Origin of the sequence: Sphingomonas sp., from assembly GCF_039594485.1 — a bacterium.
GTDB lineage: Bacteria > Pseudomonadota > Alphaproteobacteria > Sphingomonadales > Sphingomonadaceae > Sphingomonas.
Genome location: NZ_JBCNNI010000003.1, coordinates 1 through 57,671 on the forward strand (window position 1 = coordinate 1; position 57,671 = coordinate 57,671).

A 57,671-nucleotide genomic window follows, 5' to 3' on the forward strand; every position below is an offset into this window, starting at 1 on the left:
TCAACAACCATCGCCTCTTCGGTCCCATCGGATACATCACACCGGCAGAAGCCGAGGCCGCATACTATGCCGTAAAGGAGCCATCTGCTATCGCGGCATGTCCCAAACGAAAATGCCTCCGCGAAACCCGGGGCGCTTCATCCTGATACGACCGGCAATATCTGTCTCTTTGTTGCGATCCGGCACTGGTGCTCTGGCCTCAAAGCTAGAGTCTGAGTGGAATCGACAGGGGATTCCCAAGGGGCATGAAGTCTGATTCAAGGTCTGTGCCGTGTGGAGGTCGGCAGCGGTGGGTCGAGCCTATTCAGATGATTTGCGTGAGCGAGTAGCGGCATCGGTTTTGGGTGGCGGGTCGTGCCGGGCAACCGCTGAGTTGTTTGGCGTCAGCGTGGCGAGTGCGGTGAAGTGGTTGCAACGGCGTCGGGCGACCGGCAGCGCAGCGGCCCGACCGCTGGGCCACAAGCAGCCGCGTTCGCTGGCCGCCGAGCGCGATTGGCTGCTGGAGCGACTGGCGAGCAAGCCGGACGTGACGTTGCGTGCGCTCTGACGCGTTCGCCCCCTCCCATCGTCACGCGAAGTTAATCACCTTCGGCCAACTCACGCCAGAGCTATTGGGAGTGCCCACCTCCTTGGCGCCATCGGCGCGAACCCGATCCGCCAGATGCCGTGACTGGATACCGACGTTGGGAACTGCGGCTGTTCGATGCGCTCTTGGTATGATTCCCTTGCCGTTTGGAACGAGGAATGTCAGCGTTGCCCTGACGTAATGCTACCGGATCCGGTTCGCCCTTCATGCCAAATGATCATCACGACATCCATCGTCGCGAGCTGCCGCCACTGCCGGCGCTCGCCAGTTTCCTGGCGGCGGTGGAGACCAGCAGCTTTTCGCGCGCGGCGCAGCGCATGGCGTTGACGCAGAGTGCGATCAGTCGGCAGATCGCGTTGCTGGAGGATTGGCTGGGGGTGGCGCTGTTCGAGCGGCGCGGGCGGCGGGTGACGCCGACCTCGGCGGCGCTCGCCTATGCCGAAGCGGTGGGGCCGGCGGTCGAGCGGTTGCGGAGCGCCACGCGGCGGTTGTTGACCCCGGTTGCCGACCGCGCGCTGACGATTGCGACGCTGCCCAGTTTCGGGATGCGCTGGCTGGCGCCGCGCCTGCCGGGGCTTACGGCACGGCATCCCGAATTGCTGGTGAACTTCGCCGCACGCTCCTATCCGTTCGATTTCGCCGAGGAGCGGTTCGATGCGGCGATCCATTTCGGCCTGCCCGACTGGCCGGGCGCGGACCATGCCTTGTTGTTCCATGAGGATGTCGTGGCGGTCTGTTCGCCCGACTGGCTGGCGCGCAATCCGGTGACGAAGCCTGCCGACCTGCTGCCGCACACGCTGTTGTCGCTGGAGGCGCGGCCTGACGCCTGGCGGCGCTGGTTCACCGCCGCCGGCATGGCCGATGCGGCGATCGGGGAAGGGCCGGTGTACGAACATTTCCTGATGCTGGCCCATGCGGCGGCGGCGGGGATGGGAATGGCGCTGATCCCGTCCTTCCTGATCCGCCCGGAACTGGAATCGGGCGCGTTGGTGACGCCGCTTGACGTCACGCTCAACGCTTCGGAAGCCTATTATCTGGTGTGGCCGCGCAGCAGCAGCCACAGCCCGTTGTTCGACCGCTTCCGCCACTGGCTGCTGGATGAAGCCAGGGCGGAGGCGTGAGGGGGACTGGTTCGAGCGGATCAGGCTTTATCGTAAAGGATCAGAGCGGCTTTCCGCCCATCTTCCATGTCAACTGCACGGCATAGCTGCGGCCGATCCCGTCGAACCACGAAATGTCGTAATAGGGATAAGACGCATAGGTCGGGTCGCGGCCCGGCGCCTGGTCGAACAGGTTGGTTACCGTTCCGGTCAGGCGGAGGCGTTCGTTCAGGTCGTAGCGCATGGACAGGTTGAACAGGTAGCTCGCCTTGATGAAAGCATCCTGATCGTAGTTCGGCAACTTGCCCAGCCGCATGCCGGTGAGCGTGGTGGAGAAATCGCCGAGGCTCCAGGTCAGGCTGGCCGTGCCCTTTTCACGCGGGATGTCGAAATTGCTGTCGACCGCGAACTTGTTGATGATGGGATCGCCCGGATATTGGCGGACCGTGTGGTTGAAGACGTAGGTGTAGCCGCCCGACAGGGTGAACGCCCCGATCGCGGCGGTGGGCAGGCGGAAATTGGCGGCAATGTCGATCCCGTCGGTCGTCTCTTCCGCGACGTTGATCGGGTTGACCGCAACCGCCTGTAGCTGTCCGGCCAACGCGCCGCTGGTGTAGCGGATCACGCGGGCAAGGGCGTCGCGACAGGTCGGCGACGAGGGATCCGCGCCGCCGCCGGTGCGGCAGCGCGATTCGTCGCGCAGCACCGAATCGATGCTGATGTCGCGAACCTGATCCTTCATCTTCACCCGGAAGTAATCGACCGACAGGTCGATGCGGCTCGATGGCTGCCACACGACACCGGCGTTGAGCGAGGTTGAGGTTTCGGGCTGAAGCTGACGATTGCCGGTCTTGCGGGCGATGATCGTCTGGTCCGAATAGCTGCAGTCGCCGATCGTCTCGTTTGGCTCCTCGACGCGGCACAGATAATAATCGGTGGCCGAGGGGTGGGTGTTGCCCGGCCCCCGGAAGACATAGTTCAGGTCGGGCGCGCGGAAGCCGGTGCCATAGGCTGCGCGCAGCAGCAATCGCCGGGTCGGGCGCAGTTCGCTGCCGATATTATAGGTGAAGCGGCCGAACGTGTTACCGGCGATGTGGAACGAGTCGTACCGGCCCGCCGTGCTGAGTTGCAGGAAGGACAGCACCGGCACGCGGAATTCATAGCCCAGGCCCCAGCGGCTGCGCGATCCGCTGCCGTCCGAATCCACCAGCCCGACATAATAATTGGTCAGCGTCAGCGGATCGGGCTTGAGGTCATAGCCCTGCTTGCCCGCCTCTGCGACGAATGCGAAGCCGACGGGGCCGGCGGGCAGTTGGAACAGGTCGGTCGTGTTCAGCGAGCCAGCCAGCGTATCGGTCCACGACCGGGGCCGGTAAAGCGAATCGACCGAGATCGAGCGATATTCCGCCGGTGTCAGCGGCGTGTAGAGACGGCGGACATCGGCGTTGAAGATCGCATAGCCGCTGACCGGATCGACCCCCTGCTGCTGTCCCAGGAACAACGCGTTCGATTTCGAGATGACGATTTCGGGGAAGGTGACGCGCGAGGTGTACTGCGCATGATTGAACGACACCTCATATTTCCACTTGTCGTTCGTGCCGAACTGGCCGCGAATGCCGGGCGTGATGTTGAAGGTGATCGACCGGTTGCGGGTCATGCCGTTCTGGAACCCGCCCATTTCCTCCGGCGTGAACTGGCGGGTCCAGTTATCGAGTTGCAGCCCGCTGTCTGTCGCGTCGGGCGACAGGTTCGGGTTGAAGAAGGTGCCCTCTTCATTCCCATCGGGTGACACATAATACCAGCTCTTTACCCGGCGGAAGAGCTTCAGCTTGGAATAGCTGAATTGCAGGTCTGCGAAGAGTTCGGTGCCGCCGCCCAGGTCATAGCCCATCGCGCTATAGGCGGTGACCGACTTGCGGTCCGAAATCATCGTACCGAATGCGACCGACTCGTTGCTGCCGCAGAAATGGCCATAGCGACGGCGGTTGGCGTAATAGGTGGTGCCCTGGTTCAGCGACGACAGCGCACTGCACGTCGCCTGGCCCGGATCAATGTAATTCGCATCCTCGTCGGAACGCAGGAAGGTGCGCTGCGCCAGCGGGGTGGCGGTGGTCGGGTTGTCGGCGGTCGAATCCTGCCGCTTGCGCTGATATTGCCACAAGGGGCGCTGGTTCAGGAATTCGACCCCGACGATGCCGTGGAAGCTGCCGGTTTCCCAGCCGCTCGTCGCCATGAGCCGGTACGCTGCGCCACCGCCATGTTCGGTGTCGCTATAGCGCAGGTCGATGCGGGTGCCGTCGGGCTTGGTCTTCAACTGGAAATTGACGACCCCGGCGATCGCGTCCGACCCATAGATCGCCGAGGCACTGCCGCTCAGCACCTCGACCCGATCGATCAGGCCGACGGGAATGTTCGAGATGTCGGTGAAGTTGCTGTTGCCCTGAAACGGTAGCGGGAAGTCGGCGATGCGACGCCCGTTGACCAGCACCAATGTATGATTGGGGCCGAGCCCGCGCAGATCGACCTGCTGCGCGCCGGGGCTGAAGCTGGCGCCCGAGGCGCTCTGCTGGCCCTGCGTCTCGCCGCTGTTCTGGGACAGGCTGCGCAGCACGTCGGGGACGCTGAGGAAGCCGCCCTTCAGGATATCTTCCGACGTGACGACGGTGACCGGCGCCGGTCCTTCCTTCTGCACGCGCGGGATGCGCGATCCCAGGACGGTGATTTCATCCGATGCGCCCGTCGTCGGGGCGGTGTCAGGCAGGTCCTGCGCCATCGCGCTACCGGCAATCGCCATCATGCCTGCCCCCGCCAGCCAGCGTGCGACCCAACTCCCCCGCATTATAAATGCTCCCCGTTTATGCCCCTCTAAGCAATCATAATGGCATGGACTTATATCAAATTGAAACATAAAAACGCCATGTTGAATGGGCGTTTGATTATTCTGATGGGGGGCGTGGCCTTGCGACACTATGCTTTGGGCATCGCATTGATATGCGGAGGAATTGCGTCGGCGGTGCCGGCGGCGGGGCAGCAGGCGGCACCGGCTGCTGTTACCGGGGCACGCTTTTTCGTGACCGGCGATCCGGCCAAGCCGCGGCCTGCCGCCACGTCGCAGGGCCTGATGCTGATGGGTGGCGGCGACTGGGACAAACAGGCGTTCCCGTGGTTCGCGAAGAAGGCGGGCTATGGCCATATCCTGATCCTGCGCGCGTCGGGCGATGGCGAGGGTGGGCGCGAGATGTTCGCCGAGATGGCGGGGGTCCAGTCGGTGTCGACCATTCTGTTCACCGATCGCGCCGCATCGACCGATCCGCGCGTGCTGGCGGCGATCGCCAAGGCGGACGGAATCTTCCTGGCGGGTGGCGATCAGGCGAAATATGTCCGCTTCTGGCAGGGGACGCCGGTTGCCCGTGCGCTGGACGCGCATGTCGCGGCGGGCAAGCCGATCGCGGGAACCAGTGCCGGCCTCGCCGTGCTGGGCGGTATCGCCTATGGCGCGATGGACGGCGGCAGCATCGATTCGTTCAAGGCGCTGTCCGATCCGCTTGGCGACGCGGTGACGCTGGTCCGTGATTTCCTGCACATGCCGCGCCTCGCCCATGTCGTCACGGACACGCATTTCAACGAGCGCGACCGGCTGGGGCGGCTGATCGCCTTCGTCGCCAAGGCGCGTGCGACGGGTGACCCGACCGCAATCGGGCTGGGTATCGATGAGGAGGGCGCGCTGTGCGTCGATGGCGACGGGCGGGCGACCTATCGCGGGCCGGCCAATACCCATGCCTGGCTGGTGCAGCCGCCAGGGGTGCCGAAGCTGATGCCGGGCAAGCCGCTCGACTGGGCCGATATCAGGATCACCGGCATCGCGCCGGGGGGCACGATCGATCTCGACACGCTGACCGTGCCGAAGCCGGCCTTTGTCGGCATGGCAAAGGTGATCGCGGGGCGGGTGATCGACGCGCCGTTGCCGCCCGGTGGTCACTGGTCGCTGGCGATCCATGGCGGGGCGGGGGTGATCCCGAAGGGGTCGCTGACCCACGAACAGGAACGCGCCTATCGCGCCGGCCTGGACGCCGCGCTCTCGGCCGGGTCGGCGGTGCTGGCGAAGGGCGGCACCAGCCTCGACGCGGTGCAGGCGGCGGTGCGGGTGCTGGAGGACGATCCGAACTTCAACGCCGGGCGCGGCGCGGTGTTCGATGCGGAGGGGAAGAACCAACTCGACGCGGCGATCATGGACGGCGCGACGCTGCGTGCCGGGGCGGTCGCCGGGGTCAGCGCCACGAAGAACCCGGTCGTGCTGGCCCGCGCGGTGATGGAGCATAGCCGCCATGTCCTGTTGACCGGCGCGGGCGCCGACCAGTTCGCGCGCGAACAGGGGGTGGAGCAGGTCGATCCGTCCTATTTCCGCACCGAAAAGCGCTGGCGCGAATATCTGGAATGGAAGCGCGACGAGCTGCATGCGGCGCTCGACCCGACGCATCGGTTCGGCACGGTCGGCGCGGTGGCGCGCGACCAGCGCGGGCATCTGGCTGCCGCGACCTCTACGGGTGGACTGACCGGAAAGCGCTGGGGCCGGATCGGCGATTCACCCATCATCGGCGCTGGCACCTATGCGATGGACAAGACCTGCGCGGTATCGGCGACGGGCACCGGCGAATTCTTCATCCGGCAGGTCGCCGCACGTCAGGTCTGCGACCGGGTCCAGTGGAAGGGGCAGGACATCGCCACGGCGGCGAGCGACACGATCGAGGAAGTGGGCGAGATCGGCGGCGATGGTGGCCTGATCGCGATGGACGGCAACGGACACATCGCCTTTGCGATGAACAGCGACGGCATGTATCGTGGCAGCGTGTCGGATGATAAACCCCCACGTACCGCCATCTATGCGGGAGAAATGGATGCCGGCCGATAGTCCGACCCCTTCCAAGCGCGAACTGGACACGCGATTGCTGGCGCTGTTGCGACAGGATTCGCGCGTTCCGGTGTCGGAACTGGCGCATGTGCTGAACGTGTCGCGCGCGCATGTCTATGCCAGCATCGCGCGCATGGAGCAGGACGGGACGATCGACGGTTATACCGTGCGGCTTGGCGACGCGCATGATCGACGCATGGTGCGTGCGCATGTGATGATGACGACGCTGCCCAAGTTGCTGGACGAGACGAACGAGGCGCTGGCGGCGATCCCCGAACTGACCGGCATATATGCCATTGCTGGCGAATATGACCTGATCGCAACGGTCGAGGCGCCCAGCCTGGAGAGGCTGAACGACGTGATCGATGCGATTGGTCGACTGGAAGGGATTGGGCGGACCATGTCGGCGGTCGTGCTGGCGACACGGTTGCGGCGGTAGGGATTTCGTCCTCTCGACCGTAGCCCGTGACGGTCCGCAACGGGTCGCCTATCCCGCAAGGACCCGATCGATCAATTCCACCGGATGCAGCGGGCGGCGGCCGGTCAGTCGCTTGGTCTGGCAGCGGCAGGAAAAGCCGGTGGCGAGCATCGCATCGTCCTGCGTCACATCCGCCCAACTGAGCGCGAAGATGTCGCGCGACAGTTTCTGGTTCTGCGCCTCATGGCCAAACAGCCCGGCCATGCCGCAACAGCCGGTTTTGGTGGGGGTGGCGGCGATGCCGAAACCCGCCAGCGCCTCCGCCCAGTTTGCCAGCGCCTGTGGCCGTAGCGCCTGTTCGGTGCAATGGCCGAGCAGGCGTTGCGGGGTAATGGTGGGGGTGGGGGTAGCGGTGGCGGTCGGCGTGCGACCCTGTCGCACCGCCTCGGCCAGCAGCATTTCCAGCCCCGCGACCTCGACGCTGTCGCCGGTCATCTCGCCAAATTCCTGCGTGAACATCAGCGCTGTCGCGGCATCCAGCCCGACCAGCCGGACGCCGAGATCGGCGAGTGCGCGTACTTCCGCCATGCGGGCGCGGGCGATGCGAGCGAAGCGGTCGCGCATCCCCAGCAAGTGCAGCACCTTGCCATTGCTGCGCGGCGGCAGGCGGAGCACGCTATGGCCGCAAGCGGCGAGTACGCGGCTGGCGGCGGCGACCACCGGACCATCGAAGCTGGCGGTGAAGCTGTCCTCCACCAGGATGACCGTGCGTGCGAGCGCGTCGGCCGGCATGTTCCTGATCCGCGCGAGCGAGACGATCGGGGGCATGGCGCGTGGATCGGCGACCGCGAAGGCGGGGAGGTCGACATAGCCGAGCCTGCGTTCCAGCGTTGCCCGTACCCGGTCGCTGCTGGCGACGCGGTTGGCGATGCCGGGCAAGGCGCGTCCGGCGGCCAGCATCGATTCCATCTGCGCGACGATGTGGTGGCGGATCGGGCGGGCTCGCCTGGCCCAATAGCGTTCGGCGAAGCGCGACTTCATCGTCGGCACGTCAACCTTGACCGGGCATAGCGTTGTACACGCCTTGCACGACAGGCAGGTCGCGAGCGAGGCATGGGTATCGGCAGCCATCGCATCGCGCTCGGCCATCTCGGCCGGGGTCGGGTCGGCGATCGAATCGAGCCGTGCCCAGGCGCGCAGCAGCGATGCGCGGCCCTTGGGCGATTGTGCGCGATCGCGCGTCGCCTTGTAGGACGGGCACATCACGTCGAGCGAATCCCACGCGAAACAGGCGCCATTCCCATTGCACGCCACCGCGCGGTCGAACGCCTTGGAGCGTGCCGCGTCGATCCGGCGATCGGACTCGCCGCGCAGGGGTACGCCATCGATCCGGTCGATCGGCTGCCCCGCGGCAGCGGCGAGCTTGCCGGGGTTGAAGCGGTTCTGCGGGTCGAACGCCGCCTTCAGCCGCTCCAGCTCCGGGTAAAGGCTGCCGAAGAAGAAGGGCGAGAATTCACCGCGATAGCCGCGGCCATGTTCGCCCCATAGCAACCCGCCATAGGCCTTGGTCAGCCGCGCCACTTCGTCGGAGATCGGGCGGATCAGCGCGGCCTGTTCGGGATCGCGCAGGTCGAGAAACGGGCGAACGTGCAGGCAACCCACATCGGCATGACCGAACATGCCATAATTGAGGCCATGGCCGTCGAGCAGTGCGCGGAACTCGGCCACGAAATCCGCCAGCTTTTCGGGCGGGACGGCGGTATCCTCGACGAACGGAATACCCTGCCGCGCGCCGCCCAGCCGGGCGAGCAGCCCGACCGATTTTTCGCGCAGGGTCCAGAGCTGGCCGATCGCGGCGTCGTCGCGGACGATCTGCATATCGCCTTGCGGGCCGATCTCGGCGAGCGCGGCGAGACCGGCGGCGATGGTTGCATCGTCATCGGCGGTGAATTCGACGAAGTTCATCGCCGCGACGGGGATATCGCTTGCCCCACCCAACAGCCCCTCGACGCTCGACCAGATGACGTCGCTGCGCGCGACGCCCAGCACCTTGTCGTCCAGGATCTCGACAGCGACCGGATCGGCGGCGATCAACCGCTGCACATCGCGCATCGCGGTGTCGAACGCGGCATAGCGGATGACCGCAAGCGCGCGCTTCTTCGGACGATGCGCGACGCGCAGCGTGATCGAACGGGTGACCGCCAGCGTGCCCTCGGAGCCGGCAAGCAGAAACCCCAGGAAGAAGCGGTCGGCACCCGCGTCCCACGTCTTTTGCAGGTTATAGCCGGTCAGTCCCCGGTTCATCTCCGGGAAGATCGCGGTGATGTCGTCGGCGCGGGTCGTGACGATGCGCAGCGCCTCGCGGTGGATTTCGGCGACGATGCCGCTGCCCGCCGCGAAGGCCTCGGCCTCCGCGCGGGTCATCGGTTCGGCGCGCCATGGGGTGCCGTCGGACAGGGTCAGGTCGAGTGCGACGATATAGTCCGACGTCTTGCCCCAGCGGCGCGATCCCTTGCCCGACGCATCGGTCGCGACCATGCCACCGATCGTCGCGCGGCTGGCGGTGGACACCATCGGCGGAAAGAAGCGGCCATGCGGCTTCAGGAAGGCGTTGAGCTGATCCAGCACGACGCCCGGTTCGACCGTCACAATGTTCGCATTCGGATCGAACGTGCCGATGCCGCGCATGTGGCGGGCGAAATCGACGATGATCCCGTCGTTCAGCGACTGGCCGTTGGTGCCGGTATTGCCTCCGCGCGCGGTCAGCGACAGGCCGGTATCGGCAAGGGCGCGGACCAGCAGCGTCACATCGTCGCCGTGGCGCGGATAGACGATCGCGGCCGGGCGGACCTGATAGATGCTGTTGTCGGTCGACGCGACCTGCCGTGCGCCGATGCCGTCCTCGATATCGCCGGTGAACCCCGCCCGATCCAGATCGCGCAGCAGGCGGGCGACCACCGTCATCAGGCCGTCTCCACCCCGCGCAAAGCCTTGCGAACCTCCATCATCGATCGTGCCTCCGCAGCGGCGTAGAGCGTCAGCTCGTCCTGTACAGCGCCCCCCATAGCCGCCTCGAACGCAGCCCGCGCCGCCGATGCCGCATAGTGGCGCTGTTCGGCACCTCCCAGGTTCGACTGGAAGATGCCCGCCGCGCTGACCGGCAGAAAATCCTCATAGACGATCGGCAGTGCGCGGACATAGCCTGCCGCCAGCCATGCATCGATATCGCCTGCCGGACGCACGCCGGTTGCGATCAGCCGCTGCCCGGCATCGGTCACGTCGTAGCGGAACCAGGCCAGCCCCTCGTCGCGCAAGGCCTCGACCGTATCGGGAAAGGCGGCAAAGGTCGTGGCCAGCCGGTCGGCATAGCTTGCCCCCTGCGAACCAGCCTCACCGCGTGCCGTCGCCAGCAACTGGTCGTACAGCGCGCGGCCCTTTGGCGTGAGCGCGGCTCCGCGCTGTTCGATCTCGCCGAAACGGGCGGTGTGCTGGCCGGGCTGGCCGCCGGGGAAGGTCACGTCCTCCTCGATCGCCTTGAAGCTGGTCTGGCGCAGCAGGATCGGCACGGCGCGCGGCGGTGGCCCCTCGATCACCGCCTTCGCATCGATGCCGCGTGCCTGCATCGCGGCCTGCGCGGCATCGATGTCGAGCGTGCGCGGCGTCAGGTGGTTGATGTGCGGCCCACGGAACGACACGACATCGGCGATCAGGCGGTGCGCGCCGTGCAGCCGGTCATAGGTCGTGGCATCGACCCGCGCATCGCCGTGCCAGCGAAAGGTATCGAGCAGCGCCAGGACGAAGCGTTCGGCATCGGCATCGTCCAGTCCGCCCTGCGCCTCGTTCGCTTCGATCAGGCGGACCGCTTCATCGGTGAAGATCTGCCGCGTCGACAGGATCGCCTCCGCCTCGGCACGCAGGCCTGTGTCCTCGATCAGTTCGAGGCGCAACAACGAGGTGAAGACCCGGAACGGATTGGCGGCGAGCGCCGCGTCCTCGACCGGGCGGAAGGCGGTCGAATGGACCGGCACCCCCGCGACCGACAGGTCGTAATAGCCGACCGGATACATGCCCATCACCGCAAAGGCGCGGCGCATCATGCTCAGTTCCGCCGCCGTACCCAGTCGGATCGCGCCGTGCCGTTCGACATCGAGCCGGTCGAGTTCGTCGGCCGATGCCATTTCGGCGGCCAGCGCGGGCTGCTCGGCCAGTATCTGCGCATTCACGTCGGAGACGATCGACAGGAGGTCGCCGTAGAGCGGCACTTCGGCGCGGTACATCGCCGACATCGCTTCGGAAAAGCGGGTGCGGATGGCGTTCGGGGAGGTGAAGCTGTGGGTCATGGCTACCTTCGACAGATAGGGTCAGCGCGCGGCATATGTAATGGAGTCGCCGATCCCGATGTCCAACACGCGGGCGGCTTCGGGATCGAGGACGACGCCGTCGTCCTGCTGGAGGATGCACGCGAAACAGGCGCGGAACCCCGCCAGCCGGCCGGTGGCGGCGATGCAGGGGGTGGCGTCGTCGCGGTCCTTGACGGCGCGGACGACCGCGGTGCGCGACATGCGGACGGTGGCGATGTCGTCGGTCGCGGCGGTCACGGTCGGGCCGCCGTCGAACAGATCGACATAATCGTCGTGACGAAACCCTTCCTTCTCCAGCAGCCGCAATGCCGGACGCCCGGACGGATGCGGCACGCCCAGCACGGCACGCGCCGGTTCGGGCAGCATCGCCAGCAGGACCGGCGTGGTCGGCATCAGCCCGGCCAGGACATGGGTGCCATGTTCGGCATTGAACGTGTCCGCCTGGGCAAAGCCCATGCCGAAAAAGCGCGCGGCGATCCCGTCCCAGAATGGCGCCTCCCCCGCATCGTCCACCACGCCGCGCAGTTCGGCGATGGTGCGATCGGCGAAGCGGGCGCGGTGCATGGCAATGAACAGATAGCGGCTGCGCGCGAGGAGCGTGCCGGCACCCCCCGCACGCGCATCGGCACGCAGGAAGAGTCCACCCACTTCGCTGCACCCGGCATGGTCGGTGCAGATGGTCAGCGTGCCATGATCGACCGACCGGCCCAGCACCGCATGATCGGCACCATGGCGGTCGATGCGGTAGCTGTAGAATGGCGCGTCGGTGCCGATGTGCGAGAAGATCTGGCACGTGCCATGGATCGCGCCGGTGGCATCGTCCTCCAGCACGAACAGGAAGCGATCGACCCCAAAGCTGTCGCTATCGCGCGCGAAGGCGGCATCGGCGGCGGCCAGCCGTTCGCCCAGCTTCACCTTGTCCGGCGGCAGGTTGACGAACCCGCCGCCGGTGGTCTGCGCCATTTCATAGAGCGCCGTCAGGTCGTGCCCACCAGCGGCCCGCAACAGGATCGTCACGCCGGACCGGCTCCTAGCACGGGCCTCAGCGCGTCCCAGTTGCCTGCTGCGCTGCCCGCCTCGAAGCTTGCCATCGGATAGGCGCAATAGTCGGCGGCATAATAGGCGCTGGGCCGGTGGTTGCCCGAATCGCCGATTCCGCCGAACGGCTGCGCCCCCGCCGCTCCCGTGGTCGGGCGGTTGCGGTTGACCACGCCGGCGCGCGCCTCCAGCACGAACCGCTCCCAGAGCATGTCGTCGTCGGTCAGCAGCCCGGCGGACAGGCCGAAGCGGGTGTCGTTGGCGGCGGCGATCGCCGCATCGAAATCCGCGACCCGGATGACCTGAAGGACGGGGGCGAAAATCTCCTCGTCCGGCACCGACAGGCCGGTCACGTCGAGCAGCGCGGGTGTGACGAAGGCGGCCCTTCGCCCTTCGATCCCGCCGAACGGCACGATGGCGCGGGCACCGGCGGCTTCCAGGGCAGCGACCTGCGCCTGGGCCGTCGCGGCGGCGGCGTCGGAGATCAGCGGGCCAATATAGGGATTTTCGTCCCAGCGCCCGATGGGCAAGCGCGGGATCAGCGCGGCCACGGCATCGATCACCCCGTCGCCGAACGCTCCGTGCGGCAGGATCAGGCGGCGCGCGCAGGAACAGCGCTGTCCGGTGGTGATATAGGCCGACTGTAAGATCAGCGCCGCCACCTCCGTCACATCGCCGTCCCATGCGATCAGCGGGTTGTTGCCGCCCAGTTCCAGCGCGAGGATCACATCGGGCCGCTCGGCAAAGGCGCGGCGGAAATGCGCGCCGGTCGTCGCCGATCCGGTGAACAGCAGCCCGTCGATATCGCCCTCGACCAGCGCCGCGCCGGTTTCGCGCGCACCCTGCACGACCTGCAACACGCCGTCCGGCAGCCCGGCTTCGGTCCAGGCCTCCACCATTGCCGCACCGACCGCCGGGGTCAGCTCGGACGGCTTGAACACCGCCGTATTCCCGGCCAGCAGCGCGGGGACGATATGGCCGTTGGGCAGGTGGCCGGGGAAGTTATACGGTCCCAGTACCGCCATCACGCCATGCGGCCGGTGACGCAGCACCGACTCGCCGAAGGGCATCGCGCTGCGCTTTTCGCCGGCGCGTTCGGCCTGGGCAGCGATCGACAGCTCGACCTTGCCGACCATCGTGCCGACTTCCTGCGTGGCTTCCCATAGCGGCTTGCCGGTTTCGCGCGCGATCAGTCGGGCAAGGTCGTTGGTGCGGGCCTTCAGCACCGCGGCATAGGCGCGGGCGATCGCCACCCGGTCCTCGACCGAGATGCCCCGCCAGTCGCGGAACGCCGAGCGGGCGCGGGCGATGGCCGCATCGACTTCGGCGCGGCTCGCGGTCGGGCCTGTCCAGACCGTCTCGCCCGTCGCCGGGCAGGTCGACGTCAGCATGCTCATGCCGCCTGCGCCATATCACGGCGCGCGGCGATGCAGGCGGCTTCGAGCCGAAGGATCGCTTCGCCGATCTCCCCGGCCGAAATAAGCAGCGAGGGGAGCAGGCGTACGCAATTCTCGCCACCACCCGCGACCAGGATGCCGTGGTCGCGGGCGATACCCATGAACGCGCGATTGTTCGGGATCATCTTCAGGCCGATCAGCAGCCCCTTGCCGCGCACTTCGGCGATCACGTCGGGGAAACGGGCGCGCAGCACCTCAAGCCGTTCGAAGAAATCGGCGCTGGCGGCGCGGGCATGAGCCAGCGTTTCTGGCCTGGCGATCGTATCGAACGCGGCGATGCCTACCGCCATGGCCAGCGGATTGCCGCCAAAGGTCGTGCCATGGATGCCCGGCGTCATGCCCTTCGCCGCTTCTGCGGTCGCAAGGCAGGCGCCGATCGGGAAGCCCGATCCCAGGGCCTTGGCCAGTGCCATGATATCGGGTGCGGCACCGTCGAACCATTGGTGCGCAAAGAGCTTGCCGGTGCGCCCCATGCCGCTCTGTACCTCGTCATGGATCAGCAATACGCCGTGCCGGCGGGTCAATTCACGCAGCCGCAGCAGCCATTCGCCCGACAAGGCGCGCGCGCCGCCCTCGCCCTGAACCGGCTCGACGATCACGGCCGCCGTGGTCCGACGTGCGATCGCTTCCTCGATCGCCGCCTGATCGTCGATCGACAACTGGACGAAGCCGGGCAGGCGGGGCCCGCACCCCTCCATATAGCCGGCATTGCCCGAGGCGTTGATCGCGGCATAGGTACGGCCGTGGAACGACCCGTCGAAGCCGATGATGTCGATCCGCTCCGGCTGGCCGTTCACATGGTGATAGCGGCGCGCGGTCTTGATCGCGCATTCGACCGCCTCGGTGCCGGTATTGGCGAAGAACACGCAGTCGGCGAACGACGCATCGACCAGCCGCTGTGCCAGCGCTTCCTGCCCCGGGATGCGGAAGATGTTGGAGACGTGCCAGAGCTTGCGCGCCTGTTCGGTGAGCGCATCGACCAGCACCGGATGGGCATGGCCCAGCGCGTCGGTCGCGATGCCGGCGACGCAGTCGATGTAGCGCCGCCCCTCGGTATCGATCAGCCACACGCCCTCGCCGCGATCCACCGCGATCGGCGCGCGGTTGTACAGGTTCATCAGCGGGTCGGTCATGATGGCTCCTATCATCGATTCGGTAATCCGGCGGCAGGTGGGCACTTCAGCGCCAGGCCTGTGCAGTCGGTTCACGCGATTGCCTTACTGGACCCGGAATAGGGCGTGGACAAACGCAATGGCATCATCTGTTGATGACGGATGGGAATGAAGCGAATGGCCTCAATGCGTCTCGATCGGCGTAACGGTCGAGGGGCACCCGTCGCGCTTGCACGGCAGGCTGTCGTCCCAGGACAGCAGGCGGACGACCATGTCGCCCGGCTGGGTGCGCGGGTCGGTGCCCATGCCTGCGACCCGTGCATCGAGCGGCGCGGTCAGCGTGGCGATCGTCCGTCCGAACGGGTCGGTGACGATCGCCAGCACATCGCCCTTCTTCACATACTGGTTCAGTTGCACGCGCACCTGCGCCCATCCGCCGCGCGGGCTGTCGACATTGGTGACGACATTGCCGAGGAACGGTTCTGGATCGCGAAGGTCGGGTTTGCCCGGCAGCATTCCCCGGTCGATCATCACGTTGCGCACGCCCCGCAGGCCGCGCGCGATCATGGCGCTGTCGAACACCTCAGCGCCGCCGAGTTCATAGGTGACGGCGGGGATGGCATTGGCGTTCAGCATGTCCTCCACCGCGCCGTTGATGCCGGCATTCACATAGGCGCTGTCGGGCCGCAGCATCATCGCGATCCGCTTGGCGGCGGGGGTTGCGACAAAGACATAGGCCGGATAGGCGCCCCCGCGCGACTGGGTATGCAGGTCGATCGCGAAATCGGTGTTGCCGATGAAGAGCTGCGACCATAGCCGTCGGGCATAGCGTTGCGCCGCATTTCCTTCGTCGCCATGCGCATAGGGATCCTGGGGGATCAGGCGGTTAAGATTTTCGCCCGTACCATGGTGACTGCCAGTAAAGGCGCGCGTCGAATTGCGCAGGCCCGGCGCGTTCAGGCCCGGCACGGCGATGAGCGTTCCCTTCATGACCGCCGGATCGAGCCCTTCGACCAACTGGTGGATCACGCCGATGCCGTTCAGTTCGTCGCCATGGATGCCGGCGGTCAGCAGGAAGCGGGGGCCGGGCTGCGTACCCTTCACCACCACGATCGGCACGTAATATCCCTGTCCGATGTCATTGTCGTCGACCCGAAGCCACAGTCGCGTCTTGCCAGGTGGCAGGGCGGCGACATCCAGCTTCTCGATCACCGGCGACCCATCGATCCGGTTTCCCGGATCGTCCGGCAGGGCAGCGGACAGGGTGGCGGAGGGCAGGGCGGCGAATAGTGCGATGGCCAGCGCGAACCAGGCGGGAAAACGAAACGGGCGGGACATGGCGGGCCTCCAGAACGACAAAGCCAAGGCTCGCATGTCGTTACGGGGCCGTCCAAGCGAAAATCTGTCATGTTCTGATGTGTTCTGCTCATCAGGCAAAGGGTAGGCCGGTTCGATGTCAGTCCGAGCTGTACGATCACGTTGATGCAGCATGTCACAAAGACGGGTTCGACGAAGCCGCGGCATCAAGGGGGGGATCGGAATGCGGACGTGAAGACGTGTGCCAGGTCTGAGGGCGCTGGCGTGACGATGTGAAGCCGCAACTCGCGCTCCGGCTGTAATGTTGGACACCGGGTTATACCGCGCTGGTGATCGGGCGGCTTCAAGTGGACGGTTTGCCGCTCATCGGACAACCGCTGCTACCCATCGTCAACACGCCGGTCGGTCGAGGGGCCCCGGAAGGGCAGGCGCGGTTCCAAACATCCCAACCATCACATCAACTTGTCAAATGCGATTGACTTGCATTATCCGTAATAGCTAGGGAGCGCTCGTTGCTTTCAGGGAAGCACCGCCGGGGACGGCGGGCATCAAAGGGGCGGGGGACCTATGAAGATTTATTGGGGTGTTGGGTTGCTGCTGTCGTCGGCGGCATCGCCGGTCGTGGCGCAGGAGAATAACGGCGACGCATTGCGCGATAAGGATATCGTGGTGACGGCGACGGGACAGACCCAGGCGACGTCGGGCACGAAGACCGCGACCCGCCTGATCGAGGTGCCGCAATCCATTTCGGTCATCACTCGCGAGGAACTCGACGTCCGGGCGGTCCACAGCGTCACCGAGGCGCTCGCCTATACCGCCGGGGTCCAGGCCGAGCAGGACGGCATCGACAGCCGCGCCGACAGCTTCTCGGTGCGGGGCTTTGCGGCCGGCAGCTTCAGCGACAATCTCTTCCTCGACGGTATTCGCCTGCCCGCGGGCGGCCAATGGACGCGCACTGCGTTCGATCCCTTCGCGCTCCAGCAGATCGAGGTGCTGAAAGGCCCCTCGGCGGTCCTGTTCGGGCAGGTGGCGCCCGGTGGCATCGTCAATCTCGTGACGAAGCGCCCGACCGCGAAACCGCGTGGCGAGATCATGCTGCAGGGGGCAGGGTTCACCGACCTCGGAAAATGGCAGTATCAGGGCGCGGCGGACGTGTCGGGGCCGCTCAACGCCGACGGCACGATCCGCGCGCGGCTCGTCGGCCTCGCGCGCTATGGCGATGCCCAGATCGATGCGATCAAGACCGGGCGCTACTATATCGCACCCAGCTTCTCCTGGGTGCCCGATGCCGCCACCAGCATCACGGTGATGGGCCAGTATCAGCGCGACGAGGGGGGATCGACCTTCCAGTTCCTGCCCTATGTCGGGTCGCAGCAGCCGGGTGCGGGCGGGCGCCATATCCGCCTCGACGCATTCCTGGGCGAGCCGCAATTCAATACCTATGACCGCAACGAGTATTTGCTCGGGTACGAGTTGCGCCACGCCTTCTCTGACCAGTTCGAACTCCAGCAGAATGGCCGTTACACCCGCGTCGAGACGCTGTTCCAAGGCACCGTGCTGCGCGGGGGAACGCTGGCCAACGGACAGACGATCAATCGTCGCGCTGTACGGGGTATCGGTCATTCCGACGGCTATGGCCTGGATACCAAGTTGGAAGGCCGTATCGACACCGGTCCGTTGGCGCACCGCGTGCTGGTTGGCGTCGACATGCTCGACACCGAATGGCGGCACCTGCGCGACCTGTCGACGAACGTTCCGCCGATGCCCGACATTTTCAACCCCGTGTCGCAGGGGGTGGGCCGGATATTCCAGGCGCTCGCTCCGCAGGTTTATATGAACGCACGGCTGGAGCAGGTCGGGGCCTATGGCCAGGATCAGATCAAGCTCGGCCAGCTCCATGTCACGCTGGGCGCGCGCTACGACTGGGCGAAGAACCATCAGGTGAACGAATTGGCCACCGGCACCACCGACCCGGTGACGCTGACCAAGGCCGACAAGCTGACATGGCGGGCGGGCGCGACCTGGGTTTCGCCGAGCGGCATCGCGCCCTATGCCAGCTATTCCACGTCGTTCCAGCCGACGACCGGCCAGTATTTCGACGGCACGCCGTTCAAGCCGACGACGGGCGAGCAATATGAGGCGGGCGTCAAATATCAGCCGCGCGGCAGCAACGCGCTGCTCACCGCGGCTGTGTATCAGCTTACCCAGAACAATCTCGCCAGCCCCGACCCCGACGAAAGCCATGTCTGCGCCGGCAGCACCTGCCAGGTCCAGACCGGGCAGGGGCGCATCCGGGGGATCGAACTGGAGGGCAAGGCGACGCTGGTCGGCGGCCTCAGCATGATTGCGACCGGCACCTACATGGACAGCGAGATCACGCGGGGCCCTCGGGGGCAACAGGGTAACCGGTTGACGCAGGTCCCTGAGTGGATGGGCTCGCTGTTCGCGGACTATCGCTTTGCCGAGGACGGGCTGCTGGGCGGCTTCGGGCTGGGCGGCGGGGTGCGCTATGTCGGCATTTCCTATGGCGACACCGCCAATGCGTACCGCGTGCCCGGCTACACGCTGTACGACCTGTTCCTGCGCAAGGCCTTTGCCAGCGGTATCATCCTGTCGGTCAATGCGCGCAACCTGACCAATCATCGCTATGTCGCGCTGTGTTCGTCGGCGGCCTCCTGTTATTACGGGTCGGGACGGACGCTGAACCTGCGGCTGCAATACCGGTGGTGAGCGTGTTCGCGGCCGTCATGCTTGCGCTGGCAGCGCCCGCTGTGCCGATGGCGGAGAAGGCACCGGCGGAGACGCCCTACACGCTGCCACGCAGCGTCGAGCAGGTCGTTCATGCCGAAAACGGTGAGGCGTATCACATCATGATCGCCTGGCCGGAGGGACCTCCACCGCCCGCCGGCTATCCGGTCCTCTACGTGCTGGACGGCGAGGACAATTTCGCGATCGCTGCGCTCACGGCCCGCCGATTGGCCCGTGCGGGGGCGCGGGCGGGCGTCTCCGAGGGCATCGTCGTCGGGATCGCGGCCGGGCCTTTGCCACGCCGCACCCGCGACTATACGCCCGCGACGCCGGGCTGGGCGATCCCCGCGAACCGACCTGCCAGCGGCCTTGCAACGGGCGGAGCCGAAGCGTTTCTCGATTTCGTTGAGCGGCGGGTGCAGCCGATGGTCCGCCAGCGGTGGCGGGTCGATCCGTCGCGGGAGACGTTGCTCGGGCACAGTTTCGGCGGTCTGCTCGGGCTGCATGCGGCATTGACGCGACCGGCGATGTTCGATGGCGTCGTCGCGGTCAGTCCGTCGCTGTGGTTCGGTGATGGTCTGATTGCACGCGAAGCCGCTGCCGCGACAAACGCACCGCGTATCCTGATCGCCGAGGGCGACGATGCCGCCGCGTCGCCCGCCGAACTGACCCGGTCGCTCGCGCGTGGCGCGCGCGCGGATCGGGCGCAATTCCTGTCGCTGCCGGGTCAGTCGCACGGAACGACCATGCTGGTCGCCATGGCACCGGCGATCCGCTTCGCTTTTGCGGGAGCGGAACGATGATCGTCGGGTGGTGCGCCGCCCTGGCCACGATTGGCGGGGCATTGTGCCTTTATGCCAGCGCGCCGCATCAGGTGCTGGTGCGGCACGACGTCGCCGGTCCTCTCTGTCGGGTGGTCGGAGCCTTGCTCCTGCTGACCGCGCTGGTCCTGCTGCTGACGGTACAGGGCCCGGCGACCGCGGTCTTCACCTGGGCGACGGGCGCGATGCTGGTGTGGAGCATCGTGCCAGCGGTCGTCCGCTGGTGGCGGTTCCGGCGGGAGGCCGCGCGATGAGCCGTGCACCGCTCACCAGTCGCGACTGGTTCGGCAAGGCATCGGCCGCCACCGTCCTCGGCTTCACCCTGACGCTGGCGCTGACCTGCACCTTCGCGACCCTTTGCGCGACCGACGACGATGTGTTCGGCGCGCAGCGGCAACTCGCCATGTGGCTGGCGTCGCCGATGTGGTGCGCGATCCTCGGTCTCTGCTTCCTGTTTCGCAGCGGCGCGCGAGCATGGGGCTGGCTCGCGCTCGCCAATCTGCTGGCCTGGGCGCTCTATGTCGCCGCGCGCCTTCTTCTCGGGTGATCGCCGATGCGGACGGATATCGTAAAGACCTATAAGGACGTGCATAGCTGGGTCGGCATCATCGCGGGGCTGGCGCTGTTCATCGCCTTTTATGCCGGGGCGATCACGATGTTCGCGGAGCCGCTGAATCGCTGGGCATCCGCGCCGACCAGCATCCCAGCCCCGCCCTCGCTCGATCGGACGCCCGCGCTGATCGAGACGGTGTTGCGCGCCCGTCCCGACGCGCGCTCCGCCTATACCGTGCATTTCGAGACCGGCCCCGATCAGCCTGCCCGGCTGAGCTGGACCACCGGCAACCGCCGCGCGCCCGGCCCGACCTTCCTCGCCGCGCTGGCGCCCGATGGGGCGTTGCAGGTGGTGCGGCAGGACGCCTCGCCGATCGCGGAATTCGTCGACGTGCTCCACCAGAAGGTCGGTCTGCCGCTCAGCCGCAGCGCGGCGATGCCGGTCATGGGCGTGATCTCGCTGCTTTATGCCGTCGCGATCATCTCCGGCGTCATCTGTTTGCTGCCCAGTCTGGTGAAGGACCTGTTCGCGCTGCGCTTCGGCAAGAACGTCAAGCGGATGTGGCTCGACCTGCACAATCTGCTCGGGCTGTTCAGCTTGCCGTTCCACATCGTCATGGCGATCAGCGCCGTCATCTTCGCCTTTCACGACCAGATCTACGACATGCAGGGCGCGGTGTATCAGGTCGGCGCGGCCAAGGTCGAGCGGCGACCCCCGGCACCGCCCCGTCCGCCGCAGCCGCCTGCGTTCGAGGCGGTGCGCGGCACATTGTCGCCCGCTGAACTGCAACGGCGTATCGCGGCGCAGGCGCCCGGCTTTGCGCTGCGCTCGATCACGTATCGGCACGACGCGAAGAAGGGCGCGCACGGTGATATCACCGGGGTCGACTCGCGCTACGGGATGCGCGCGCCGACCTATGGCCTGGCGGAGATCGATACCCGTACGGGTGCGATTACCGGGGCAGACTATATGCCGGGGCGTCAGGGGCCGTGGTTCGCGGCGGTCACGTCCTTCTTCACGCTGCATTTCGGCAGTTTTGGCGGTGCGCCCGTGCGCTGGTCCTATTTCCTGCTCGGTCTTGCCGGTGCGTTCCTGTTCTACTCGGGCAATCTGCTGTGGATCGAGAGCCGCCGTCGCAAGGAGCGCAAGGCGGGCGCGGTGACGCAGACCCGCGCCACCCGCATCCTCGGGAGCCTGACGGTGGGCGTACCGCTGGGCTGCATCGCCGGAATCTCGCTGACGATCGCCGCTGCCAAGTGGCTGCCCGCCGACGGAGGCGATCTCGCCGCATGGCATAGCCGCATCTACTATCTGGTGTTCGCCGCCGCCATCATCTGGGCGCTTGCACGCGGTGCGGCGCGCAGCGGATCGGAATTGCTGTGGCTCGCCGCCGGGGCGACCGCCGCCATTCCGCTCACCACGCTCCTGTCGCCCGCAATCGCCCATGGCTGGAACCATCCCGGTGCGAGCCGACTGGTCGATCTGATCGCGATCCTCGGCGCGGGCGGTTTCGCCATGATGGCGCGCGCCGCCCGGCGGCGGTCCGTGGCGGGGCCGCGCGACAGCGTCTGGGCCATTCCTCGTGTCGCCGTGGCATGACCGTCGCTGCGACAGGACCATCTTACGAAAGGAGCATGGCATGAACATTCTCGCGATCCGAGCCGCCGGTATCGCCGGCGTCCTCGGTGCGATCTGCTGGGCGATCGGCGATGTCCTGCTGGTCGGCGGCACGGCATCGCCCGATCAATTCCCGTTGTTGTTGCGCGACTATGCCGACCGCATACCCTTCAAGGCGCTGGCATGGATGCTGCCATTCGACGAGCCCAGGCTCGCGGCGGGAGCGATGATCGCCAACCTGTCGATCCCGCTGTATCTTGCCGGGAGCTGGCATCTCTATCAGGGCCTGAAACCGGCGGGGGGCATCCTGCCCTTCGCCGCCTTTGGACTGCTCTTCTGCGCCAATGCCTGGTCGCCGCTCGGCCATGCGTCCTTCTACTACCCCGCCATGGTGTACAAGGCGATCCCGGCGCTTCCTGCCGGCGCGCATCCCACGCTGCTGACGCTGGGGGCGCAATTCAGCCAGATGCAAGCTGCCGCGTGGTTTCTTGCGGTGATCCCGCTTGCCCTCGGCATGGCGCTGTTGTGCGCCACCATCCTTGCTCGCCCGACCCATTATCCCCGCTGGTCGGCGATCATCCTCAATCCCATCACGCCGCTGCTGTTCTCGGCTATCGGCGCGGCGCTACCGCCGCCGGTCGGGCAATGGTTCTTCGCGGCCGTTCTCAATGTCGGGTTCTTCATCGTCTATACGTTGTCAACGATCCTGCTGTGGAATGCCGGCAGGACGGTCGTGCGATGAGGACGGGGCGCTCAGCCAGGGGTTTTGAGCGCTCGTGAAAGGCCGCCAATTGTCAAAGATGTGTAATGCACGAGCTGACAACCCGGACCAAGCATAGCTGGCCCCGAATGGAGGGCGCTCTTTGAGGATATGGTCGAGATGCGCCCGCGTCGTGGCGCAGAGTCAGAGGGCAGGGTGCCGATCCCGAGACAACTCGGCCAGCAGGTCATGGCATTGTCAAGATAGGCCCCTATCACGTTACGTTTGGCGCGACGAAGCGACGAACGAGGAATCATGCCCATGAGATCGATGATGGCGGCCGCGCTGGTCATGGTCGCAACGCCTGCGCTGGGGCGCGACGATCCTGCTGATCTGGTCGATCCGTTTGTCGGGACGCTGGCGGATTTCGGGCAGTTGACGCCCGCCGCGGTGGCGCCGTTCGGCATGGTGCAGCTTGGTCCAGATACCGATCCCGCCAATCACGCAGGCTATGATTTCGCAGCGGATCGGCTGCACGGTTTCTCCTTCACGCGCGGCGTCGGCGTCGGTTGCGGGGGTGGGGGTGGCGACCTGCTCGTGTCGTTGCGTCCGGCAGGCGCAAGCGGCCCGGCGGTGATGGACAAGCGTAGCGAGCGTGCCCGGGCCGGCTTCTACCGGGTGGCCTATGACGGTGGCCTGACGGCGGAGGTCACCGCCACGCGAGGGGCGGGGCTCCTGCGCTTTACCGCCGCTCGCTCGGGACAGGTGGTGCTGCGGATCGATGCACAGCATAGCTATGCCAAGCGCGCCTCCGCCTTGTGGCGCACCACCAACAGCGACGATCTGCGCGCCGAGATGGCGGCGGGCACGGTGTGCGACAAAGGGCTCTATCGCCTCTTTTCGTCCAGCCGCGTGACGTTGAACGGTCGTCCGCTTCACCGCGCAATGGCCGTGAAAGGCGGCCTCGCGACACTGGATCTGACCGTGCGGCGGGGCGACGTGATCGAGCTGGCGACAGGCTTGTCAAGCGTCGACGACGATGGTGCCGCGCGCGTTCGCGAGCGGGAATTGGGGCGCCGGCGTTTCCAAACCATCGCGGCGGCCACGCGCATTGCCTGGAACGATGTTCTTGGAAAGGTCCGCCCGGAAGGTACGCGGACCGAGCGCGCGCTCTTCTACACCTCGCTGTTTCGCGTCTTCCAGACACCCGTGGCGATCGACGATCCCGATGGCCGTCACCGCGAGAATGACGGGACGGTCGCCCGCTCACCTGCCGGGCAGACGCGCTATGCCAGTTGGTCGCTATGGGACAATTACCGGACGCAATTGCCGCTGCTCGCCCTGCTGCAACCGGACCGAAGCCAGGATATCGCCCGCTCGCTCGCCGACCTCTATATCCGTGGCAAGGCGCAATGGGCGACGATGGCCGAGCCGTTTCTGACGGTCCGTACCGAACATGCCGGGATCGCGCTGCTGGACATGCGACGCAAGGGCATCGCCGGTTTCGATGCCCCGGCCGCGCTGAAGGGCATGGTCGCCGATAGCGCGACGCTGCAACGCGAGACGCCTGACCAGCAGATCGAGGCGGCCTATGACGACTGGGCCACCGCGCAACTGGCCCATGACCTGGGGGACGAGGCGACCGCCCGGCGATTTTTGACGCAGGCTTATGGCTATCGCCCGATGTGGCGCTCCGTGTTCGAGACGCCGGGGGCGGACGGTGACACGGTCAAGGCACGCGGACTGTATCAGGGGACGCTGTGGCAATATCGCTGGGCGCCCGTCTTCGATCTCGACTGGATGGTCGCGACGGTCGGCAAGCGCGAGTGGCTGGCGCAACTGCATCATTTTTTCGACGCCGGTCTGTTCAACATGACCAACGAGCCGGATATCCAGGTGCCCTGGCTGTTCGCGGCGGCGGGTGAACCGCAGGCGACCGCGGATCTTGTTCGGACCATACTCACCCGGCCGATGGCGCATCCCTATACCAATGCTGGCAAGTTGCCACAGCCCTTCATCGGGCGCAGCTTCGCGTTGGCGCCGCAGGGTTTCGCCGATGGCATGGACGATGACGCGGGGGCGATGACCGCCTGGTATGTCTTCGCCACGCTCGGCCTGTATCCGCTGGTGCCTGGCGAGCCCTGGTATATGGTAACGGTGCCGAGCTTTTCGCGGGCGACGATCGATATGGGCCATGGGCGACGCGTGACGGTCCTCCGGCAGGGCCCGCGTGACGGTGCCATCCTTCGCGCCGACTGGAATGGCCGCGCGCTGGACGATTGGCGTGTGGCTCACCGGATGCTGCTGGAAGGCGGCACGTTGACGGTCACGACGCGCGCCCGTTGATCTGGATCGATGATAAATCCCACCGTTTCATAAATTTGTCGTGATAGCTTGGCATCGGGACCGCCAATCGATCCAAAACGGGGGACATCATGATCTTTTCCAGAGCGGCGCTGCTGTGCGCGACTGCCTTGAGCGCTGCGCTGATCACCGCACCGCAACTGGCCTCCGCCCAGACCGCAAGCGCGGCGACCACCGATACCGCCCCGGCCGAACCCGAGGCGCAGGCCGCGACCGGCGAGGACGTCATCGTGACCGGTTCGGCCCGGCGGCAGCGGCGTTTCGACGTGTCCTATGCGGTCAATTCGCTGGGGCAGGACGATGTGAAGCGGCTGGCCCCGCTCAATTTCGCCGATCTGCTCGGCAAGCTGCCCGGCATCCAGGTCGAGGCGACCGGCGGCGAGGTGCAGAACATCACCCGCGTGCGCGGCATCCCGACCGATGACGGCTATGCCGTGTTCCAGCAGGACGGCCTGCCGCTGTTCAACGACATCAACGGCAATTTCTTCCGCGGCGATAGCCTCAACCGCTATGATCTGATGACCGAGCGGGTCGAGGTGGTACGCGGCGGCCCGGCCCCGATCTTCGCCAGCCAGGCGGCGGCGATCGTCAACTCGATCACGGTGACCGGCACCGACACCACGCGCGGCAAGGTGCAGGCGACGCTGGGCACCACCGACCTCTATCGCCTGGACGTGATGCAGGCGGGGCCGCTGGGCGAGCGGACCTATTATGCGGTCGGCGGCTATCTGCGTCGGGATGGCGGCCAGCGGGACAACGGCTTCCCCAATGATCGCGGCGGCCAGATCCGCGCCAACATCAAGCGCGACCTCGACAACGGCACGCTGAAGATCAGCGTCAACTATGTGAACGACCACAACACCTTCTATCTGCCGATCCCGATCGCCGATCCGCGCAATCCGTCGGTGTCGCTCAACCCCTATATCGACTTCTTCCACGGCACGCTCAACTCGCCCGCTTTCCGCGGCGTGACGCTGAAATACCGGGATTCGGCCGGGGTCGTGCGGAGCGAGACGCGCGATCTGGCCGATGGGCGCCACATGGAATATGGCAATATCGGCCTGCAATATGACGCCGAGTTCGGCGGCTGGCAGTTTTCGGCCAAGACCGGCTACACGCAGGGCAAGCTGACGTTCGACGCGCTCTATTCGACCTCCAACCCGGTCGATGCCAACAGCTTCGCCAATGGCTTCCTGAATGCGGCCAATGCCGCGTTCGGTTCCGTGGCGCGGCTGGGCTATGCGCTGTCGGCGACCAATGGCGCGTCGGTTTATGACCCCTATGCCGCGTCGGGCCTGGTCGTGCAGGCGCAGTATCGTGGTGTCGATTCGCGCTTCTATTCGGGGCAGGGCGATATCAGCGTCACGCGCAAGTTCGACACCGGCTTCGGCACGCATGACCTGCGGCTGGGCGGCTATGCCTCGGCCTATGGGTTGACCAACAAGGCGGTCTATCAGGACTATCTGATGGAAGTGCGCGGCCAGCCCCGGACACTGGACCTCGTCGCCTATTCGGCGAGCGGGGCGGTGCTGGGCTATGTCACCGACAAGGGTGTGCTGCGCTACGGCACCACGCTGAACCAGGGGAATGTCGATTCCACCGTCTATGCGGTCTATGCCAACGACACCTGGGAGGTGACGCCGGGCCTGCGCATCGATGGCGGCATTCGCCACGAATGGTACAATATCAGCGGCTATGGCCTGACCTCCACCTCGGCCAATCTCGGCGATCCCACCACGCTGGCTGACAATAATGTCCGCAGCTTCGACGGCGGGCGCCAGTCGCGCAAGGATAGCCCGGTCGCGACCAACTGGACGATCGGCATCAATTACGACGTCAGCACCCATTTCGGCGGCTATCTGCGCGCGTCGCATCTGGAGGTGCCGCCACAGTCGGCCAGCTATTACAATATCAACCCGGTGCTGGTGAAGACCCAGGCCGACCAATATGAGGCCGGGCTGAAGGCGTCCTTCGGCCGCAACTATCTGTACGTGACCGGTTTCTACACGAAGTTCGATCCGTTCAACGCCTCGTTCGTCGCTTTCAATCCGACCACGGGCCGTAACGACCAGGCAGTGCCCTTTATCGGCCAGGCGGAGGTCAAGGGCGTAGAAGTCGACGGCACGCTGGCACCGGTGCCCTGGTTCTTCGTCTCGGGCTCGTTCACCTATCAGGAGCCCAAGTATAAGAATCTTCAGAACAGCTCGGGGGCCGATCCCTCGGCGGTCAACGGAAAGCAGATCATTCGCGAGCCCAAGGTGTTCGGCAATATCCGCCCGACCTTTGCCTTCGATGCGGGAGGCGATCAGGTGGAGGTCTATGGCCGCTACGAATATGTCGGGCGCCGCTATGTCGACCTGTTCAACAACACCGGCCTGCCCGCCTACAACACGTTCGGGCTGGGGGCGACGCTGACCCATGGCGGGTTCCAGTTCCAGGTGGTCGGCGACAACATCTTCAACAACAAGGGGCTGACCGAGGGCAATCCACGCACCGACCAGCTGAGCGGCCAGACTTCGCGTGATGCGATCTATGGCCGTCCGATCTTCGGGCGAAGCGTCCGCTTCGTCATCAGCAAGGCCTGGTGAGCCGCATGATGCGGATCGGGGCCTTGGTGATGGCGATCGCCGTCGCATTGCCGTCGGCCACCATCGCCGAGGCCCCGGTGCGCGATGCGCAACTGGGGGCGATGGCGTCACGGCTGTTTCCTGCATTGCACGGACATCCGCTCGCGGGGGAGGCGCGGGACCGCCGCATCATGGCCTGCGCCGGAGTGTCGGCCTGTGTCGTCGCAGCGGCGATCCTGCGCGACAACGAACGCGACGCCTTGGCCGCACGGTCGGGCGAAGATGGCGATGACGTCCGGCGCCAGGTGGACGGGCTGAACGAGATTCTACGGGTGTACGGCGTCGGCAAGTTGCCGCGTTACCCCTTGATCGACGGGCCCGATGTGCCGTTCGGCAGCGATGCCTTTGCGGCGAGGGTCGCCGAGGCGGTCACCATGGCTGAGGCGCAACGCGGCGATCCGGCCGTGGGGGGTGACGTCAGCCTGTCACTCGCGCTCGCCTTGCTCGACGCCAATGACAAGAACGTGGCGGTCGCGTTCGAGCCACTGGACAAGCGGGACAACGCCGCCGCTTTCCAGCGTGCGCGAACGATCGACTGGCGCCGCTATCGCTATACGGCGATCCTCGTTCTGGGGATCGGGCCGGATGACCTGACCACGCCGCTCAGCGCGAAGGGGAAGGTCAATGTCCGCGTGGCCGCCGCATATCATGCGCAAGGGTTGGCGCCGTTCCTGATCGTCAGCGGTGGTGCCGTGCATCCGCGCGATACGCCGCATGTCGAGGCGCTGGAAATGCGGCGCGCCCTGATGGAGCGCTATGGCATTCCGGCGGACGCGATCGTGGTCGACCCCTATGCCCGGCATACCACCACCAACCTGCGCAATGCCACGCGGCTCTTGATCGCCATGGGCGCACCGCTCGATCGGAACATGCTGGTGGTCAGCAACGCCGCCCATCTCGACGCGATCGCCAGCCGGGCGTTCGTCGAACGCAACCAGCGGGATCTCGGCTATCAACCCGCGATAGCCGATGGACGTATCGCTCCTACCGCGCTCGCGATGAAGCCTTCGCGTGGATCGCTGCGTGTCGATCCGACGGACCCACTCGACCCCTGACCAAGTCCGTGCCGACCGACCATGCATTCGCGGCCATGCCCGAACGGACGGTACGCGATCGTTGTTGCGGGCCTGCCGATCACCTGGAGGCAGACCAGCGTTGCCAATGGGCCCGGATGACGAGATTTAGGGCTATGCGCCTTCTCACTCGTTCAACCAGGACGCTGTGATCTCGCCGCTATGCCCTTCCGGCGCCAGCGCGGCGCGGAGGGCTTCCAGCAGGGGCGGCAGCGCCTGCGTGAAGGCATAGGGCGGATTGACGATGAAGAGGCCCGCGCCGTTATAAATGCCGGGTTGATCGGCATCATACAGCCAATGCTCCACCGACAAGAATTTCGGGATGCCGAGCCTGCGCAACTGGCCCTTCCAGCGGTCATGCGTCGCGCGGTCTTTCAGCGGATACCAGATGACCGTCACGCCATGCGCCCATTTGCGGTGAGCCGCGGCGAGGGTGGCCGTGATGCGGGCGCGTTCGTCCGTCTGCTCATAGGGCGGATCGACCACGACCACGCCGCGGCCGGTACGGGTCGGGAGCATCGCCAGCCAAAGCTCATAGGCATCCCGCTCATGCACGGCAGCAGGCGTACCGCGCATCGCGCCGCGCAGGGCCCTGGCGTCCTCGGGATGCTTCTCATTGAGGATCAGCGCGTCCTGCGGGCGCAGGAGTTGCGCCAGGAACTGCGGCGAGCCGGGGTAAAGATGCGGTTCTGCCCCAACATTCACCGCCCGCACGGCGGCGCGATAGTCGTCCAGCAAGGGGTTCGGGTCGGCAAAGGCGCGAAGGACGCCTTGCGCGGCTTCGCCGGTGCGTTGGGCCTGCTCGCCGCCAAGATCGTAGAGCCCGCAGCCGGCATGGGTATCGATCAGGGTCAAGGCGCCCTGCTTTTGCTGCAAGGCGCGGACAAGGGCGATCAAAAGGCTGTGCTTCACGACATCGGCGCTGTTGCCGGCATGGAAGGAGTGACGATAATTCATTGAAATCCAGAACCCTGCCGATTGGCCTTTATACGAACTTTCAGGTGAGGAAGCCGGTCGCGCCGCGATCGAGGCAACCCATCCAGAGCGCATAGGAACCGGATGGAAGGCGTCAAAGCCTCCTCTGGGAGAGGCCTCAAATCAGCTTTCACGGTCGGCGGCAACCGGCAACAGGTACGGCCGTGATCCGCAATCCCGCCGGCCGTTTCACATTTCCCCGCCAAATGGTGTCATCGGTCATAGGTGCGGCCGGCAACGTCGCCCGGGCCGGAGAGCACCTCGAACTGGCCGGGCGCGATCCCGGCGACGGACCAGTCGCCGATCGACCAGCGGACCAGCCTCAGGGTGGGCAACCCGACCGCCGCCGTCATTCGGCGTACCTGCCGGTTGCGCCCTTCGCGGATGGTGATCTTCAGCCAACTGTCGGGGATGGCCTTGCGCTGCCGTATCGGGGGATCGCGCAGCCACAGGTCCGGTTCGTCGATACGCGCAACCTCGGCTGGCAGGGTCATGCCTTCCTTGAGCCGGAGGCCCTGCCGCAAAGGCTCCAGGTCCCGGTCCTGCGGATCGCCTTCGACCTGCACAAGATATGTCTTGGGCATCTTGAAGCGGGGATCGGCAATTCGCGCCTGCAACCGCCCATCGTCGCATAACAGCAGCAGGCCCTCGCTGTCCCGATCCAGCCGCCCGGCAGGATAGACGCCTTTCACGGCAATGAAGTCCGACAATGTCGACCGAACCGTCGGCGATCCGCGGTCCGTGAATTGCGATAGGACCCCGAAGGGTTTGTTGAACAGGAGCAGCCGGGGCATGTTTCGCTCATAGCGCTCCGTTGCGGTTATGTCTTCCGGCGCATGCCGCTGCCGGATCGGATGCGCCGGCCAGCCGATGCCACTGGCCGTCGCTCACGAAAAATGATTTCTGACAGAGGAATATCTGCCATCATCTCAAATGCCGATGGAGGAAACGTTGCCGTGGATGGAGATCGATTGAAGGAGAATGTGCGCGCCTCACCGGCGGGGGAGGCACCCGTTCATCGCCTCAACCTCAATCTGCTCTATCCGCTTGATGCGATCCTGCACGCGCCGACACTGACCGAGGCCGGACGCCGTGTCCGCCTTGGCCAGTCGGCGATGAGCCACGCCCTGCGCCGTCTGCGTGAGCATTTCGGCGACGATCTCGTCACCCATGCCGGCGGCGAGCAACATCTGACTCCGTTGGGTTTGGCGCTGTGCGGCGAGGTGCGTCGTGTGCTGCGCGATGTGGATGCGACATTCAACTTCGCCCTGTCCTTCGATCCGCTGACCAGTACCGACACGATCATCGTCGCGGCCACCGAGGCCGTCGAGCAGATGGTGTTGGGGCCGGTCCTGCGACGTCTGTCCGTCTCCGCGCCGGGAATGTTCGTGGAAATGATGGCCCTTGACCCCAACGAACCGGAAAAGGCGGTCGAACAGGGGGCCGACCTGCTCCTGTTGCCAGCGGAAAAGGCCATGACGGGCCCTGAGACACTGTCGATCATAACGGATCAGGCCGCATGCATGATCTGGGACCAGCATCCCCAACTGGCAGATTGCACGGACATCACCGAGGCGCAGTACCGGGCGGCGCGGCACATCGTCGCGCGCGGCGAGATGACCGATACGTTTCCGACGGATGCGGCCGGGGCCGACATGCTCCGCGCGCGACGCATCCGCATGCGGACGACATCACAGGCGACCTTGCCGACGATCGTCATCGGCAGCGACCTCGTCGCGACGGGCAGCATGTGGCTGTTCCAGCAATATGCCTCGATCATGCCGTTGAAAGTCGTGACGGCGCCATTTGCGCGGAACTCGAACACGATCGTCGCGCAATGGCCCCGTCATCGTCATGCGCCGATGGTGACCTGGTTCGTCGACGAGATCAGGGCCTGTCACCGGAATCATGGTCGCTCAGAGCCCGATTCATAATTCCATTTTGGCGAGGCGCCGTGTCCTCCCCCTGTAGGAGGCGATGAGGAGCCATGCTTCGGCGGATGCGACGGCCCGGTTCAGTCAGTCGATGGTGCGCTCGATCACCCATCGGCGGGGCAGGACGACGAGATACCGGGTGTCAGAGCGCTTGACGATCTCGATGGCCAGGGGGGCGACATGGGTGATGGCATTTCGCAGCGTCTCCCCGACCTTCGCCGGGGCAGGCTTTGGATCGTCCACCTGCTTCGAAACTCGATGGACTTCGTCTCGTGGAAAGACCGCAATGGCTTGGCCGCCGCATTGAAGGAGATCAACCGCCCGCCCAGCGCCGAGGTCGTCCTGTCGGCCCGGTTCGGCGCCGGACATAAAAACCGTCATCTACCCTTGTCGAACAGGCGGAGCAGATCGAGCAGGGTTGTGGCCTCCAGCTTCTGCATCAATCGCGCGCGGCGAGTCTTGACGGTGATCTCGCTGATGGTCAGGCGACTGGCGATCTGCTTCACACGCAGTCCCTCGACGGTCAGGCGCAACACCTCATATTCGCCTTCGCTCAGGGTCGACAGGCGACGCGCGGCGTCGGCGGCGATGTTTCGTGTGGTTCGACGAACGCCGTCCTCCCGGATCGCCGCATTGACCGCGTCGATCAACTGCTGGTCGTTGAACGGCTTGGCGAGGAAATCGACCGCCCCCGCCTTGATCGCGCGGACCGCCATGGGGATGTCACCATGCCCGGTGACGAAGACCACGGGCAGGCCTTCGCCCTCCGCCGTCATCGTCGCCAGCAGGTCGAAGCCGCTGCTGCCCGGCATCCGCACGTCGAGGACGATGCAGCCCGGGCGGGCCGGATCATCCTCCTGCCGGAACGCCGCGACCGAGGCATAGCCGCGGGCGGCCAGCCCCACCGAGGCGAGCAGATCGGCCACCGCCTCGCGGACCGGGAGCTGGTCGTCGACGATTCGGACCAGCGGGGCGTCGGCGATGGGATCAGGCATGTCCGGGCTCCGGCGTCAGAGGCAGGCGCAATTCGAACACCGCGCCGCGCCCGCCCCGTGGACGATACTCCAGCGCGCCGCCATGCGCCTCCGCGATGGTCCGGCTGATCGTCAGGCCCAGTCCGACACCGCCCTCCTTGCTGGTCCAGAAGGGTTCCCACAAATGGCCCAATGCATCCTGCGATAGTCCCGCGCCGGTGTCGGCGATGGTCAGCGCGACGAAACCGGCCGAGCGACTGACCGACAGCAGGATGCGCCGCTCCGCCGTGCCGTTCTGCGTCAGGCTTTCGATCGCATTGATGAGCAGGTTGACGACGATCTGTTGGATCTGCACCCGGTCGCCCCAAATCCCTGCGGCATCCTCGGGCATGGTCAGGTCGAGGCGGATCTGCTGTCGGTCCAGTTCTGCCCGCGCGATGGCGACGCATTCCTCGACCAGCTCGGCCATGTCGGTCCAGACCGGCGTCGACGCCTTTCGGCTGGCGAGCCGTCGTACCCCGGACACCACGTCCCCCGCCCGCGCGGCATCGCGGGCGATCCGGTCGAGCGACTCCTTTGCGCGGGTCAGGTCGGGGGGACTGCCGTCGAGCCAGCGCCGAGCCGCCCCCGCGCTGCTGGTGATGGCGGCGAGCGGTTGATTGACCTCATGCGCGATGGAGGACGCCAGTTCGCCCAGATTGCCGATCCGCGAAAGCCGGAGCAGATGCGCGCGCGCTTCGTGCGAGGCGGCTTCGTGCGACAGCATCCGCAGGCCCAGATAGCTGGTCGTCATGATCGCGATCAGGCTGATCGCCAGATTGACCATGCCCGCCTCGGTCATGCCGAAGCGCGTCAGCGGGCTGCCCAACAGGGTCAGGGCGACGCATCCCGCCGCCAGTCCCATCACCCGGGTACGCGGAAAGATGCGCAGCGCCAGCAGGACGGGGACGATATACAGCACCGCAACCGCGATCACCCGGTCGGTCAGGACATCGACAACGAAGATGGCGAGGACGAGGATCGCCACGAGCAGGCCGGTCATCCAGCGTAACGCGTGCCCGTCGGCTTGGCCCTGATCCTTTCGCGGCATGGTGTTCCCTATCAGTCCAGGGGACACGCCGTCGAGATGAGGTGGCATATACATTGGTATATTCGCCCCATACGACTGGGCGATTGTGGGTAGACCGGGACGTTTCCTAGGCCCGGCGGCATGACCTGCTTTCCTCGCGACCGGCGGCTCTGGACCGCGCTCGTCCCCATCACCCTGGCCCTGGTGCTGAGCGGCTGTTCATCCTCGAAGGATGCCGCTCCGCAGCGAAAGGGCACGCTGCCGCCCGGGGAGTTTCGGCCGACCGACCAGCAATGGGCCAATTTGCGCTTCGTCCAGGCCGGCGGTGAGCAATATGCACCGGCGCTGCTGACCGACGGGCAGATCGCCACCGACGACGACCACACCACCCAGTTGTTCTCGCCCTTCACCGGCCGGGTATCGCGCATCTTCGTCAAGCCCGGCGACGTGGTCCATCGGGGGCAGCCCGTCTATGCCATCGCCGCCTCCGAACTGGTTCAGGGGCGTAGCGACATTGCCACCGCCCAGGCTTCGGTCGCCGCCGCCCACAAGGCGTTGTCCGTTGCTCAGGCCAATGCGGCGCGGCAACAGGCGCTGCTGGCCGTGCAAGGGGCGGCCCAGCGCGATGTGCAGCAGGCCCAGTCCGATCTGGCCGCCGCGCGCAGCACGCTGGCGAGCAGCGAGGCGCAATTGTCCGCCGCGCGCGGGCGGTTGCAGGTCCTTGGGCTGGGCGGAACGACTGGGGGCGGCGAGGATGAAGCCATCGTTCGCAGCCCGATCGACGGCACCGTCACCGCGCGGGCGGCGGGGATCGGCCAATATGTCGAAAGCGCCGCGTCGGGCGCCAGCGCGCCGCTGTTCACGATCAGCGACCTGTCGCATGTCTGGCTGGTCGCCAATGTGCGCGAGGCGGATGCGGGCAAGCTGAAACGCGGCGCGATGCTGTCGGTGCAGGTTCCGGCCTTTCCGGGGCGACGCTTCGACGCGCGTGTCTATTACATCGCGCCGGTGGTCGACCCGAACACCCGCCGGATCGTGGTGCGCGCGCAGATCGCCAATCCCGATGGGGCACTGCGCCCAAACATGTTCGCCAGTGCGCGATTGTCTGACGGCGCGACGGTGCCGGCGGTCGAAATCCCGGCCATGGCGGTCCTTTATGAAGGCGAGGACGCGCATGTCTGGGTCGCGCATCCCCAGCGGCACAGCCTGTCGCTGCGCGCGATCCGTACCGGGACCAGCACGGGCGATGCCGTGACCGTGACGCAGGGGCTGGCGCCGGGCGAGGCGGTCGTCACCGCCGGCTCCGTCTTCATCGACCGCGCCAACGGCGGAGACTAATCCGATGAACGCCGTCGTCCATTTCGCGCTGAAGCGCCGCTGGCTGGTGCTGCTGTTCCTGATCATCATGCTGGGGGCGGGGGGCTTTGCCTTCAGCCGGTTGAATATCGAGGCCTATCCCGATCCCGTGCCGCCGCTGGTCGATATCATCACCCAATATCCCGGCCAGTCGGCCGAGGAGATCGAACGCAACATCACCATCCCGATCGAAATCCAGCTTGCGGGCATCCCGCATGTGAAGACGGTGCGCACCATCTCGCTATTCGGCCTGTCCGACGTGAAGGTGCAGTTCACCTATGACTATAGCTATGAAGAGGCCGAACAGCGGGTCATCAACAAGCTGAGCCAGCTCCCGCCGCTGCCCGGCGGGGTGCAGCCGCAGCTTTCGCCCGAAAGCCCGATCGGCGAAATCTATCGCTACCGTGTGGTGGGCCCGCCCGGCTATTCGGTGACGGACCTGAAGACGATCGAGGACTGGATGCTGGAGCGCCGGTTCAAGGCGGTGCCGGGCGTGATCGATGTCTCCGGCTGGGGCGGCAAGACCAAGACCTATGACGTCGCGGTCGATAAACAGGCGCTGATGGCCAACGGCCTGACGCTGGGCCAGGTGCTCCAGGCGCTGAACAACGCCAACATCAATGTCGGCGGCCAGACCATCGACCTGGGCCCGAAGGCCGCGATCGTGCGCGGCGTCGGCCTGATCCAGTCGCCCGATCAGATCCGCAACACCTTCCTGAAGACCGTCAACGGCGCGCCTGTCTTCGTGCGCGACGTGGCCAAGGTCGAGGTCGGCCATCTGCCGCGCCTTGGAATTGCCGGCCAGGATCAGGACAATGATATCGTAGAGGGCATCGTCCTGATGCATCGCGGCGAGAAGAGCTCGCCCACCATCGCCGCCGTCGAGGCGGAGGTGCAGAGGATCAACAATTCCAACATCCTGCCGCCGGGTGTCCACATCGAGCGCATCTATGACCGCAGCCAGTTGATCGACCTGACCACCCATACGGTGATGCACAATCTGCTGTTCGGGGTGATCCTGATCTTCCTGATCCAGTGGGTGTTCCTCGGCAATCTGCGCAGCGCGATCGTGGTCGCGGCGACGATCCCCTTCGCGCTGTTCACCGCCGTCATGATCCTGGTGGCGCGGGGCGAGTCCGCCAACCTGTTGTCGGTCGGCGCGATCGATTTCGGCCTGATCGTCGACGCGACGGTCATCATGGTCGAGAATATCTTCCGCCACCTGTCGGAGGCGCCCAACGTCAAGCTTCGCAAGGACAAGCTGATGGCGCGCAAGATCGCCGTCATTGCCGAGGCGAGCGGCGAGGTGAACCGGGCGATCTTCTTCTCCGCCGCGATCATCATCATGTCCTTCCTGCCGCTGTTCACCCTGACCGGGATCGAGGGCCATATCTTCGGGCCGATGGCGCGCACCTATGCCTATGCGATCGCAGGCGGACTGGTTGCGACCTTCACCGTCTCGCCTGCGCTGTCGGCGATCCTGCTCGGCCTCGATCTGGAGGAGAAGGAGACGGCCATCGTGCGGTGGCTGCACTCGATCTATCATCCGGTGCTGCATCTGGCGCTGCGCTTCCGCGCGGCGACGCTGGGTGTGGCGGGGGCGCTGTTCCTGCTGGCGGTGGTCGCGGCGCATGGCCTGGGCCTGGAGTTCCTGCCGCATCTCGAAGAGGGCAATCTCTGGATTCGCGCCACCATGCCGCAATCCGTCTCGCTAGCGGCGGGCGACGACTATGTGAACCATATGCGCCGTATCCTCGCCAGCTATCCCGAGGTGGCGACGGTCATCTCGCAGCACGGCCGCCCCGATGACGGCACCGACGCCACCGGCTTTTTCAACACCGAATTCTTCGTGCCCTTGAAACCCCGCAGCGAATGGCCGAGCGGCATGACCAAGGAAAAGCTGACCGACGACATGAACCGCAAGCTGGCCGCCAGTTTCGCCGGGGTCGACTTCAACTTCTCGCAATATATCGAGGACAATGTCGAGGAAGCCGCCTCGGGCGTGAAGGGCGAGAATTCGGTCAAGCTCTACGGCAACGACCTGACCAGCCTGCAACGTACCGCCGAAGCGGTGAAGGCGGCAATGGCGAAGGTGCCGGGGATCACCGACCTGTCGATCTTCAACTCGCTGGGCCAGCCAACCGTCCAGATCGACGTCGATCGGGTCAAGGCCGCGCGCTATGGCCTCGCCCCCGGCGACGTCAACGCGGTGGTGCAGGCGGCGATCGGCGGCCAGGCGGCGGGCAATCTCTATGAGAAGGGCAGCGACCGGAACTTCCCGATCATGGTCCGCCTGAACACTGCCCAGCGTGCGACGCTGGACGATCTGCGCGCCATTCCCATCGGCGTCGCCAATGCCGGTGGCGGCATGACGCAGGTGCCGCTGGGGGATGTCGCCAGCGTCCGCCTGATCTCCGGGCCATCCTTCATCTACCGCGAACAGCAGACCCGCTATATCCCGATCAAGTTCAGCGTCCGGGGCCGCGATCTGGGCGGCGCGGTGGCCGATGCGCAAAAGGCGGTCGCGGCCCAGGTGAAGCTGGGCGATGGCCAGCATCTGGAATGGGTCGGCGAGTTCGGCGATCTCCAGGCCGCGCTCGATCGACTGGAGGTGATCGTTCCGATCACGTTGGTCCTGATCGGGCTGCTGCTGTTCCTCCATTTCTCTTCGATTACCGAGACGCTGCTGGTGTCGAGCGTCCTGCCGATGACCGTGATTGGGGGCATCTTCGCCCTGTCGCTGACCGGCACGCCGTTCAGCGTGTCGGCCGCCATAGGGTTCATCGCGTTGTTCGGCATCGCGGCGATGGAGGGGGTCATCGTTCTCTCCTATTTCCACGAACTGGTCGAGCGAGGGATGGAGCGGAGCCAGGCACTGGTCCAGGCGGCGGAGACGCGGTTGCGGCCGGTCCTGATGACCTGCCTGGCGGCCTGTCTGGGCCTGTTGCCCGCCGCCATGTCGACCGCGATCGGCGCGCAGGTGCAGCGACCGCTGGCGCTGGTGGTCGTGGGCGGCATCCTGCTCGCGCCCGCGCTGATCCTGCTGGTTCTGCCAGTGCTGATCGAGATGTTCTCGCCCGCCGGCCGCGCGAGGCCGGTTCCAGAAGATGTTGATGCGGAGGAGGCGAACTGATGCGCCGCCTGTCCTGTCTTGTCCCCACCCTGATGCTGGCCGGCTGTGCGGTGGGTCCGAACTTCCACACGCCTTTGGCCCCCGGCGTCGGCGGCTACACACCCGCCACGCTGATCGATCGGACCGATGGGGCGCCGGTCGCGGGCGGAGACGCGCAGTCCTTCCGCTGGGGCGGGACGGTTTCCCGTCGCTGGTGGACGGAATTCGGCTCGCCGGCGCTCGACGCGCTGGAGGAGGACGCGCTGCGGCATAATCCCGACGTCGAGAGCGCCAAGGCGGCGCTGCGCGCGGCGCACCAGACCTATCTGGCGCAGCGGGGCAGCCTGTTCCCGACCCTGGGCATCAATGCGCAGGCCGAGCGGCAGAAGAATGCGGGCGTCCTGCAATCGCCACTGAACGACAATTCAGACATCTTCACCCTCTATACGCTCGGTGCGACCGCCAGCTACACGCCGGATTTGTTCGGCGGAATCCGGCGCGGGGTGGAGGGTGCGAAGGCGCAGGCCGAGGCGCAGCGTTTCCAGAGCGAGGCAGCCTATCTGACAGTCACCGCCAACGTCGCCAACACCGCGATCACGCTGGCCAGCCTGGATCGCCAGATCCTGATGACGCAGAAGGTGATCGACGCCGACCGCCACTATCTCGACATCGTGCAGGCGCAGTTGCGATTGGGGGCCGCCAGCGGCGCGGATGTCGCGGCAGCGCAAGTGGCGCTGTCCCAGGCCGAAGCGACGCTGCCGACGCTGACCAGGCAACAGGCGCAGGCGCGCGATTTCCTGGCGGTACTGACCGGGCGCTATCCGGCCGAGCATTTCGTGGCGCCCGATCTCGACGCGCTGCACCTGCCCGCCGAACTGCCCGTCTCGCTGCCGTCCGAACTGGTCGAGCAGCGGCCGGACATCCGGGCGGCCGAGGCCAATCTCCATTATGCGTCGGCGCAGGTCGGTGTCTCCATCGCCGCGCGGTTGCCCAGTTTCTCGATCGGGGCGGGCGCGGGCGGCACCTCGACCGGGCTGTCGACCCTGTTCCGCGACGGCAACCCGTTCTGGTCGCTGGCGGGGAACCTGCTCCAGCCGATCTTCGACGGCGGCACGCTGCTCAAGCGCCAGCGCGCGGCCGAGGCGACGCTCGATCAGGCCAAGGCGCAATATCGTTCGACGGTCCTGTCCGCGATGCAGAATGTCGCCGATGTGCTCCAGGGCATATCGGCGGACGCGCAGGCCTTGCGCACCGCCGCGCAGGCGGACAGCGCCGCGCGACACGCCCTCGACATCGCGCAGGCCCAGGCCCGGCTCGGGCAGGTCAGCGGCGCGGCCACGCTGAACCTGCAAACCGCCTGGCTCGGCACGCAAGCGGCGCTCGTTCAGGGGCGCGCGCAGCGATTGAGCGATACCGTCCTCCTCTACCAGGCACTGGGGGGCGGTTGGCAGCCGAAAGACGCCCCATAATGGTCCCGCGGATGCGCGTCATCGCGCCGGTGGGCCTGCCGGTATTGGCGCCGGAACGGCGAGAGAGGGCAACTCGCCCTGTCCCACGAAGCGGAACAGCTCGGCCATCTTCTGTAGAACCCGCAGGCCGCTGATCTGTTTCTGGGTGTAGTTGGTCAATCGGTTCTGATTTGCCTGGAACAGCGCCTGCTGGCTGTCGAGCAGATCGAAGACCGAACGCTGGCCGGAGCGAAACTGTTCGCGATACAGCGTCACCACCTTCTGCGCCGATTCGATCTGCGATTCGATCGTTGCCATCTTCTCATTGGCCGCCTTGAGCGACTGAAAATCGACCCGGAGATCCTGTTCGACGTCGCGCCGGATCTTGAGCAATTGATAGTCGGCTTCACGAAGGCGTGCTTCGATCCGGTGCTTCAGCGCCATGTCGGCGCCACCGTTCAGAAGATTGTAGCTGATCGTGACCACGGCCCGCGTATCGTCCGCGCGTCCGGTACGACCGAGCACCTCATAGCGGTGGTTCCCCTGCAGATCGAGGCCGATGCGCGGGAAGAACGTTGCTTTCTGACTGGCAAGCTGGCGCTCGACCGAGCGGCGGTCCTGGGCCGCCTGTGCCAGGTCCGGGTTGCGTTGTTCGATCACGTCGACCGCCGAGTCCGGGCTGATGGGCAGGGCGGGATCGACCGGCGGCAGGTCGATCGCCCGATCCGGCAGGTGTCCCGTCAAACGCCGATAGGATTCGCGTTGCTGTTGAAGCTGGCTCTGTGCGTCGAAGAGCTGCTGTTGCAGATTGTCCTGCCGGACCTGGGCGCGGCTGACATCGGCGCTGGTGGTGAGGCCGAGGGATTTCTGCACGGCGATCATGTTCGACATTTTCGCCTGGGTCTCGATCTCCTGTTCGATCAGATCGACCAGCTTCTGCTTTTCCAGGACGCCGAGATAGGCGGCGGAGATATCGAAGGATATCTGTTCGATCTGCTTGCGCGTGCCCCATTGCGCGCTGGCATAGGCCGCGTTCGCACGCTTGATGTCGTTGATCGTGACGCCGAAATCCCAGATGTTCTGGTGGATGTTCAGAACGCCCTCGCGCCGCCGGAGCAGGGAGTCATTGCCCGTATTCGGCTGGACATATTCTGGACCGCTGGCCAGCGTGAGGTCGACCCGTGGAAGATAGGCTGCCCGCGCTTCGTTGACGCCATATTTGGCATCGTCCTGTCGTGCGAGCGAGATCTGGATATCGGGGTTCTGCTTCAGCGATGCGACGATCGCATCACGCAACGATTCCACCTTGTCCAAGGGCGCGGATGGGTCCGGCGCCGGTGCCGTCGCCTGAGCAGGGGTGACGTGACGTTTCCCCTTTTGCGCACCCGCCGCATGGGCCGCCGTCGGACCGGCTTGCAGCGCCAGCGCGATCGAAAATGCCAGCGTGTGACTGATGGTCTGTCTTAGTCCAAGTTCAATTGACATCGTTTTGCTTCCCCCCGGAAAAATCGTGATGTGTGGATCGTTATTCGCGAAAGGCGCCGTCCCGAACGCGGATCAGCGGTCCGAGAATGTAACTGAGCACCGTCTGGTGGCCGGACCGGATATCGACTTCGGCGGTCATGCCCGGCAGGATCGGCTTTGACTTGTCGAACCGACGGGTATCGGCGCGCAGCCGGACGCGATAATAAAGCTCACCCTTCGGATCTTGCAGCGCGTCGGGGGAGATATCCTCCACCTTTGCATCCAGTCCGCCATAGACGGTGGAATCATAGGCGCTGATCTTCACGACCGCGGGCAGGCCGTTCCAGATATTGCCGCGATCCCGTGGCGATACGCGCGCTTCGACCATGACGACATCGTCGACGGGCACGATCTCCACCAGTGGCTCGCCCGGCTTGGCGATGCCGCCGACCGTCTGGACAAGCAACTTGTTCACGTAACCGTCCGTCGGCGCGCGCACTTCCTCGCGGAAGTTGCGATCCTGGAACGCGTTGAGCGCATGTCCGGCCTTGGCCATTTCCAGCCTTAGGGTCGCGGCCTTCTCCCGCGTGTCGGTCAGATATTTGGTCCATGCCTCGCCGCGTTTCGCCGTCGCTTCCGCCAGCCCGGCCTGGGATTTCGGGATCGATGTGATCGCGTCCGAAATACGAGTGCGTATCTGTTGCAGGTCCGTCTGCTTCTCCAGCACCGTGTTTTCCGACACCGCTTCCGCAGCCAGCGCGCGCCGGAGACGTTCGAGCTGGGTCTCGACCGTGCGCTCCTCGTTGCGGAGACTGGCCAGCCGCGCCGCGCTGCTCGCAATGTCGGCGCGGAAGCCCTGTATCTGGCGATCATACACGCTGACCTGCTGCCGGATATCGGCGCGCTGCGAGGCGAAGAACGCTTCCTCCGACCGGGCGATCTCAGGGGCCAGTCGCGCCAGCTCCGGTGGCGCGACGAAATGATCGGCGTTCGATGCTTCGGCTTCGAGACGGAGGATGCTGATATGCTTCGCCGCGACATCGGTCTGGGCGTTGTTGAGTTCGGCGTTCGATTGCTGGTTGGACAGCCGCAGGAGAATGTCGCCCTTGTGAACGAGCTGACCCTCGCGAACGAGGATCTGCTTCACGATCCCGCCTTCGAGATGTTGGACCACCTGATTTTGGATCGAGGGCAGGACGCGGCCGGTTCCGCGGGTCACCTTGTCGATCTGAAACAATGCCGCCCATATCAATAGGCTTGCAAGAAAAACTGCCAATATCTTCAACGTGTTGAAAGATCGCGCAGTGTCTACCCGTGCGCTCCAAGGCTGCAGGCCGTCGATCTTCGCAGAATATAGTTGAGCGCCCAGCGGTTCATCCGCTGGGTCCACTATCATCTTGAGAATTCGAGAGAATTTCATGTCAATTCACGCCGTGCATTTGGCATTGTGAGAAATAAACCCTGGTTAAGCGCTGGTCGAAATTGGATTTACACTAAATATACAAAAATTGTATAAAAATGGCGCCGAAGGGGGCGATCTAGAACAATCATGCAGACCCAGGGATCAGCTGCGCGAACAGTCTTCGGAGCCATGCGGCGCCGACAGGTGAATGCACGCGGCTCAGAAATTGGGGGCTTTTCAGGCCTTCGCCTGGTCGAGGCGCTTGTCAAAGTCGCCGAGATCGCAGGCATATCGACGGATGCCGAAAGCCTGACTGCCTCGCTGCCGACCGGCGGCGGTGACCTCGACGTCAGGTTCGCGCCTTTTGCCTGCGCCCGCATCGACCTGGATGCGAAATGGGCGCAGCGCACGGTGGCGAGCCTGACGGAGCCGCATCTTCCGGCGGTGCTTCGTCTGATCGACGGGAGCTTCCTGATCGCGAGTGCGGTGCCCGTGGGCGGTGCGCTGACCATCATCGATCGCTCGGGAGAACGGCCGGTCCTGATCGAGGAGATCGCCGCCGCTGCCGCCGGCCCGGTATTGATGATCGGGCATGTCGACGCCGCGAACGGCAGTCTGGCCAGCGATCAGCGGGAACGCATCTGCGCCAACCCCCGGCTCTGGCTGTTGTCGAGTTTCCTGTCGGAGCGGCGCAACTTCCTGCAACTGCTCATGGCGGCCCTGTTCCTCAACATGTGCGCCTTCGCGATCCCGCTCTACATGCGGTCGATCTATGACCGGGTGGTGCCGAACCTGGCGGTCGACACATTATGGGCGCTCTCGTTCGGCGCGCTAATCGTCCTGGTCTTTGAATGCGTCTTCAAGCAGGTCCGCTCGGTGTTCGTCGATGCGATCGGCCTGCGCGTCGGTCAGGCGATCCAGCATCGCGCCATGTCCGCCGTGTTGCAGGCGCGTATCGATCAGTCGAATTGGACCGTCGGAAGCCTGATGACGGCGCTGCGCGACATCGAATCGATGGCGATGCTCGCGCCGCAGGCCGCCACCACCTTTTGCGTCGAGATTCCCTTCTTCTTCGCCTTTCTGGCATTGATCGGGCTGATCGGTGGTTGGGTGATGGTGGTGCCGCTATTCGGTGCCGTCGCGATGATCCTGATTGGCGCGGCCTCTGCCTACGGGCTGAAGTTTGGCAGTCGTCGCTCCAGCAAATTGTTGCAGGCGCGCAATAATCTTGTCGCCGACGTCGTCGGCAGCCTGCATACGATCAAGAGCAACCAGGCCGAAGGGCGCTTCCTGCGTCGGTGGGACATCCTGTCCGATCATGTCGGCATGAACGGCAAGGCGACCCGTCACTGGTCCGAGATTCCGGCCGTCGCATCGGCCTTCATCGTCCAGGCGGTGACGATCGGCATCGTCATCATCAGCATCTATCAAATCCGCGCCGGGGCGATGACCGCAGGCGCGCTGATCGCCTGCAACATGCTGGCGGGGCGCGCGATGGGGCCCGTGTCGTCGGCAATCGCGGTCGTCAGCAAAGGGTATCAAAGCCTGACCCAATTCGGTGCGCTGGCGAACCTCCTGGCGCTGGAGCCCGAGGTCGAGACCTCCGACGCCGCGGTACGGGCCCGGCCCTTTGTCGGGCGCATGGCCTTCCAGAATGTCGGCTATAGCTATCCCGATACCAGCGTGCCGATGCTGCGTGACATCGATCTGGATATCCGTCCCGGCGAGAAGATCGGGGTCATCGGTCTGGCCGGGTCGGGGAAATCCACGCTTCTCAAGCTGATGGGTGGACTGATCTCGCCCTCCTCCGGGACCGCGCTGGTCGATGGGCATGCCGTGGAGCAATATGCCGCCGCGCATCTGCGTGAGAATATCGCCTTCGCGACGCAGGAAGCGGCACTCTTCGACGACACGATCTATGAGAATATCGTGCTGGGCCGAACCGATCCCGATCCGGCACTGCTGGAACGCGCGATCAACACGTCCGGCGTCCATCAGTTCATCGTCCAGTCCAAGGAGGGGCTGAGCCGCCGCGTCGGGATCGGCGGATGCCGTCTCTCGGGCGGCCAGCGACAGGCGGTGGTGCTGGCGCGTGCCTTCATGCGCGATCCGCGCATCCTGTTGCTGGACGAACCCACCGCATCGATGGACATCGACGGCGAACAGGCGGTGATCCGGGGCCTGCGGGAATTCGGCAAGGACCGGACGTTGATCATCGCCACGCATCGGTTCGCGGTTCTCGACCTGGTCGACCGCGTGCTGTGGATGGAGAACGGGCGGATCATGGCCGATCAGCCGCGGGACCAGCTTCTGGCGCACTTGCGTCAGCGTCAGGCGACACGCGCCGCATGAGCGCGACGAACGAAGCGATCCTTTGGGAAGCATCAGGACAATCGGGGAAGGTGGAACGTGGCAGGGGCTTCTGAAGACGGCGAGGTCAATCACTGGCCGGCATTCGTGGACGTGCTCACGGCCGTCATCATGGTCGTGACCTTCCTGCTCGTGATCATGAGCGCGGCGGTCATGGAACTGTCCAAGCGGACGGTTCAGGTCATGCAGCAGAAGATCAACCAGATGCAGCAGCAGAGCGAGCGTCCGGCAGACGCGCAGAGTGGGGCGGCGGTCTCGGGCAATAGCGCGAAGGCGGGCATGGCGGGCATGCAGCCGGTCAGGTCGCCTTCCGACGCGGCGGCGGGGAGTTCGATCGCGCAGCTCGGCTCGCCCCTGGTGTCCGATGCCGCGGCGAACGGGAAGGACCAATTGTCCATCCTGACCCGTGACACGCCGGACACGATGCGCATCACCGCCAAGTCGATGGACGTCCCCGTCGAGACACAGGGTATGCGGATCACCACCGCCTCGACCCTGCTGAGGGTGGACTTCGATCCGAACGCGATCCGCTACACGGATGAGGACGCGGGCAAGGTGCAGGCGTTCCTGAAGGGGGCGGTGCGACCGGGGCAGAAATACGGAATCTGGTCGCTGGTGCCGAGTACCGGATCGATCTCCGAACCGATGCGGATCGCCTATTATCGCGCAGCTGCGACGCGCAATCTGCTGATCCAGGCCGGCATCAATCCCGGCGACATCACCACCGAAACCCGCGTGGTGGATCCCAAGTCCGAAGACGGCAACTCCGTCCGCATCGTCGTGAAGAATTAAGGGGCATGGTCATGAAACGGGAGATACGTGCCGAACTGATCAAGATGTCCCTGGTCATGGCGGTCATGATCGGCATCGGGGTATATGCGCATGATTTCGTCATCGCGGGCATCAAGGCCAAGATGGCGCTCAACCTGTCGATCTTCGCGCTGTTCACGGTCGCGGCGATCATTGCCTTCCGAAACGTTCTCGCGTTGAGGAACGAGGTGCAGGCGCTGCGCGCGCTCCAGCTGAGCACCGAAGAACAGGGGCCCAGCCCGGACATACATGACGCGCCGGCGATCGTTTTCCACGAGCCGCATCTGCTGGGACAGGGCTATCGCCTGATCGCCGAGCAACTTGCCAAGGACGGCACCGTCAACCTGCCGTCCAAGGTCGCGGAGTCGCTCGTCCACAGCGTCGATCAGCGCATCAACGAACAGAAATCGGTCATTCTGTATTTCTCCGGCCTGATGGTCTTCATGGGCCTTATCGGCGCGTTCATGGGCCTGATGCACACGGTCGGATCGGTCGGCGATCTTATCGGCGGGATGGACGTGTCGGGGACCGCGGGCGGCGACAGCTTCGGCAAGATGATCGAAGGCATGAAGGCGCCGTTGCGCGGCATGTCGGTGGGTTTCAGCTCCTCGCTGTTCGGTCTGTCGACCTCGATGGTGCTCGGCGCGCTTGAGCGCTGCATGACCAAGGCGGCCAAGTCCCTGCGTGACGACTATGAGCATTGGCTGTCGAGCGTCACGACGCTCGAAGGGGCGAGCGAGGTCGAGACGGGAGGCACGCGCGGCGCGGGATCGACGTCACTGGTCCGAGCGATGGACGCGGCGGCCCGCCAACTGGCGGCCCTGCACGAGGCGGTGGAGCAGGAACGGCGCCTCGACATCCGAATGTCGGAGACTCTGTCGGAGCTGTACGAGGCGATGGCCGGCCTGTCCCGCATGGTCGAACGGATTGCCGATCCGACGCTGGTGCTGGTGCCCATCGCCGACGCGGTCGCCGATCTGGGCCGGCACCAGATCCGGCTGACCGCCGACATGGAAATGCTCTTCTCGCAGGTTCGGTCTGACCGCGCGCATCTGAACGACACGATCGCATCGTTGCGGGACCTCGCCGTGCAGCAGCGCCATGCCGAACGCGAGCGCGAGGATCGGATCGTGCGACGGCTCGACCAGCTCCTGGCCTGTGGCGAGGCGGTGCTGGAGCGTGAGCCCATGGTACTTCAGTGGCCCCTTACGACGGATCATGCCCCGCCGCAGATGGAGGCGCGGGCGCTGCACCGGCGGCTTATGGCGGCCTTTGGAGGACGACGCGATGAAGCCCGGAAGGTCGGGGAATATCGCCGGTTCGCCCTCGACATCCGCGAGACGATGGAACGGCAATATCGTCTTCAGGAGGAATTGCGGGTGGAGGTCATCCGCTTCCGCAGTGCCGTATCGGCGGATCGCCGCAAGGCGGCGGATATCCTGGGCGCGCTGGCGCTGGAGAGGGACCGCTTGTCCGCTCTGGCCGAAATGATCGAGGCTGGCGACGCGCCCCAGAATGCGCGTGTCGCGCTCGACCAGGCGCGAGCGCACATGAGCGTCCTGACCGCGCGGGCGGAACGTCTGCGTAAGGACATGGCCGTCTCCGACACCAATTACAATGCGAGGGCAGAATGATGGCGATCCACAGCGCTATGGCCGTTGTCCGGGGAATGTTTCCGCGGAACTATTCGGCGGCACGAGCCCAGATCAGGCATGAATGTCGACTGGATGCCGAGCTGATATTGCTGGACAGTGATATTTCGCTGAAAGGCAAGATTCTGGATATCTCCACAAGGGGCGCATTGTTCCGCCCTCCGCAAATCTATCTTCTCAGTCGTTCTGGAACACTGGTTCGGTTGGCAGTCGGCGATGTAATCGCTGAAGGTGCCATCGTGAATACGACGGCACGGGGATATGGCATTCAATTCAAGTCGGAATTGCCGATCGGGGCGGTTCCGTCCTGATTGTCTGATTTTATAATATGACGTTTGGAATGATGGTATTGGTTAAGTCGTAGTATTTAACCCGTTTCAGGCGATAACAATTCATAAGCTCCATACACTCGATCGACTTGGCGGTTCACGATGGATCAGACGAACAAGGCGGGGCGTGGCGGCGGTCGTAATCCGATCGCGAACCACGAAGCATCCGAAGCACCGGCGTCGAACGCCAGTGGCGCGATGACGCCGAGCGACATCACGTCGCTGGGCGCCCTGAAAGTCGTGCAGATGGGGCAGGATGGAAAGGCGGTGATGGGAATCCCCTATGCGCCTTTCACGGCGCAGATCGCCGACGTCGATCTCATCCTGGTATTTCCTGATGGCAGCCGGATCGTCATTCCCGGCATGGCGCTGGCCTCTTTCTCGGGGCAGGCGGCGACGCTGATCTTCAACGACAAGTCGGTCACGTCGAGCGAGGTGATCAATACGGTCGGCCAGATCAACGAGAAAAGCGCGCTCATCAAGTTCAACCTCTCGTCCGAGGCACCTGACGATCAGGCGGCGAAGCCGCGCAAAGCCGCCGTCACGGACCAGGAGCAGCAATCCCAGGTCCAGCCGCAGGAGTCGACGCAGACCCAGCAGGTCGAGATCCAGAAGCAGCAGGATCAGCACAAGTCGGACGAGGACCGTCAGCGGCTGACGCAGAAGATCAACGACACCCCCGCTTCGCCCGCGCCGCCGCCCAGCAGCGGCAGCCCGGGGGCGGCTTCGACGGTGAAGGATGCCACTGACAAGGGCAGCGGCGTGGGCCTGGGCAAGCTCGTTCCCACCCTGACCTTCACCCTGTACAATCAGGAAGGCGTAAAGACGACGTCGGAGGGCAGTGCGAACCATATCACCGGGTCGACGGGCGCCGCGGGTTCGTCGACGGACAAGTCCTATGCGGCGCAATCCGCGCGGGAGGTGGTTTCGGGAACCGGCAGCGACGACGTGATCGTGGTGGATAGCACCGCGCAGGCGCCGTCGGGCACGAGTTCGCGCACCTTGCACGTCGAGGCGATGGTGCCGGCGGGGAAGCTGGCGCTGCAGCAGGTCCTCGTTCCGACCTTGCCGGACGGTTATTCGGTGCAGAACGCGACGAAGACCGACAAGGGCTGGGTCATCTCGATCGATCAGGGCAATATCAAGCTTGTCACCTCCGGCGTGGATGCCGCGGGGGCGCCCGTCACCTATCCGGCGACGGAAACGCATTTCACCTTCGATATTCAGTTGACCTATGTTCTGCCCAAACTGGGCACGGCGGCCGCGTCCAGCGGTTTCCAGAACGAATTCTTCCTGCCGGTCGCGCTGGGCCTGTCCACGGGCGGCCCCGACTATACCTATGCGGTCGACGTTTCGACGCATTTCGGCATTCATGTGGTGACCAGCGAAGCGGACATGACGGCGGTCGAGTCCGTCACCGGCTCGCCGATCTATGTGCTGTTCTCCAACCCTCCGGGCAATATCGTCAACGCCGGTGACGGAAATGACCTGGTCATCGCGGGCGCGGGCGCGGATCAGATCGACGGTGGAGGCGGTACCGACACGGTCAGCTATACCATGTCCAATGCCGCCGTGACGGTCGACCTGAAGGCGGGCGCCGGCAAGGGAGGTTATGCCGAGGGCGACACCTATGCTTCGGTGGAGAATGTCATCGGCTCGGCGTTCGACGACACGCTGGTCGGCAATGATTCCGACAACGTCCTGAAGGGCGGCGCGGGGGCGGACAAGATCGACGGCGGTGGCGGCATCGACACCGTGTCCTATGCCGATGCCTTCGCCAACGAGAAGACGCCGCCCGCCGACAAGACCAAGGGGGTGGAAATCCATCTCGACGGCACCACCAGCCATGGCGGCGATGCCGAGGGCGATACGATCGTCAATGTCGAGCATGTCATCGGTTCGGATCGCAACGACGCGCTCTACGGCGCGGCGGCAAGCGAGACGCTGGAGGGCGGCAAGGGTGACGACCTGCTGGTCGGCGGCGGCGGTGCCGATACGCTGGTCGGCGGCGACGGCATCGATACCGCGAGCTATGCCACCTCGGGCGCGGGGGTGACGGCCTATCTGGACGGTACGCCGGGCAAGGGCGGTGACGCGGAAGGAGACAGGCTGTCCGGGATCGAGAACCTGGTCGGTTCCGCGTTCGACGACAATCTCTACGGTGACGCGGGCAACAATATCCTGACCGGCGGGGCCGGGGCCGACCATGTCGATGGCGGCGCTGGGGTCGACACCGTCAGTTTCGCCGACAGCAAGGTCGGCGTGACCGTCTATCTCGACGGCCGGGTCAGCCATGGCGGCGACGCCGAGGGGGATAGCTATGCCAATATCGAGATCCTCCTCGGCTCGGACCTGAACGACCGGCTGGTCGGCGATGCGGCCGACAACATGCTGACTGGCGGCAAGGGCGACGATATTCTGGAAGGCGGTGCCGGTGCCGATACGCTGACTGGCGGCGATGGTTTCGATATCGCCAGCTATGCCGGTGCGGCGTCTGGCGTACAGGCGGCGCTCAACGGATCGGCGATGACCGGGGATGCGGCGGGCGACACCTTTGTGTCGATCGAAGGGCTCGAAGGGTCCGCCTTTGACGACGTGCTGACCGGCGACGACAATGCGAACACCCTGAGCGGTGGCGCGGGAAATGACATTCTTGTCGGTGCGGGTGGCGCGGATGCGCTGGATGGTGGCGATGGCGTGGATACCGCCGACTATAGCGGTTCGCGCGCGGCGGTGACGGTCTATCTCGACGGAACGGTGGGCGCGGGTGGCGACGCCGAGGGCGACACGCTGCGCAATGTCGAGAATATCGTGGGTTCCGCCTTTGACGATATTCTGAACGGTGACGCGGGCGCGAACCGCCTGAGCGGTGGTGCGGGGAACGATGTGCTGGCGGGCGGCGCGGGCGCCGACATGCTCGACGGCGGCACGGGTCACGATATCGCGGACTATTCCAAGAGCGCGGCCGGCGTACAGGTCTCGCTCGATGGATCGGTTTCCCATGGCGGCGACGCCGAGGGGGATAGGCTGATCGCTATCGAGGAAGTGCACGGCTCCGCTTTCAATGACGTGTTGAAGGGCAGCGACGGCGCCGATGTGCTGGCGGGCGGAGCCGGCGACGACACGTTGGACGGCGGGCGGGGCGCCGACGTGCTGGACGGTGGCGATGGCTTCGACACCGCCGATTATTCGAGCGCTTCGGCTGGCGTGAACGTTTATCTGGACGGCCGTGTCTCCACTGGCGAAGCGGCGGGCGACCAACTGATCAGCATCGAGCGCGTGCTGGGCAGCCAGTATGACGATCTGCTGGTCGGTAGCGCGGGGGCGAACGACCTGGCGGGCGGCGACGGCGACGACGTGCTGGTGGGGGGCGGTGGTGCCGACACGCTGGAAGGCGGGGCGGGTGAGGATATCGCCGATTATTCGGCCTCTACCGCCGGAGTGAACGTCAATCTGTCGACAGGCCTGGGACAGGGCGGTGACGCGGAGGGCGATCGCCTGAGCGGGATCGAGGACGTGATCGGGTCCGCGTTCGACGACGTTCTGACCGGCGACGATAATGACAATCGGTTCGTGGGCGGCGCGGGTGCCGACCGGATGGTCGGCGGCGGGGGCATCGACACGGCCGACTATTCCACCTCGCAGGTGGCCGTGTCCGTCTCGCTCGACGGCCGCGTCGGGCAGGGCGGCGATGCGCAGGGCGACACCTTGTCGGGTATCGAGAATCTGATCGGTTCCGACCTGAACGACCAACTGGGCGGCGATGGAGGCGCGAACACGCTGACCGGTGGCAAGGGCGACGACGTTCTGACCGGGCGCGGCGGGGCCGACCTGCTGATCGGCGGCGACGGCCTCGACACGGCGGATTATTCGGACTCCACGGCGGCTGTCGACATCGGACTGGACGGTAGCGCGAACCATGGCGGCGACGCCGAAGGTGACGTTTACGACGGTATCGAGGCATTGGTTGGCTCGGCCTGGAACGATCGCCTGCGTGGTTCGGACGGTGCGGACGTGCTGCACGGCGGCGGTGGCGACGATGTGCTGATGGGATCGCTCGGCGCGGATGTGATGGATGGCGGCGACGGTATCGACACCGCCGACTATCACGCATCGACGGCCGCGATCACCGTCGATCTTCAGGCGGGAACGGGCGCGGGCGGGCTGGCGGGCGGCGATACGCTGAACTCGATCGAGCACGTCATCGGTACGGATTTCAACGACACGCTGAAGGGCAGCGCCGCAGACGAGACGCTGGAAGGCGGCGCCGGTGACGACCTGCTCTCGGGCGGGGCGGGCGCCGACACGCTGGACGGTGGCGCGGGGACCGATACCGCCAGCTATGCGGATTCCAGCGCCGGTATCACGATTGCCATGGACGGCTCCGTCGGCAGCGGGGGCGATGCGCAGGGCGATCGACTGATCTCGATCGAGCATGTCGTCGGTTCCGCCTTCGACGATCGCATCATCGGCACGGCCGGGGCGGATGTGATCGATGGTGGCGCGGGGGCCGACGTGCTGATCGGCAATGACGGCGACGATGTCCTGTCGGGTGGCAGCGGTGACGATCGCCTGATCGGTGGTGCAGGCAGCGATACGCTGAACGGCGGCGAGGGCGATGATGACCTGATCGGTGGCGCGGGGGCCGACGTGCTGATCGGCGGCAGCGGAAGCGACACCGCCAATTATGCGACGTCCGCAGCGTCGGTGCAGGTCAACCTTGCGACGGGCACCGCCCATGGTGGCGACGCGGAAGGCGATACGCTCTCGGGGATCGAGAACCTGACCGGGTCGGCAGGCGACGATGTGCTGACCGGCGATGCCGGGGCCAATATCCTGACCGGCGGGGCTGGGGACGACCTGCTGATCGGCGGGGCGGGTGCGGATACGCTGGTCGGTGGCGATGGCATCGATACGGTCGACTATACCGCGTCGTCCACAGGCGTCGCGGTCGACCTGACGACCGGTTTTGCCCAATATGGCGATGCCGAGGGCGATCGCCTGAGCGGTATCGAGAATGTCATCGGCACGGCGTTCGGCGATCAACTGCGCGCGGGAGCATCGGGCAGCGTCCTGACCGGCGGCGCGGGCAATGACGTGCTGGTCGCGGGGGCCGGGGCCGATCGGTTGGATGGTGGCGATGGCATCGACACCGCCAGCTTCGCCAATTCCACCGCGGGCGTGATCGTCGACCTGAAGGCGGGCCGCGCGGATGGTGGCGACGCGACCGGCGATATGCTGACCAGTATCGAGAATCTGATCGGCTCGGCCGATGACGACGTGCTGACCGGTGGTGATGGCGGCACGGTCATCGACGGTGGCGCGGGCGACGACGTCGTGACGGGCGGCGCGGGCGCGGACGTCCTGATGGGCGGTTCGGGCGACGACATGCTGGCGGGCGGGGCCGGGGCCGATACGCTCCAGGGTGGTGCGGGCTTCGATACGGCCGACTATCGCGCATCGGGTGCGGGGGTGACGGTCGATCTGGCGGCGGGCACCGGCCGGGGCGGGGATGCCGAAGGCGATCGGCTGACCGGTATCGAGGCCGTGCTGGGCAGCGCGTATAGCGATGTGCTGACGGGCAATGCCGGGGCCAATACGCTTTCCGGCGGTGCGGGCGACGATGTGTTGATCGGCGGCGCTGGGGCAGACAGCCTGCAGGGCGGCGCAGGCTTCGACACGGCCGATTACAGCACGTCGAGCTCGGCGGTGACGATCAACCTGACGACCGGCATCAATACGGGTGGCGACGCACAGGGCGATGTGCTGGACAGCATCGAGCGCATCGTCGGGTCGACGTTCAATGACAATCTGACAGGGTCTGGCACGGCGGACACCTTGCAGGGTGGCGCGGGCGACGATGTGCTGACCGGCGGAGCGGGTGCGGACGTGCTCGACGGTGGCGATGGCAGCGATACCGCCAGCTATGCACAGTCGGCCGATGGCGTGCGGATCGACCTGAGGACCGGTGTCGGTCATGGCGGCGATGCCGAGGGCGATGTCCTGACCTCGATCGAGAATCTGGTCGGGTCCGACAATGACGACGTGCTGGTGGGCGACGCCGGGTCGAACACCCTGTCGGGCGGTGCGGGCAATGACCGGCTCGACGGCGGTGCCGGCAATGACGTGCTTCGCGGCGGCGCGGGCGACGATATCCTGGTGGGAGGTGCCGGTGCCGACAGCCTGCAGGGCGGCGACGGATTCGACACCGCGGACTATTCGGCCTCTGGAGCGGGTGTGTCGGTCGATCTGTCGTCGGGCACGGCGCAGGGTGGCGATGCGCAGGGTGATACCCTGTCCAGCATCGAAGCCGTGCTGGGCAGTGCCTATGACGACCTGCTGATCGGAACGTCCGGCGTCAACATGCTGTCGGGCGGAGCGGGTAACGACGTCATCCGCGGCGGCGCGGGCGCGGATGTGCTGGATGGCGGCGCGGGGACCGACACGCTGGACTATGCGACCTCCGCACAGGGGGTGAATGTCAATCTGGCGACCGGCGCGACAGCGGGCGGCGACGCGCAGGGCGACCAGATCAGCGGGTTCGAGAATGTCACTGGTTCCGCCTTTGCTGATCGGTTGACGGGCTCCGGCGGTGACAACGTCCTGACTGGCGGGGCGGGCGACGACGTACTTGCGGGGCTGGGCGGCGCGGACATTCTCGACGGCGGCGATGGCAGCGATACGGTGGATTACTCCACCTCGTCCGCAGGCGTGACGCTCGATCTCGCGGCCGGAATGGCCACGGGGGGCGATGCCACGGGCGACGTATTGGTGTCGATCGAGAATGCGATCGGGTCGACGCATGACGACGTGATCCGCGCGGCGGCGAACGGATCGGTCATCGCTGGCGGTGCCGGTGACGACGTGATCTACGCAGGGGCTGGCGCGGACACGATCGACGGTGGGGCCGGGATCGATCGCGTCGATTATTTCGCTTCCCGCGCGGGTGTGACCGTCAACTTGGCAACCGGAACGGGCGCCGGAGGCGACGCGACGGGTGATCGTATTTCTGGCATCGAGGATATCATCGGTTCCGCCTTTGCCGATCGGCTGACCGGCGATGCGGGGGCCAATCATCTGGTGGGTGGCGCGGGCGACGACGTGCTGGTGGGCGGCGCGGGCGCCGATACGCTGGACGGCGGGGCCGGTTTCGACACGATCGACTACAGCGCCTCGACGCAGGGCGTGACGCTGGATTTCGCGAGCGGCACGGGACAGGGCGGCGATGCGGAGGGCGACAGCTTTTCCGGGATCGAGGCGGCGACCGGCAGCAACCAGGGCGACGTGTTCGTCGGCGATGCCGATGCGCACGCCCTGTCCGGCCAGGGTGGCGACGATCGGCTGGTGGCGGGTGCGGGGGCGGAAAGCTTCGACGGCGGCTCGGGCAACGACACGGTCGATTATTCGCGCTCCACCGCGGCGGTGACGGTGGACCTCTCGGCCGGTACGGCGAGCGGGGGCTATGCCGCAGGCGATGTGCTGCGTAGCGTCGAGGGAGTGGTCGGCAGCGGGTTCGACGACGTGTTGGTCGGCACGGCCGGGGCCAATATGCTGCTCGGCGGGGCCGGCAACGACGTTATCCGGGGCGGGGCCGGGGCGGACCAGCTCGATGGCGGCGACGGAACCGACACGCTCGACTATTCGACGTCGCAAAGCGGTGTGACGGTCAACCTGACGACCAACATGGCGAGCGGCGGCGACGCCACCGGCGATCAGATCGCGAATTTCGAGAATGTCATCGGTTCGGCCCTGGCCGATACGCTGACCGGCACCAGCGGCGCCAATGTCCTGACCGGCGGTGCGGGGGACGATGTGCTTACGGGCCTGGGCGGCGCCGATATGCTCGATGGCGGCGACGGCTTCGATACGGCGGACTACAGCGCCTCGACCGCCAGCGTGACGGTGGATCTGTCGACCGGCACCGGTGCCGGTGGCGATGCAGCCGGCGATCGTCTGGTTTCGATCGAGAAGGTGATCGGCTCCGCCTTCAACGACCGGCTGGTCGGCGGTAACGGTGCGGAGACGTTGCTCGGCGGCACGGGCGACGACGTCCTGGTCGGCAGCGACGGGGCGGACACGCTGTCGGGTGGCGACGGCAACGACACCGTGGATTATTCCGGGTCCGCCGCCGGGATCGTCATCGGTCTTGACGGATCGGTCGGGCAGGGCGGCTTTGCCGAAGGCGATGTCCTGCGGGATATCGAGAATGTGATCGGCACGGCGCAGGCCGATACGATCACCGGCAACGGTGCCGCGAACATGCTGACCGGCGGGGCTGGCAACGATACGCTCGATGGTGGCGCGGGAAATGACGTGCTGGACGGCGGCACGGGCGACGATGTGCTGCGTGGCGGCGCTGGGGCGGACGTACTGCGCGGCGGAGACGGTTTCGACACGATCGATTATTCGACCTCGGGCGCTGCGGTGACGATCGACCTGCAAAGCGGAGCCGCCAGTGGTGGTGACGCGACGGGGGATACGTTTTCCAGTATCGAGCGGGTGGTCGGCTCGGCCTATGACGACAGCTTGTCGGCGGCGGCGGCGGGATCGACGCTGGACGGCAATGCGGGCTCCGACGTGCTCCGGGGCAATACGGGCTCCGACGTGCTGCGTGGCGGCGAAGGGGACGATGTGCTGGTCGGCAGTGTCGGCGCGGACGTCATGGACGGCGGCAGCGGCGTCGATACGGCGGATTACTCGGCATCCTCGGGGGCGGTCACAATCGATCTGGCCGCCGGTACCGGACAGGGTGGTGATGCCGATGGCGACACGCTGATCTCGATTGAGCGGGTCATCGGTTCGGCGGGCAGCGACGCGCTGCTGGGCGACGGCAACGCCAACACGCTGATCGGTGGGGCGGGCGACGACCTGCTGGTCGGTGGCGCGGGCGCCGACGTGCTGGACGGCGGTTCGGGCAATGATACGGCGAGCTACGCGGCGTCGATGGCGGCGGTGAACGTCAACCTCACCAGCGGCTTCGGTATCGGCGGCGATGCACAGGGGGACACGCTGATCCGGGTCGAGAACCTGATCGGCTCGGCCATGGCCGACACGCTCACCGGCGATGCGGGTTCGAACCGGCTGATGGGTGGCGCGGGCGACGACGTTCTGGCGGGTCTGGGCGGGGCGGACGTGCTCGATGGCGGCATCGGGAACGACACCGTCGATTACAGCACATCGAGCACCGGGGTGACGGTCGATCTCCTCGCCGGGACGGCCCAGGGTGGCGACGCGCAGGGTGACACGCTGATCTCGATCGAGAATGTCATCGGTTCCGCTTATGGCGATGTGCTGACGGCGGCGGCGACGGGCAGCCGGCTGACCGCCGGTGCGGGCGATGACCGGCTGGTGGCGGGGGCGGGCGGCGACATGCTGGACGGCGGCAGCGGCTCGGACATCGCCGACTATTCGGGATCGACCGCCGGCGTGACGGTCAACCTGGCGACGGGCATGAACAGTGGTGGCTATGCGCAGGGTGACACGCTGGTATCGATCGAGCAATTGGTCGGGTCCGACTTCGCCGACATGCTGACCGGCGATGGCGGCGCCAACATGCTCGCTGGCGGTGCGGGCGACGACCTGCTGGAAGGTGGCGCGGGCGCGGACGTGCTGGATGGCGGTGCCGGCAACGATACCGCCAGCTATGCCAATGCGACGGCGGGCGTGACCGTCAGCCTCGCATCGGGCCAGGGCAGTGCGGGCGAGGCGACGGGCGATGTGCTGGTCGATATCGAGAACCTGACCGGATCGCGCTATGCCGACACGCTGACCGGCGACAATGGCGCCAACGTCCTGATGGGCGGGGCGGGCGACGACGTATTGGCGGGTCTGGGCGGCGCGGACGTGCTGGACGGCGGCACCGGCACCAATACGGCGAATTATTCGGCGTCGGCGGCGGGCGTGCAGGTCAACCTGTCATCCGGGACAGTCAGTGCCAGCCAACTGACGGGCGGCGCGATCCTGGCAGGCACGGGA

The 57,671-nt window shown here is 65.8% G+C and carries 35 protein-coding genes and 1 pseudogene (1 of these 36 running past the window's edge); 22 read left to right on the plus strand and 14 right to left on the minus strand.

Annotated elements, in window-relative coordinates:
• Window positions 1-289 precede the first annotated feature (289 nt).
• Both ABDV78_RS01805 and ABDV78_RS01810 read left to right on the plus strand, forming a co-directional pair.
• Window positions 290-547 (plus strand): helix-turn-helix domain-containing protein, encoded by a 258-nt coding sequence (locus ABDV78_RS01805; protein ID WP_343525470.1) that lies wholly within the window; start codon window positions 290-292, stop codon window positions 545-547.
• A 245-nt stretch (window positions 548-792) separates the two neighbouring features.
• Window positions 793-1,707: a LysR substrate-binding domain-containing protein gene (locus ABDV78_RS01810; protein WP_343525471.1), complete on the plus strand. Its 915-nt coding sequence runs from the start codon at window positions 793-795 to the stop codon at window positions 1,705-1,707.
• Window positions 1,708-1,747: 40 nt separating this feature from the next.
• Here ABDV78_RS01810 and ABDV78_RS01815 read toward each other — a convergent pair whose 3' ends face one another.
• Window positions 1,748-4,525: a TonB-dependent receptor gene (locus tag ABDV78_RS01815; RefSeq protein ID WP_343525472.1), complete on the minus strand. Its 2,778-nt coding sequence runs from the start codon at window positions 4,523-4,525 to the stop codon at window positions 1,748-1,750.
• 114 nt (window positions 4,526-4,639) lie between these two features.
• Here ABDV78_RS01815 and ABDV78_RS01820 point away from each other — a divergent pair, with 114 nt between their 5' ends.
• Both ABDV78_RS01820 and ABDV78_RS01825 read left to right on the plus strand, forming a co-directional pair.
• Complete coding sequence (locus tag ABDV78_RS01820; protein ID WP_343525473.1) at window positions 4,640-6,595, plus strand: isoaspartyl peptidase/L-asparaginase; 1,956 nt, start codon at window positions 4,640-4,642, stop codon at window positions 6,593-6,595.
• Window positions 6,582-7,034 (plus strand): Lrp/AsnC family transcriptional regulator, encoded by a 453-nt coding sequence (locus ABDV78_RS01825; protein ID WP_343525474.1) that lies wholly within the window; start codon window positions 6,582-6,584, stop codon window positions 7,032-7,034. Before ABDV78_RS01820 ends, ABDV78_RS01825 begins: the two co-directional genes overlap by 14 nt.
• Before the next feature lie 48 nt (window positions 7,035-7,082).
• Here ABDV78_RS01825 and ABDV78_RS01830 read toward each other — a convergent pair whose 3' ends face one another.
• From ABDV78_RS01830 to ABDV78_RS01855, 6 genes are all read right to left on the minus strand, one after another.
• The gene (locus tag ABDV78_RS01830) at window positions 7,083-9,977 is read right to left on the minus strand and encodes an FAD-binding and (Fe-S)-binding domain-containing protein (RefSeq protein ID WP_343525475.1); all 2,895 of its coding nucleotides are present in this window, start codon (window positions 9,975-9,977) and stop codon (window positions 7,083-7,085) included.
• Window positions 9,977-11,353, minus strand: coding sequence for a VOC family protein (locus tag ABDV78_RS01835; protein WP_343525476.1), 1,377 nt, complete (start codon window positions 11,351-11,353; stop codon window positions 9,977-9,979). The genes ABDV78_RS01830 and ABDV78_RS01835 overlap by 1 nt, the downstream gene beginning before the upstream one ends.
• A gap of 21 nt (window positions 11,354-11,374) precedes the next feature.
• A complete protein-coding gene (locus tag ABDV78_RS01840; protein WP_343525477.1) occupies window positions 11,375-12,391 on the minus strand; it encodes an arginine N-succinyltransferase in 1,017 nt (338 codons plus the stop codon).
• Window positions 12,388-13,809 carry a succinylglutamate-semialdehyde dehydrogenase gene (gene astD, locus ABDV78_RS01845; RefSeq protein WP_343525478.1) on the minus strand — a complete coding sequence of 474 codons (1,422 nt, stop codon included), beginning with the start codon at window positions 13,807-13,809 and terminating at the stop codon, window positions 12,388-12,390. Before astD ends, ABDV78_RS01840 begins: the two co-directional genes overlap by 4 nt.
• A complete protein-coding gene (locus ABDV78_RS01850) occupies window positions 13,806-15,002 on the minus strand; it encodes an aspartate aminotransferase family protein (RefSeq protein WP_343525479.1) in 1,197 nt (398 codons plus the stop codon). Before ABDV78_RS01850 ends, astD begins: the two co-directional genes overlap by 4 nt.
• Window positions 15,003-15,164: 162 nt before the next feature.
• Window positions 15,165-16,319 (minus strand): succinylglutamate desuccinylase/aspartoacylase family protein, encoded by a 1,155-nt coding sequence (locus tag ABDV78_RS01855; RefSeq protein ID WP_343525480.1) that lies wholly within the window; start codon window positions 16,317-16,319, stop codon window positions 15,165-15,167.
• Window positions 16,320-16,865: 546 nt separating this feature from the next.
• Between ABDV78_RS01855 and ABDV78_RS01860 the strand changes: the two genes are divergently transcribed.
• From ABDV78_RS01860 to ABDV78_RS01900, 9 genes are all read left to right on the plus strand, one after another.
• A complete protein-coding gene (locus tag ABDV78_RS01860) occupies window positions 16,866-19,028 on the plus strand; it encodes a TonB-dependent siderophore receptor (protein WP_343525482.1) in 2,163 nt (720 codons plus the stop codon).
• On the plus strand, window positions 19,025-19,849 hold the full coding sequence (locus ABDV78_RS01865; RefSeq protein ID WP_343525483.1) for an alpha/beta hydrolase-fold protein: 825 nt from the start codon (window positions 19,025-19,027) through the stop codon (window positions 19,847-19,849). Before ABDV78_RS01860 ends, ABDV78_RS01865 begins: the two co-directional genes overlap by 4 nt.
• On the plus strand, window positions 19,846-20,121 hold the full coding sequence (locus ABDV78_RS01870; RefSeq protein WP_343525484.1) for a hypothetical protein: 276 nt from the start codon (window positions 19,846-19,848) through the stop codon (window positions 20,119-20,121). The genes ABDV78_RS01865 and ABDV78_RS01870 overlap by 4 nt, the downstream gene beginning before the upstream one ends.
• Entirely contained in the window at window positions 20,118-20,414 is a 297-nt protein-coding gene (locus ABDV78_RS01875) for a hypothetical protein (RefSeq protein WP_343525486.1), read from the plus strand. Before ABDV78_RS01870 ends, ABDV78_RS01875 begins: the two co-directional genes overlap by 4 nt.
• Window positions 20,415-20,420: 6 nt before the next feature.
• The gene (locus ABDV78_RS01880) at window positions 20,421-22,019 is read left to right on the plus strand and encodes a PepSY-associated TM helix domain-containing protein (protein WP_343525487.1); all 1,599 of its coding nucleotides are present in this window, start codon (window positions 20,421-20,423) and stop codon (window positions 22,017-22,019) included.
• A 40-nt stretch (window positions 22,020-22,059) separates the two neighbouring features.
• Entirely contained in the window at window positions 22,060-22,779 is a 720-nt protein-coding gene (locus ABDV78_RS01885; RefSeq protein ID WP_343525488.1) for a DUF6796 family protein, read from the plus strand.
• A 279-nt stretch (window positions 22,780-23,058) separates the two neighbouring features.
• Window positions 23,059-25,083, plus strand: coding sequence for a glycoside hydrolase domain-containing protein (locus ABDV78_RS01890; RefSeq protein WP_343525489.1), 2,025 nt, complete (start codon window positions 23,059-23,061; stop codon window positions 25,081-25,083).
• Between the two features lie 89 nt (window positions 25,084-25,172).
• Window positions 25,173-27,689, plus strand: a complete 2,517-nt coding sequence (locus tag ABDV78_RS01895; protein WP_343525490.1) for a TonB-dependent receptor — start codon at window positions 25,173-25,175, stop codon at window positions 27,687-27,689.
• A 5-nt stretch (window positions 27,690-27,694) separates the two neighbouring features.
• The gene (locus tag ABDV78_RS01900) at window positions 27,695-28,783 is read left to right on the plus strand and encodes a YdcF family protein (RefSeq protein ID WP_343525577.1); all 1,089 of its coding nucleotides are present in this window, start codon (window positions 27,695-27,697) and stop codon (window positions 28,781-28,783) included.
• A gap of 144 nt (window positions 28,784-28,927) precedes the next feature.
• Here the strand turns inward: ABDV78_RS01900 and rlmJ are convergent, their stop codons facing one another.
• A complete protein-coding gene (rlmJ, locus tag ABDV78_RS01905) occupies window positions 28,928-29,758 on the minus strand; it encodes a 23S rRNA (adenine(2030)-N(6))-methyltransferase RlmJ (protein WP_343525491.1) in 831 nt (276 codons plus the stop codon).
• Window positions 29,759-29,988: 230 nt separating this feature from the next.
• The gene (locus ABDV78_RS01910; RefSeq protein ID WP_343525492.1) at window positions 29,989-30,570 is read right to left on the minus strand and encodes a pseudouridine synthase; all 582 of its coding nucleotides are present in this window, start codon (window positions 30,568-30,570) and stop codon (window positions 29,989-29,991) included.
• 42 nt (window positions 30,571-30,612) lie between these two features.
• Between ABDV78_RS01910 and ABDV78_RS01915 the strand changes: the two genes are divergently transcribed.
• A complete protein-coding gene (locus ABDV78_RS01915; RefSeq protein ID WP_343525493.1) occupies window positions 30,613-31,710 on the plus strand; it encodes a LysR family transcriptional regulator in 1,098 nt (365 codons plus the stop codon).
• Here the strand turns inward: ABDV78_RS01915 and ABDV78_RS01920 are convergent.
• The 3 genes and pseudogenes from ABDV78_RS01920 to ABDV78_RS01930 all read right to left on the minus strand — a co-directional run.
• Window positions 31,705-31,875 (minus strand): annotated as a pseudogene (locus ABDV78_RS01920) (IS5/IS1182 family transposase); the annotation flags it as partial. The gene ABDV78_RS01915 and the pseudogene ABDV78_RS01920 sit on opposite strands and share 6 nt — an antisense overlap.
• Window positions 31,876-32,087: 212 nt before the next feature.
• Window positions 32,088-32,705, minus strand: a complete 618-nt coding sequence (locus ABDV78_RS01925; RefSeq protein WP_343525494.1) for a response regulator — start codon at window positions 32,703-32,705, stop codon at window positions 32,088-32,090.
• On the minus strand, window positions 32,698-33,726 hold the full coding sequence (locus ABDV78_RS01930; RefSeq protein WP_343525495.1) for an ATP-binding protein: 1,029 nt from the start codon (window positions 33,724-33,726) through the stop codon (window positions 32,698-32,700). Before ABDV78_RS01930 ends, ABDV78_RS01925 begins: the two co-directional genes overlap by 8 nt.
• Before the next feature lie 168 nt (window positions 33,727-33,894).
• Here ABDV78_RS01930 and ABDV78_RS01935 point away from each other — a divergent pair, with 168 nt between their 5' ends.
• Genes ABDV78_RS01935 through ABDV78_RS01945 form a run of 3 tightly spaced genes read left to right on the plus strand, consistent with a single transcriptional unit; the run spans window position 33,895 to window position 39,690 of the window.
• Window positions 33,895-35,091 carry an efflux RND transporter periplasmic adaptor subunit gene (locus tag ABDV78_RS01935; RefSeq protein ID WP_343525497.1) on the plus strand — a complete coding sequence of 399 codons (1,197 nt, stop codon included), beginning with the start codon at window positions 33,895-33,897 and terminating at the stop codon, window positions 35,089-35,091.
• Between the two features lie 4 nt (window positions 35,092-35,095).
• The gene (locus tag ABDV78_RS01940; protein WP_343525498.1) at window positions 35,096-38,242 is read left to right on the plus strand and encodes a CusA/CzcA family heavy metal efflux RND transporter; all 3,147 of its coding nucleotides are present in this window, start codon (window positions 35,096-35,098) and stop codon (window positions 38,240-38,242) included.
• Window positions 38,242-39,690, plus strand: a complete 1,449-nt coding sequence (locus tag ABDV78_RS01945; RefSeq protein ID WP_343525499.1) for an efflux transporter outer membrane subunit — start codon at window positions 38,242-38,244, stop codon at window positions 39,688-39,690. Before ABDV78_RS01940 ends, ABDV78_RS01945 begins: the two co-directional genes overlap by 1 nt.
• Window positions 39,691-39,708: 18 nt before the next feature.
• Here ABDV78_RS01945 and ABDV78_RS01950 read toward each other — a convergent pair whose 3' ends face one another.
• Both ABDV78_RS01950 and ABDV78_RS01955 read right to left on the minus strand, forming a co-directional pair.
• Complete coding sequence (locus ABDV78_RS01950; protein WP_343525500.1) at window positions 39,709-41,154, minus strand: TolC family protein; 1,446 nt, start codon at window positions 41,152-41,154, stop codon at window positions 39,709-39,711.
• A gap of 40 nt (window positions 41,155-41,194) precedes the next feature.
• Window positions 41,195-42,553 (minus strand): HlyD family type I secretion periplasmic adaptor subunit, encoded by a 1,359-nt coding sequence (locus ABDV78_RS01955; protein WP_343525501.1) that lies wholly within the window; start codon window positions 42,551-42,553, stop codon window positions 41,195-41,197.
• Window positions 42,554-42,724: 171 nt separating this feature from the next.
• Between ABDV78_RS01955 and ABDV78_RS01960 the strand changes: the two genes are divergently transcribed.
• The 5 genes from ABDV78_RS01960 to ABDV78_RS01980 form a co-directional block, all read left to right on the plus strand.
• A complete protein-coding gene (locus ABDV78_RS01960; protein ID WP_343525502.1) occupies window positions 42,725-44,887 on the plus strand; it encodes an ATP-binding cassette domain-containing protein in 2,163 nt (720 codons plus the stop codon).
• A gap of 57 nt (window positions 44,888-44,944) precedes the next feature.
• Window positions 44,945-45,697, plus strand: a complete 753-nt coding sequence (locus ABDV78_RS01965) for a hypothetical protein (RefSeq protein ID WP_343525503.1) — start codon at window positions 44,945-44,947, stop codon at window positions 45,695-45,697.
• Between the two features lie 11 nt (window positions 45,698-45,708).
• Entirely contained in the window at window positions 45,709-47,349 is a 1,641-nt protein-coding gene (locus ABDV78_RS01970) for a hypothetical protein (protein ID WP_343525504.1), read from the plus strand.
• Entirely contained in the window at window positions 47,346-47,678 is a 333-nt protein-coding gene (locus tag ABDV78_RS01975; RefSeq protein WP_343525505.1) for a PilZ domain-containing protein, read from the plus strand. The genes ABDV78_RS01970 and ABDV78_RS01975 overlap by 4 nt, the downstream gene beginning before the upstream one ends.
• A gap of 120 nt (window positions 47,679-47,798) precedes the next feature.
• On the plus strand, window positions 47,799-57,671 hold the 5' end (the start) of the coding sequence (locus tag ABDV78_RS01980; RefSeq protein WP_343525506.1) for a cadherin domain-containing protein. The gene runs 10,476 nt beyond the window's last position; only the first 9,873 of its 20,349 coding nucleotides appear in the window; the start codon lies at window positions 47,799-47,801; the stop codon falls past the right edge of the window.

Bases quoted from the DNA above. Each gene is read 5' to 3' on its own strand.
- ABDV78_RS01855 (WP_343525480.1), bottom strand. From the start codon at position 16,319: ATGTCCCGCCCGTTTCGTTTTCCCGCCTGGTTCGCGCTGGCCATCGCA.
- ABDV78_RS01895 (WP_343525490.1), top strand. From the start codon at position 25,173: ATGATCTTTTCCAGAGCGGCGCTGCTGTGCGCGACTGCCTTGAGCGCT.
- ABDV78_RS01850 (WP_343525479.1), bottom strand. From the start codon at position 15,002: ATGACCGACCCGCTGATGAACCTGTACAACCGCGCGCCGATCGCGGTG.
- ABDV78_RS01870 (WP_343525484.1), top strand. From the start codon at position 19,846: ATGATCGTCGGGTGGTGCGCCGCCCTGGCCACGATTGGCGGGGCATTG.
- ABDV78_RS01915 (WP_343525493.1), top strand. From the start codon at position 30,613: ATGCCGCTGCCGGATCGGATGCGCCGGCCAGCCGATGCCACTGGCCGT.
- ABDV78_RS01900 (WP_343525577.1), top strand. From the start codon at position 27,695: ATGATGCGGATCGGGGCCTTGGTGATGGCGATCGCCGTCGCATTGCCG.
- ABDV78_RS01935 (WP_343525497.1), top strand. From the start codon at position 33,895: ATGACCTGCTTTCCTCGCGACCGGCGGCTCTGGACCGCGCTCGTCCCC.
- ABDV78_RS01830 (WP_343525475.1), bottom strand. From the start codon at position 9,977: ATGACGGTGGTCGCCCGCCTGCTGCGCGATCTGGATCGGGCGGGGTTC.
- ABDV78_RS01885 (WP_343525488.1), top strand. From the start codon at position 22,060: ATGAACATTCTCGCGATCCGAGCCGCCGGTATCGCCGGCGTCCTCGGT.
- ABDV78_RS01940 (WP_343525498.1), top strand. From the start codon at position 35,096: ATGAACGCCGTCGTCCATTTCGCGCTGAAGCGCCGCTGGCTGGTGCTG.
- ABDV78_RS01975 (WP_343525505.1), top strand. From the start codon at position 47,346: ATGATGGCGATCCACAGCGCTATGGCCGTTGTCCGGGGAATGTTTCCG.
- ABDV78_RS01860 (WP_343525482.1), top strand. From the start codon at position 16,866: ATGAAGATTTATTGGGGTGTTGGGTTGCTGCTGTCGTCGGCGGCATCG.
- ABDV78_RS01875 (WP_343525486.1), top strand. From the start codon at position 20,118: ATGAGCCGTGCACCGCTCACCAGTCGCGACTGGTTCGGCAAGGCATCG.
- ABDV78_RS01930 (WP_343525495.1), bottom strand. From the start codon at position 33,726: ATGACCGGCCTGCTCGTGGCGATCCTCGTCCTCGCCATCTTCGTTGTC.
- ABDV78_RS01835 (WP_343525476.1), bottom strand. From the start codon at position 11,353: ATGACCCACAGCTTCACCTCCCCGAACGCCATCCGCACCCGCTTTTCC.
- rlmJ (WP_343525491.1), bottom strand. From the start codon at position 29,758: ATGAATTATCGTCACTCCTTCCATGCCGGCAACAGCGCCGATGTCGTG.
- ABDV78_RS01970 (WP_343525504.1), top strand. From the start codon at position 45,709: ATGAAACGGGAGATACGTGCCGAACTGATCAAGATGTCCCTGGTCATG.
- ABDV78_RS01955 (WP_343525501.1), bottom strand. From the start codon at position 42,553: ATGAAATTCTCTCGAATTCTCAAGATGATAGTGGACCCAGCGGATGAA.
- ABDV78_RS01945 (WP_343525499.1), top strand. From the start codon at position 38,242: ATGCGCCGCCTGTCCTGTCTTGTCCCCACCCTGATGCTGGCCGGCTGT.
- ABDV78_RS01950 (WP_343525500.1), bottom strand. From the start codon at position 41,154: ATGTCAATTGAACTTGGACTAAGACAGACCATCAGTCACACGCTGGCA.
- ABDV78_RS01815 (WP_343525472.1), bottom strand. From the start codon at position 4,525: ATGCGGGGGAGTTGGGTCGCACGCTGGCTGGCGGGGGCAGGCATGATG.
- ABDV78_RS01890 (WP_343525489.1), top strand. From the start codon at position 23,059: ATGAGATCGATGATGGCGGCCGCGCTGGTCATGGTCGCAACGCCTGCG.
- ABDV78_RS01880 (WP_343525487.1), top strand. From the start codon at position 20,421: ATGCGGACGGATATCGTAAAGACCTATAAGGACGTGCATAGCTGGGTC.
- astD (WP_343525478.1), bottom strand. From the start codon at position 13,809: ATGAGCATGCTGACGTCGACCTGCCCGGCGACGGGCGAGACGGTCTGG.
- ABDV78_RS01910 (WP_343525492.1), bottom strand. From the start codon at position 30,570: ATGCCCCGGCTGCTCCTGTTCAACAAACCCTTCGGGGTCCTATCGCAA.
- ABDV78_RS01925 (WP_343525494.1), bottom strand. From the start codon at position 32,705: ATGCCTGATCCCATCGCCGACGCCCCGCTGGTCCGAATCGTCGACGAC.
- ABDV78_RS01825 (WP_343525474.1), top strand. From the start codon at position 6,582: ATGCCGGCCGATAGTCCGACCCCTTCCAAGCGCGAACTGGACACGCGA.
- ABDV78_RS01810 (WP_343525471.1), top strand. From the start codon at position 793: ATGCCAAATGATCATCACGACATCCATCGTCGCGAGCTGCCGCCACTG.
- ABDV78_RS01960 (WP_343525502.1), top strand. From the start codon at position 42,725: ATGCGGCGCCGACAGGTGAATGCACGCGGCTCAGAAATTGGGGGCTTT.